The following is a 56,021-nucleotide window of genomic DNA, read 5'->3' as shown; positions in this document are numbered from 1 at the left end:
CCGGCGAGGAAGGCCAGCAGTGAGGCGAGCACGATCTGCGGGACCGGGCCCAGGGCGCCCTCCAGCGCGGACTGCTTGGCGGCGCCGTATTCGTCGCCGAAGCCGGGCAGCGCGATGATGATCCAGTAGCAGAGGGACGCGAACACGGACAGCGCGAAGGTGGTGATGATGGCCTTGCGCGCCACCTTGAAGCCGTAGACCTCGCTGATGACGTCACCCAGGATGTAGGCCAGCGGGAAGAGGAAGAACCCACCGTCGGTGATGATCGGGCCGATGGCCACGCCCTTCGACGCCCCGATGTTGGACAGGATCAGCACCACGGCCATGACGGCCAGCATGATGCCGAAATAGGGGGATCCGATCGAGGCGAACTTCGGCGGGGACGCGGCCGGGAAGGTCTTGGCGGAAGTCATGGGTATTCCATTCATAGTGGTTCGCTCGGCAGCCCGGGACGCGTGCACGCGCCCGGGGCGCCGGCTGTATTAGCACTGGAGGGTTCCTGCGGCACGGGGCCCGGAACCGCCTCTATTCTCCCACCTGCGTGGCTCCCCCAAGGCGCCCTCCCCGGCAGCCGCAGCACCGGTGTTAACGACGACGGCGGGCCGCCGGGTCCGGACCGAAGTCCGGAAGCCGGCAGCCCGCCGTCGTCCGTGGTGCGGGAAACCCTAGCGGCGCGAGGCGTCGACGAGGTCCTTGCCGTCGTCCTCGCGGGCCGCGGCGGGCTCCCAGGCGTGGCCCTGCTCGTGGTCCAGGTGCGTGGACTTCTTGTTCTTCAGCGCGAAGATGTAGACCAGCAGGGAGATGCCGATGGCCACCGTGACGTAGGTGAAGAACAGCTCTTCCTGGCCGGCCTTCTGCAGCGCCGCGCCGATCAGCGGAACGGTGCCGCCGAAGAGTGAGTTGGCGATCGCGTAGCCCAGCCCGACGCCGAGGGCGCGGATGGACGCGGGGAACAGCTCGGCCTTTACCAGGGCGTTGATCGAGGTGTAGCCGCCCACGATCAGCAGGCCGCCCATCATCAGCAGGAACGCCGTGAGCGGATCCTTGGTGCCGGCCAGGGTGGAGAGCAGCGGCCAGGTGAACAGGACGCCGGTGATGCCGAACCAGAGCAGCAGCGGCTTGCGGCCCACCTTGTCCGAGATGATGCCGTAGACCGGCTGGAGCAGCATGAAGATGAACAGCGCCCAGAAGTTGATCACCGAGGTGTCGGTCTTGGCGATGCCCGAGGTGTCATTCATGAACTTCAAGATGAAGTTGGTGTACGTGTAGAACGCCACGGTGCCGCCGAGCGTGATGCCGATGCAGATCATCAGCGGCTTCCAGTAGCTCGTGAAGAGCAGCTTCATGGTGCCCGGCTGCGCCTGACCGGGGACCGCGGGGGCCTTGGCCGCCTCGATCTGTTCTGCCGAGACGGTCTCCTCCATGGAGCGCCGCAGCCACAGGACCACCAGGGCCGCGACGCCGCCGATCGCGAACGGGATCCGCCAGCCCCACTCGCCCAGGTCGGCCTTGGGCATCACGTTCTGCAGGATGACCAGGACCAGCAGGGCCAGCATCTGGCCGCCGATCAGCGTGACGTACTGGAAGCTGGAGAAGAAGCCGCGGCGCTTGCTGGTGGCGGCCTCGGACATGTAGGTGGCGCTGGTGCCGTACTCGCCGCCCACCGAGAAGCCCTGGATCACACGGATGAGGACCAGCAGGATCATGGCCCACAGGCCGATTTGCTGCTGCGTGGGCAGGATGGCGATGGCGAAGGAACCGGCGGACATCAGGGTCACGCTCAGCGTCAGGGCGGCCTTGCGGCCCTTGCGGTCCGCGTAGCGGCCAAAGAACCATGCACCGATGGGGCGCATCAGGAACGACGTCGAGAAGACGGCCATCGCCTCGAGGCCGGCCTGGAGGTCGTCCGTGGGATTGAAGAAGTGCGACTGGAAATACGCCGCAAAGACTGTGTAGACGTAGAGGTCGTACCACTCGACGAGGTTGCCGGCCGAGCCTTTGAGGATGTTGCCGACGGCCTTCCGGGTCTGGGCCGCTTCGGACAGTTGGGTGCTCATCAATGAACCTTCCTGGATCCGGCATCGCAAGAGAGCAACGCCGTCCGCCACCATATTCCCGGTGATCCGGAACACTCGGCTTTTGGTCATATTGGTCATACGCACAATGCGGCCGGTTTTCCGCGAGTGGCAGGATGGGTCCATGACTTCTTACGCCGTTCACAACGTGACCTCCGACGCCAGCGCCTACCCCGCCGTCGCCCTGACCATCGCCGGCTCCGAGGCCACCGGCGGCGCCGGCGCGCAGGCGGACCTGAAGACCTTCCAGGAGCTCGGCGTCTTCGGCATCGCGAACCTGACTTGCATCGTGTCCTTCGATCCGAAGGATAATTGGAACCACCGCTTCGTGGCCATCGACCAGCAGGTCATTGCCGACCAGTTGGAAGCGACGACGGCGGCGTACGGCGCCTCGTCCGGCGCGCCGTCGGTGATGGACACGGTGAAGATCGGCATGCTGGGCAGCCCCGCGACGATCTCCACCGTGGCGTCGGCGCTGGCTGACTCTGCTTTCCGGAACGTGGTGCTGGACCCGGTGCTGATCTGCAAGGGCCAGGAGCCGGGCCACGCCCTGGACACCGACCAGGCGCTCAAGGCGCAGATCCTGCCGCTGGCCACCTTTGTCACGCCGAACCACTTCGAGGCCGAGTCGCTCTCCGGGCTGGAGATCACCGACGTCGCCTCGCTCAAGGCTGCCGCCGTCCGCATTCATGAGCTCAGCGGCGCCGCGGTGCTGGCCAAGGGCGGCGTGCGCCTGGCCGGGCCCGACGCCGTCGACGTCTACTACGACGGCGAGACGCTGGAAGTCCTCTCCGCCCCGAAGGTGGGCGAGGTGGCCGTCTCCGGCGCCGGCTGCTCGCTGGCCGCCGCCGTGACCGCGGAGCTGGCCAAGGGCGCCACCCCGCTGGAGGCCGCCCGCACAGCAAAGGAGTTTGTCACCGCAGGTATCCGGAACCGGGTGGCCTCGGGAGCCCCGTTCGACGCGCTCTGGCAGGGCGGCCCGCGCTAGGCCTACCGAGGCGACGCTCCCTCACTTCTGGCCGCTACCCGCCGGACGCTCCCTCACCTCTGGCCGCTACCCGCCGGACGCTCCCTCACCTCTGGCCTCTGCCCGCCGGACGCTCCCTCACCTGCTGCGGGAGCGTCCGGTTTTTGCAGGCAAAACCTGAGGGAGCGTCTCATGATGCGCTGGGGTCGGACACCTTGCCCATGAATAGCGGCAGCCCGGTCTCGACGTGGACGATCTCGTACTGGAACGGCCGGTCGAAACGGATCACCTTCTCGGCGTCGGTGCCGCTCACCGCCCGCGCGTTGATCTGGGTCACGGCGGCGGCAATCGTGCCCTTCTCCGCCACGGTAATGGTGGCGGATTGGCCTGCCTCCGTGATTTTGAGGCCGCGCTGGATCGAGTCGAAGTCGCTCTCGGTCCGGAGCATTTCCTGCAGGCCCAGTTCGGCGAAGACTTGGCGCAGCTCGAAAATGCTCTTGAGGTCCCACCGCGGCAGGAAGAGTTGCGTCGGTGCCGGGGCCGCGGTCTCAAGGGCCCGCTCCACGTCGGCAAGCTTCTGCGCGTCGAGCCTGGAAGCCCCTGGATCCGGCAGCACCAGCCGCATTACGAAGCCGTCGGCATAAGGCAGGTCCACCGCCTCCCAGCCTTTGCCCCGGGCGGAGGCGAGCTCCTGGACGCCGGACATGGTGGGGACCGAAACCTGCCCGCCGTCCGCCGTCGTGAAGGGCCGGTCGGAGGTGTCCGCCGGGTCGAAGGGGACCTTCCACGCCGAGGCGAAGTACACCGCGTTGAGCACGCTGAAAGTGTTTTTGCGGTTGTACTCCGCGGGCGCCTTCTTGATCCGCCCGCCGGTGTTCTTGTTCACCCAGGCGTCGATCGCCGGTTTGGTGGTGTCCTCGTCCTGAAAGTCCACCGGGTACACGCCGGTGCCGTAGTACCGGGCCAGGGAATCCAGATACCGTTCCCCGGTGGGCACGCCCTTGTCCACAAACAGGCCGTTTGCGCTGTGCAGGACCGGCCGGCGGGGCGGGTTCTTCTCGTCCACCGTGCCGGGGTCGCCGTCGAAGGCCTCCAGGGATGCGAGCAGTGCATTCAGTGCCTCGTCGCGGTGCTGGGCGGGGAGGCCCAGGACTTTGTCCATCTCGGCAGCCGTTGCCCCGGATGCACCTGTCCGCAGCATGGCGAGGGCAATCAGCAGGCTGCCCGGGGATGAGACCACGTTGCCGTTTCCGGCCGCCCCGCCGTCTGCCAGAAGCGCGGCGCCAAGTTTCCGCGCCGAAGCGCGGAGCTGAGCCAGCTCGGCCGGGTAGGCGGAGCGGTCCGCCGCAACGCGTTCGACGCCGTCGGCCTTCAACAGCGCCGGCGGCGCGGCCGAACAGGCCGAGAGGACCAGCGCCAAGCCCGCCGCGGCAGCCATGAAGCGTGCCGGAATCTTCCGTTTCATCGCGCCCCCCAGGCCTGCACACAGCCACAGTTGAACGGCGGAGGTCCGCCTTAGGGCCAGTCAAGCACCGGGGGCTGGCCCGCGGCTAGCCCTTGGCCATTTCGATGGTTCCCCGCCCACTAGATGCGTCGAGCGTCGACCCCGCACGGAACCGTCGAAACGGAGGTGGGCCGCCGCCGCGCCGGTCCACGAGGGCCCGGCCCGTCAGCGCCGCGGGATGTTACGCAGGTTGCTGCGGGCCATGCTCACGGCCTCGCCGGCGCCCCGGTTGAGGACCACCTTGGACATGGCCGTGGCGAAGCCCAGGATCTGCGCACCCTTGATCTTCGGCGGGATCGAGAGTGCCTTGGGATCCGTGATCAGCTCCACCAGCGACGGCCCGGGGTGCGCAAACGCCTCCCGGTACGCGGCCTCGATTTTCGCCGGGTCGGTCACACGGACGGCGTGGAAGCCCAGGGCGCGGGCCACGTCGGCGTAGTTGGCGTCGGGCACGTCGACGCCAAAGTCGGGCAGCCCGTCCACCAGCATCTCAAGCTTGACCATGCCCAGGGTGGAGTTGTTGAAGACCACCACGTTGACCGGGAGCCGGTGCGCTGCGACAGTGATCAGCTCGCCCAGGAGCATCGACAGGCCGCCGTCGCCGGAGACCGAGACCACCTGGCGTCCCGGGTAGGCCAGCTGGGCGCCGATGGCGTGCGGCAGCGCGTTGGCCATGGAGCCGTGCAGGTACGAGCCGATCAGCCGGCGGGTGCCCAGCGGGTTGATGTACCGGGCGGTCCAGACGTTGCACATGCCCGTATCCGCGGTGAAGACCGCATCCTCCGCCGCCACCTGATCCAGCAGCGAGGCCGCGTATTCGGGGTGGATCGGCTGGGTTTTTTCGACCTTGCGGGTGTAGGCGCCGACGGCCTTGTTCATCAGCCGGTCGTGCTTCTTGAGCATCGAGTCGAGGAAGCGGCGGCTCTTCTTCGGCTTCAGCAGGGGCATGAGGGCCGCGAGCGTGGGCAGCACGTCGCCGTGCACGGCGACGTCGACGTCGGTCCGCCGGCCCAGGTTCTGCGCGGCGCGGTCGACCTGCGCGGTCCGGGTCCCGGGCAGGAACTGGTCGTAGGGGAAGTCGGTGCCGAGCAGGATCAGCAGGTCCGCGTCCTCGATCCCCTCGGCCGCGGCGCCGTAGCCGAGCAGGCCGGTCATGCCGATGTCGTAGGGGTTGTCGTACTGCATGAAGTCCTTGCCGCGCAGCGAGTGCCCGATCGGCGCGGCGAGCAGTTCGGCGAGCGCGATCACCTCGTCGTGCGCGCCGTCGACGCCGGCCCCGGCGAAGATGGCCACCTTCCCGGCGTCGTTGATGGCGTCCGCAAGCTCCCGCACGCTCGCGGGGTCAGGTACCAGCGCCGCCGGCCGGAAGGCTGCCGGCGCCGGGGTTTCGGCGGTCGCCTCCAGCCCGGCGATGTCGCCGGGCAGTGTCACGACGGCGACGCCGCGGAGGGCGACGGCGTGCTGGATGGCGCTGTGCATCACCCGCGGCGCCTGTTCTGCGGTGCTGATGAGTTCGGAGTACACCGAGCACTCGTTGAAGAGCCGGTCCGGGTGGGTTTCCTGGAAGAAGCTGCTGCCGATCTGCTTACTCGGGATGTGCGAGGCGATGGCGAGGACCGGCGCGCCAGAGCGGTTGGCGTCGTAAAGTCCGTTGATCAGGTGCAGGTTGCCCGGGCCGCACGAGCCGGCACAGACCGCGAGCCGGCCGGTCAGCTGGGCCTCGGCGGCGGCAGCGAAGGCCGCGGCCTCCTCATGCCGGACGTGGATCCAGTCGATCCCGCCCTTCGCGGCGCCGCCGGTCTTCCGGACGGCGTCGACAATCGGATTGAGGCTGTCGCCGACAATCCCGTAGATCCGCTGCACGCCGGCAGCCTGGAGTTGTTCGACGAGCTGGGTGGCAAGTTCCTTGGCCATGGGTGCACGCTCCCGCGAGGTGGATCGATGAGCTGACACTGGCCAATATAGTCCGCCCACCTTGGCGCGGGTCCCAGAAGGACGCTCCCTCAGGTTCTGCAGCGATTCCATGAACGCTCCCTCAGGTTCCGCAACAAAACCACGGACGCCCCCTCAGGTCTGCAACAGATCACTACACGCTGCCTCACGTGATGCGCAGATGCGTCACACTGAAAAACGCCGAATCTGCGGGAGCGTCGCCCAACAGGCGCCGGACGTGAGGGAGCGTCGCCCAACAGCCCGCGGGACGTGAGGGAGCGTCGCCCAACAGCCCGCGGGACGTGAGGGAGCGTCCGGCGAAACCGCGCAGGACCTGAGGGAGCGTCGGACCGGAAACCGTCGGGCTCAGCTCCCGGAGTGGGCCTGCAGGAAGGAGTAGACCTCGGTTTCGTCCACACCGGGGAAGGCGCCGGGCGGCATCGCCGCGAGCAGGTGCGAGTGGGCGCGGGCCGACGGCCAGGCGTTGCCGGCCCACTCCGCGGTCAGGGTCGCCGGGGGCCTGCGGCAGCAGCTCTCGTCCGGACAGGTCGACTTGGACCGCTCCGTGGTGTCGCGGCCGCGGAACCACTTCACCTGGGCGTAGGGCACCCCCACGGAGAGTGAGAATTCCCCGTTCGCGGACCGCTCCGTCCGGGCCGTGCACCAGTACGTCCCGGCCGGTGTGTCGGTGTACTGGTTGTAGGCGCTGAACTTGTCCGGCACATCGAACACCACCCGGGAGGTCCAGTTCTTACACGAGGGCTGGCCCTCGATGGCGCCGGTGTGGTCCTGCGGGAACGTCACGCCGTCGTTCTCATACGCCTTGTAGATGATGCCGCTCTTGTGAGTCTTCTGAAAGTGCGTGCGCAGGTCCAGGTGCTGCGTGGCGAGGTTGGTGAAGCGGTGCGCGGCGGTCTCGTAGGACACCGCGAAGGCATCCCTAATGTCCTCCACCGCGATTTCCTTCGCCGCCTTGGCCTTCTGCAGGAAATCCACGGTGGCCTGCTCCGGCAGCATCAGCGCTGCGGCGAAGTAGTTCGTCGCGACCCGCTGCATCAGGAAGTCGCCGTAGTTCGTGGGCGTCTGGTGGCCCAGGACGTAGTGGCCCAGGGCCTGCAGCAGCACCGACCGCGGGTCGTGGTCGCTGCGGGCATTCTGCGTGAGGTAAATTCGGCGGTTCTTGAGATCCGTCACCGAACGGGTGGAATGCGGCAGGTCCCCGACGTGGTGCAGGCTGAATCCGAGGTGCCCGGCGATGTCCGCGATCACGTGGTGGGACAACGGCCCGGATGTGTGGCCCACCGACGCGAGGACCTTCTGCGCTTCCGCCTCGTATTCCGGGAAGTAGTTGTTCCGCTCCCGCATCATGGCCCGCAGTTCACCGTTGGCCCGGCGGGCTTCCTCCGGTGTGGCGACCTGCTCGTTGAGCCGGCGTTCCAGCTCATGCTGCAGCCCCACCATGGACTCCAGCACATCCATCGGCAGCCGCGAACTGATGCGGATCCGGGGCAGTTTCAGGGACTCGTACAGGGGGCTGCGCTGGTAGCGCTCCAGCTCGATCTCGAGGGCCGCGCGGCGGTTCGGCGGTTCCGCGCCGAGCAGTTCGTCGATGCTGACGCCCAACGCCGCCGCGAGCTGCTGGAGCAAGCCGAGCTTGGGCTCACGCTTGCCGTTTTCGATCAGGCTCAGCTGGCTCGGCGCCGTCCCGACGGCGGCACTTAGGTCATCGAGCGTGAGCCCGGCGGCCTTGCGCAGGTGGCGGACCCTGCGGCCCATGCTGATGACGTCCACCTCCGGCTCTGCAGAGAGGGGCGCGGAGACGGCCTGACGGTTCCAGCTGTTTGGATGCATTTCTTGAGAATACGGGAAGAAGTGCACTTCTTTCCATAGTTTCCCTCTAGCAACCCCCTTGAAAGTGCAGAAAAGTAGGTCTTACGGAAAGATTCACACCCCGGGAACCGCCAGCCGGACCCGCAGCGACGCGGGCCTGCCGGCCCCGGACCCATCAAGGAGACAAAGATGACTGCAGCAATTGAGCCCACCCAGCAGACGCCCGAAGAGCAGGCTGCCGCCCTGGAGCTCGAGTGGGCTGCCAACCCGCGCTGGGAAGGCGTCACTCGGGATTACTCGGCATCCGACGTCGTCCGCCTCCGCGGCCGCGTCTCCGAGGAACACACGCTGGCCCGCCGCGGCTCGGAGAAGCTGTGGAAGCAGCTCACCTCGGAGCACAAGGAGGGCAAGTACACCAACGCCCTCGGCGCCCTGACCGGCAACCAGGCCGTGCAGCAGGTCAAGGCCGGGCTGCGCGCCATCTACCTTTCCGGCTGGCAGGTTGCCGCCGACGCGAACAACTCCGGCCACACCTACCCGGACCAGTCGCTGTACCCGGCAAACTCCGTCCCCACCGTGGTCCGCCGCATCAACAACGCGCTGCTCCGCGCGGACCAGATCGAGTTCTCCGAAGGCATCCAGACCGTGGAGGACTGGATGGTGCCGATCGTCGCCGACGCCGAGGCCGGGTTCGGCGGTCCGCTGAACGCCTACGAGCTGATGAAGTCCATGATCCAGGCCGGCGCCTCGGGCGTTCACTGGGAAGACCAGCTCGCGTCTGAGAAGAAGTGCGGCCACCTCGGCGGCAAGGTCCTGATCCCCACCCAGCAGCACGTCCGCACGTTGAACGCCGCCCGCCTCGCCGCCGACGTCGCCGGCACGCCGTCGGTCATCATCGCCCGCACCGACGCCGAGGCAGCCACCCTGATCACCTCCGACGTCGACGAGCGCGACCAGGAATTCATCACGGGCGAACGGACCGCCGAGGGCTTCTACAAGGTCCGCAACGGAATCGAACCCTGCATCGCCCGGGCCAAGGCCTACGCCCCGTACTCCGACCTCATCTGGATGGAGACCGGCACCCCGGACCTGGAGCTGGCCCGCAAGTTCGCCGAATCGGTCAAAGCCGAGTTCCCGGACCAGATGCTCTCCTACAACTGCTCGCCGTCGTTCAACTGGCGCAAGCACCTCGACGACGCCACAATCGCGAAGTTCCAGCGCGAACTCGGCGCCATGGGCTTCACCTTCCAGTTCATCACCCTGGCCGGCTTCCACGCCCTGAACTACTCGATGTTCGACCTCGCCCACGGTTACGCCCGGGAAGGCATGAGCGCCTACGTCGAGCTGCAGGAAAAGGAATTCGCCTCCGAAGCCCGCGGCTACACCGCCACCAAGCACCAGCGCGAAGTCGGCACCGGCTACTTCGACGACATCGCCACCGCGCTCAACCCGAACGCATCCACCCTGGCCCTGGTGGGATCCACCGAAGAAGGCCAGTTCCACTAGAACTCACGACGGCGGTGTTGCGCCGGGCCTTCGGTCAGGCCTTGCTCTGCCTGCTATTCCCCGTGGCCGGCTTCTTACCTCGCTGAGCGAGGACGAAGCCGGCCACAGGGCCCCTTTTACGCAGGCTGCCGCAAGACCGGCACCTTTGGCCTCGCGGTTACGTCACCATTCGCCGTCGAACATTTGCTTCTCCGAGGAGAGATTGAAATGAACAGCTTCACTGACAACTTCACTATCAACGGGGTTACGTTGACGGCCCAGCCGATATGCCGGCAGAGCGAAGTGCTGACGCCGGACGCTCTGGCGTTTGTCGCCAAGCTGCACCGGGCGACGGCGGAGCGCCGCCAGGAGCTGTTGCGGGCCCGGCAGGAACGCCGCCAGCAGATCAGCAAGGGCCAGGACCCGCGGTTCCTCCCGGAGACCGCGTCCATCCGCAACGATCCGGACTGGCGCGTCGCTCCCCCGGCGCCGGGACTGACGGACCGCCGGGTCGAGATCACCGGCCCGGTGGACAAGAAGATGGCCATCAACGCCCTGAACTCGGGCGCCAAGGTGTGGCTGGCTGACATGGAGGATGCGTCCACGCCGTCTTGGCGCAACGTCATCCAGGGCCAGCTGAACCTGACCGACGCGCTGGAACGCCGGATTGATTTCACCTCCCCGGAAGGCAAGGAGTACAAGCTCCGCTCCGCCGAGGATCTGCCCACGGTCGTGGTCCGGCCCCGCGGCTGGCACCTGCCGGAAAAGCACATGATCATTGACGGCACCCCGGTGGCCGGCGGCATCGCGGACTTCGGCCTGTACTTCTTCCACAACGCCCGCCGCCTGATCGCCCAGGGCAAGGGGCCGTACTTCTACCTGCCGAAGATTGAGAACCACCTCGAGGCGCGGCTGTGGAACGACATCTTCATCCTGGCCCAGGACCTGCTGGGCATCCCGCAGGGCACCATCCGCGCCACGGTGCTGATCGAGACCATCACCGCCGCGTTCGAGATGGAGGAGATCCTCTACGAGCTGCGCGAGCACGCCGCGGGCCTGAACGCCGGCCGCTGGGACTACATCTTCTCGCTGATCAAGAACTTCCGCACCCGCGGACCCCGCTTTGTGCTGCCGGACCGCGGCCAGGTAACCATGACGCAGCCGTTCATGCGCGCCTACACCGAACAGCTGGTGCGGGCCTGCCACAAGCGCGGCGCCATGGCGATCGGCGGCATGGCCGCGGCCGTCCCCAACCGCAAGGACCAGGAAGCCAACGCGATTGCCTTCGAGAAGGTGCGCGCCGACAAGACCCGCGAGGCAGCCGACGGTTTCGACGGCTCCTGGGTGGCGCACCCGGATCTGGTTCCGGTGTGCCGCGAAGTGTTCGACGGCGTCCTCGGCGACCGTCCGAACCAGCTGGACCGCCTCCGCGAGGACGTCACCCCGGATGACCGCGCGCTGATCGACATCTCCGCCACCACGGGCACCATCACCGAACAGGGTGTCCGGAACAACATCGAGGTGGGCATCCGCTACATCGAGTCCTGGCTGCGCGGCAACGGGGCAGTGGCCATCCACAACCTGATGGAGGACGCCGCGACTGCGGAGATCTCCCGCTCGCAGCTCTGGCAGTGGATCTTCTCCCGCGCCATCACGGACGCGGGCGATGTCATCACCCACGAATGGGTCGAAGACATGCTGGATGAGGAGTTCGCCAAGCTGGAACGCTTCGAAGGCGACCGCTTCGCCGACGCCCGGGATATCTTCGAGGAGGTCACGCTCGGCAACGAGTTCCCCGCCTTCCTGACGCTGCCGGCCTACGACCGCTTCCTGCACGAAGCCCGCGACGGTGCCGAGCACACCGCCAGCGGAGCGGGCCTCGTGGCCGCCTAGAATTCCGTCCGCCGGGCTGCCACGCCCTCCGCAACAGGCTCCCCGAGATCCGGGGCGGCAGCCCGGCAACGGAACACCCTCCCCGAACCACCCGACAACGGCGTCGAACGGACACTTGAGGCCCATGTTTTCTTCACAACATGGGCCTCAAGTGTCCGTTCGCGCAGGCTGCTGGCCCGCGCAGGCGGCTGGGTCAGCGCGGCTTCGGGATGTGGCGCAGGGACAGCGCACAGCCCAGGATGAACAGGGCTACCGAGCCCAGGATCATCAGCAGCGGCCCGGTCCAGGAGCCGGAGATGCCGTGCACGTAGCCCAGCAGGGTGGGGGCAGCGGCGCCGAAGCAGTACCCGGCGCCCTGGACGACTGCGGACATCCGGCCCGCCGAGGCCTGGTCGCGGGCCAGCCGGATGATGGCGATGAAGATCAGGGTGATGCCGCCGCCCTGGGCCACGCCACCGGAGGATGACCACAACCACCACAGCTCCGGGGCGAGCAAGAGCCCCAACGGCACCGTCAGCCACAGCGCCCCCAGGGTGAGCCCGACCGTCGTCGTGCTGGCAAAACGCGCCACGAACGGAACGCCCAGCCCGCCCGCGATCGCCAGGATCTGGAAGAGCGAGGATCCGGCGCCGGCCGCCGACGGCGCCAGCCCCAGTTCATCGGCCAGGAGGCTGGGCAGCCAGGCGGTGACGCCATAGTAGGAGAAAGCCTGGCCGGCGAAGCCCGCGGTCAGGGCCACGGTGATCCAGCGCGACGCCGGCCGCCCCGCCGTCCGGGTTGGGTCTGCCCCGGGGATCGCTTCGGGCCGGAGCGAGCTGCTGCCGGCGGCCAGCACCCACACCGCGCCGGCGGCAACCGCGAAGAGGGCGCACGCCGCGATGGCCGGACGCCAGCCGAGCAGCTCCGCCAATGGCGCCGTGATCATGGACGTGACGAAGGAGCCGATGTTTAGCGCGGCGGTGTAGGTGCCCATGGCGGCGGCCTGCCTGGCCGGGCTGAAGTCACGCCGGATGATCAGCGGGACCACAATGTTGCCGATCGTGATCGCGACGCCCAGGATTACGGTGCCCAGCATGACCAGGGCGCCCCCGCCGGCGGAGCGCACCACGACGCCCAGCAGCACGCCCATCAGGGTCAGCGTGATCGCGAACTCCGGGCCCAGCTTCCGGCCCGTCAGCGAAGCCAGCGGGGCTGCGAGCGCGAAGCAGAGCACCGGGATCCCGGTCAGGAACCCAATTTCGACGGGTGAGAACCCCAGGTCCTGGCGCATGTTCCCCACCACCGGCGCCACCGCGACGAACGGCCCACGCATGTTGAGGGCGATGAGTCCGATGGCGATCATCAGCAGCGAGCCGCGCGGGATCCTCGCCAGGGCGTTCACCCTGCCGTCCGCGGGCCGGCAACCGGGCAGAAGTATGTTTTCATCAATCCCATTGCTATCACGCGGCCGCCGCGGGGCACGCCGCACCCGCCGGAAGATGACGGCCGCAGCTTCACGAAGGTCACCCCGCGCGGTCCGCGGACTAGGGTTTTTGGCATGACGCACGTGATCCGGAAGGCCACCGCCGACGACGCCGGCCCGCTGGCCGAACTGGCCGCCATCACCTTTCCACTCGCCTGCCCGCCGGAATCCCGCCCCGAGGATATCGCCGCGCACTTGGCGAATACGCTCAGCGAAGCCAACTTCCGGGAGTACCTCGTCAATCCGGATGTCACGGTGCTCGTGATCGACGCGGGCGGGACGCTCCGCGGCTACAGCCTGCTCCTGGACCGGCGCACGGAGGATCCTGACGTGGCCGGCGTCCTGGACGCCGCGCCGAGCACGGAGCTGAGCAAGTGCTACGTCCATCCGGACCACCACGGCCTCGGCGCGGCGGCCGAGCTAATGCGGGCCAGCATCGCCGCGGCGGCCGGAACAGGCGCCCGCGGCCTCTGGCTCGGCGTGAACAGCCAGAACGCCCGTGCCATCAGGTTTTACGAGAAGTCCGGCTTCCGGAAAGTCGGTACGAAGTCGTTCAGGCTGGGAAACACCGTGGAGCACGACTTCGTCATGGAGCGCCCGCTCGCCCCCTGACCGCGCACCCTCGCCCGCCAGCCAGCCAGCGCGAACGTACACTTGGGGCCCAAGAAATCCGCGGTTCCAGGGCCGCAAGTGTCCGTTCGCGCTTTGTGAGCTGGTGGGCCGGCGGGAATGGGCCCGGGTCCGGCGCGGTTGTCGCCAGCATGAAGATTGAGATCTGGTCCGACGTGGCCTGCCCCTGGTGCTACATCGGCAAGCGCCGTTTTGAAACCGCCCTCGCGGCGTTCCCGCACCGCGACGCCGTGGAGGTGCAGTGGCGCAGCTTCCAGCTGGATCCCTCCCTGCCGGAGCACTACGACGGCACCGAGCTGGACTACCTGAGCACCCGCAAGGGCATGGCGCCGGACCAGGTCACCGGGATGTTCGAGCACGTGGCGGCGCAGGCCAGCGCCGAGGGGCTCAACTACCGGTTCGACGACGTCGTGGTGGCCAACAGTTTCACAGCCCACCGCCTGATCCACCTCGCCGCCGCGCACGGAAAGCAGGATGCCGCCAAGGAACGGCTGCTCAGCGACCACTTCGAGCACGGCCGCGACATCGGCAGCCGCGAATACCTCACCTCGCTGGGCCTCGAGCTAGGGATCGACGCCGGCGAGCTGGAAGAACTGTTCAGCACGGACAAATACGCCGACGCCGTGCGGCAGGACTTCGCGGAGGCCCGCGCCCTGGGCGTCAGCGGCGTGCCGTTCTTCGTCATCGACCGCAAGTACGGCCTCTCAGGCGCCCAGCCTGCGGAAACCTTCACCGCAGCCCTCGAACAGGCCTGGCAGGAAAGCCAACCGCTGGTCATGGTCGACGCCGGCACGTCCGGTCCGGACGGTGCCGCCTGCGGCCCGGACGGATGCCCCATCTGAGCCGGCCTCACTCCTGCGCGAACGCCTCCCACTCCTGCGCGAACGTACACTTGCGGCCCCAATAAACCGCCGGCGCGGGGCCTCAAGTGTACGTTCGCACCCCAGGTGCCAGGCGGCGCGGGGCCTCAAGTGTACGTTCGCGCTTCAGGCGGGCTGGGCCAGTGCTGCGGTAAGACCGGACGCCAGCCCCGCAGCCGGGGCGCACCGGACGATCTCCAGCGCCTCGACGTCGAGCAGTTTCCGGGCGCCGGTCCGGGCGTCCAGGATCCAGAACAGCTCCATCAGCGGGATGGTCTGCATGACCCGTCCGCGGTGGAACAGCTTGCCGTTGTGCCACGCCTCGATCTCGTCCCCGGCGGCCAGTTCCCCGCACGTCCGGATTGCCGTGTCTTCGACACCCATTTCCAGCTCCTCCCCATCAGCGCCCCGCCGTCGGGGCTCCGTTTGCCACCAGCATGCACGGGAGAGGTTTCGGGGGCGTTTCCGGGGCGTGATTTTCTCGCGACGCGCGCCGGCGCGGCCCCGGCTACCGCCGGTGGGTGCGGGGCTGGATCAGCGCATGCAAGGGCGCGCACGCCGAAGCGTCAGCACTTTTTACTGACAGATCGCGCTAAAGTGTCCGTATGCCCAGGATTTCGGCCGCGAGCAACGCCGCCCAACGAGCCGAGACCCAGCGCCGCATCCTGACCGCCTTCGGTGAACTGCTCTTCACGCACGGGCTGCCCGGCCTGACCATGACCGACGTCGCCCGGCACGCCCGGATCGGCCGCACGGCCGTCTACAACTACTACGCGGACATCGAAGAGCTCCTCATTGCCTACGCGCTGGACGAGACCGAGCGTTTCCTCGTCGAACTGCGCGATTCCCTCGCGTCACTGGAGAACCCCGTGGAGCGGCTGGCGCTCTATGTGCGCGCCCAGGTGGCGGACCTGAGCCGGCGCCACCTCCCTCCGGGCCCCGCGATGGGTGCCGTCCTGTCCCCCGCATCCTTCGCGAAGCTGGCGGACCACGTGGGAGAACTCAGCCTGCTGCTGCAGGACATCCTGCGCGACGGCATGGCGCAGGGCTACCTCCCGGACGCGGACATCTCCCAGCTCGCCCAGCTCATCCACGGCACGCTCTCCTCAAGCGCGGCGCGGGGCGACGGGGCCGGCCCAGACCCGGAAGCGGAGGCCCGGATCGCCCGGACCGTGCGCTTTATCCAACTCGGTGCCGGTGCCCGGTTCGACGACGACGGCCGTCCCCTCCGGCTCAGCGCCTAGCCGCGTCAGCCGCGTCAGCCGCGCCGTCGAGCGCGGAACGCCCCACGCTGGCCAACGGCGGCGGCCGGCTCAGGGTTTGGGGCTGACCGGGACGATCGTCGGCACGACGGGCAGGGCCGGGTCCTCAACGATCCGGCGGGTCTCCCGCGGGCAGCTGAGCTTGCCCGGCGTCTGGTCCACGAGCGCCGGCTTGGCCAGTTCCTTGAAGTCCCCGGTCAGGATGACGTCCACGCTCGCGTCCTTGCGCCCGTCCTGGACGTAGTCGGAGCCGGGGAGGTTGCGCTGGACGCTGAACGCCGCGGACTGGCCGGCGGCCCCGGACACCACCAGCGCCACCCCGCGGTAGCCGGATTCGGTATTGCCCACCGCACCCACCACGAACTTGCGGGCCAGGAATTCGTTGGCGACGGTCCGGGCCAGCCCCGGCCGGCTTGTGGAGTTGTAAACGTTCACCTTGATCTTGCCGTGCGGCGTGTAGTTATACGTCGCATCCGGGCACAGCGACGCCGCGGCCTGGCTGCGCTCCGCCGTCGGGATCTTGATCTGGCCGTTCATGATCGCCAGTGCCACCACAATGGCTGCGGCGACCAGCCCCACCAGGAGCACCAGGACGACGCCGTGCAGGATGCGACGCCGCGTCCTTGCCGGGTTTTCCAGTTCGTCCCGTTCCGCGAAGGTGGCGCGCAGATCGGAGCCGGTGATGACATTGTGTCCGTGCAGGACGGCGGGGTCCTTGGGCCGTCTAGCCATTTATTACCAGGACGCGGGCGTGGATCGCGGTGCGCTGGTGCAGGGCGGTGCGGACGGCCCGGTGCAGGCCGTCCTCCAGGTACAAAACGCCGCGGAATTCCACGACGTGCGGGAAGAGGTCCCCGAAGAACGTCGAGTCTTCGGCCAGCAGCGCTTCCAGGTCCAGGGTGCGTTTGGTGGTCACGAGTTCGTCCAGGCGGACCGGGCGCGGCGGCAGCGCCGCCCAGTCCTTGGGCGTGTTGAAACCATGGTCAGGGTACGGGCGTCCCTCGCCCACAGCTTTGAAGATCACCATGCAAGCCTAGGGAAGATCCCTGGCCAGGGGAATCACAGAGGCCACGGCGCCGGAGGTTGTGGCCAAACAGTGACCATTTGTCACTGCCGTCCACGGGTGAGTCACCGGCTTGAACGGGGCTGTCACAGCCCTTCCAGGGCGGGACACCGGACGTCACGGGGCTGCCGCCGGAGGCGAAGTTCCGGCCCTGCTGAGAGAATGGACGCATGACTGAAACCGAGACTTCCGCCCTGCCGCTTTCGGCCCCGCCGCTGGCCCTGCTGCTCGACGTCGACGGTCCGGTCGCGAGTCCGCTCACCCGCACCGTCCAGCCGGGAATCATCTCGGATCTGCTGGCCCTCGCGGCCGCCGGAATTCCGGTCATCTTCAACACCGGCCGCTCCGATGCTTTTATCCGCGAGCAGGTGATGGAGCCGATGATCGCCGCCGGGATGCCGGCCGGGATCCTCATCCACGCCATCTGCGAGAAGGGTGCCGTGTGGTTCAGCTACACCGCGGCCGGGCCGGGCGCGGTCCACGTGGACCGGGAACTCGCCATCCCGCAGGCCTTTGGGGACGACGTGCGGCGGCTCGTGGCGGAGGACTACGCCGCCCATATGTTCTATGACGAGACCAAGCGGGCCATGGTCTCCGTGGAGCAGCACATCGCCGTCGCCAATTCCGAGTACCGCGATGAACAGGCCCTGTTCGACGCCGACGCCATGGAACTGATGGGCCGGCACGGCCTCGGCGTGGTGCGGCTGGACCATCACGCACCGAACAGCGATGACCGGATCGACTACCGCGTGGACCCCACCATCATCTCCACCGACATCGAATCCGTCCGACTGGGCAAGGACCTCGGTGCGAGCCGGGCGGTGGAACTGCTGGCGGCCCAGGGCATCACCCCGCAGGCCTGGCGGACGGTGGGCGACTCGCGCACGGACTACGCCATGGCCGACTGGCTGCACCACAACGACCACCCTGTGAAGCACGTGGACGTCCGTCCCGCCGACGGCGTTCCGGTCAAGCCGTACGGGATCCTGACTGCGGCCGATTTGGGCCTCGGCGAGGTCATCCACGACGACGCCGGCGCGGCGTTCCTGCGCCACTGGCGGGACGCTCTGGCCGGCTGAGAGCCGGCGCACCGGGCCGTTTTTGCGCCCCGGGTTATTATGCAAGTAGAGACCCATGCACCTTCACCAGCTCGGAGAATCGACATTACAGACGCATTGATCCAGGACGAGATTTACTACGGCAGCCAGGCAACCGAGGACAACCACGCCCACGCGGAGGTCACCTCACCGGCCGCCGTCGCCAGGCTCCGGACGCGCCCGGACGTGGTGCGCCGGCACGGTAGATATGCGCTGATCAATGAGAACCGCACGCCGTACCAGGCCATGGTTGAGGACCTTTTGTTCCTGCGGTCCGTGCTGGCCGGGGCGAACCTGGACTACCTCCTGGTCCGCGGCAACAACGACCGTCCGGTGATTGCCGTGGACTGGAAGAACCGCCGGGAACTCCGCGCCGCGCTGGTGGAGGCCTGCCGGGACGAGCCGTTTTACTCGATGACCGTGGACGCCAAAAAGAAGTCCTCCGTGCTGGTGGGCGACGGGGAGCTTTCCCTCAACCGCCAGGCCCGGATCTTCCGGCTCTACCGGCCCCGGGTGGAGCCGGAGGGCGGTCTGGAGTTCGGCGCCTCGGCCGGTGTCCAGCTGGAGCTCTGGAGCTTCGAGGGCGACGAGCTGATCCTGCCGATCGAAAATTCCCTGACCCGCCGGACCCTGCTGGCCCAGGACGCCGTCCGCGGCACCGTGGAACGCTACGGCCACACCTGGCCCACCATCGAGAACATGTTCGCCGACCACGCCAGCGACATCAGCTTCGACGTCGACCTGGTCTTCTCCTGGGTGGACGGCAGCTCACCCGAGTACATCGCGGCCCGCCGCGCCCGGATGGCCGGCGTCGTCGTGGGTGAGGGAGACGACCACGAGGCGCGCTTCCGCCAGATCAATGAGCTGAAGTACGCCCTGCGCTCGGTCTACATGTTCGCGCCGTGGATCCGCCGGATCTTCATCGCGACCGACTCCCCCGCCCCGGAGTGGCTCGCAGATCACCCAGGCGTGACGATCGTCCGCAGCGAGGAGTTCTTTGCGGACCCCTCGGTGCTGCCGACGCACAATTCGCAGGCGGTCGAATGCCAGCTCCACCACATCGAGGGACTTTCCGAGCACTTCCTGTATTCCAATGACGACATGTTCTTCGGCCGGGCTGTCCGGCCGGACATGTTCTTCACCCCGGGCGGGATCACCAAGTTCATTGAAGCGGAGACGCGCATCGGCCTGGGAGACAACGACGCCGAGCGCAGCGGCTTCGAGAACGCGGCGCGGGTCAACCGGAAGCTGCTCTGGGACCGGTTCGGACGGATCACCACCCGTCACCTGGAACACACCGCCGCTCCGCTCCGGCGCAGCGTAGTCGCCCAGATGGAGCAGGAATTCCCGGACGAGTTCGCGAAGACGGCGGCCAGCAGGTTCCGCGCCGCGGACAACATCTCCGTGACGAATTCGTTCTACCACTACTACGCGCTGCTGACCGGGCGGGCCGTCACCCAGACCGCGGCCAAGGTGCGGTACGTGGATACGACCGCCCGCGCCGGCCTGAACTACCTGCCCAAGCTGCTGTCCAAGCGGAACATGGATTTCTTCTGCCTCAACGACGGCAGCTTCCCCGAGGTGGAAGCCGAGGAGCGCGCCGAACTGGTGACCGATTTCCTGGAGAAATACTTCCCGATAAAGGCGCCCTGGGAGAAGTAGCAGCGCCCGGCTAGTCCCCGTTAGTTCCGGGTGGTGAGCCGGCGGTGGCCGGGGGCCTGGGCCGGATCTTCGAGCCTCGCCTGCCGCGGAATCCGGATCCCGGCCGCGGCGATCCGTCGCCGGACCTCTTCGGCCGTGACGAATTCGCCCACCGCGGGCAAAGTGTCGCCGACCTGCACCACGGAGTGCACGATCGTGTGCTCGTAGACGTGGACCAGGTTGAAGGACTGCCCGCTGTCCCGCCCTCGGCTGCCGCCCACGGGGACGTTCAGATCCTGGGTGTAACACGTGGCCGAAGCTACCGAGACGGGGATGCCGGCGAACATCGCCGTCGTGGAATAGTGAAGGTGGCCGCCCAGGATGGTCCGGACGTCGGAGTTCCTCAGGACCCCGGCGAGCGCCGCCTGGCCACGGAGCTCTACCAGCACGGCGAGCTCCAGCACGGACGGCACCGGCGGGTGGTGCAGGGCCAGGATGGTGCCGTCCGGCGCCGGCGTCGCAAGCTCCGCGGCGAGCCACTCAAGCTGCGCCGGACTAAGTTCGCCATGGTGGAACCCGGGCACCGAGGTGTCCAGCGTGATGATCCGCAGACCGTTGATGAAGTAGCTGTGGTCCACCGGGGCGTCGTCGGCGGGTTGGTCCAGCAGCCCGGTCCGGAAGTTGGCCCGGTCGTCGTGGTTGCCCATCGCCCAAATGACTTTGGCGCCCATCGCCTTGCAGGCGGGGTCCACGATGGCACGGAGCTTCGAGTAGGCCTCCGCCTCGCCGCGGTCGGCCAGGTCACCGGTGAAAATCACGGCTTCGGGTCGCGCGCCGGAGGCACGGACTTGATCGAAAAGTTGTCTGAGCCGGGAGTCGCCGTCCACCACACCGTGCAGGGGATCCGTACCGCCCAGCAAATGCGGATCGCTCAAGTGGAGGAGGAAATGACGTGGCCGGGGGTGCTCGGCCTCGATGAGCTCCATTGCAACCTTCCTGGTTGGGTGGGGGCATTTGCCTCCAGCGTCCCTCTCAGTTAGATCTATCCAACCAGACTTTCGGCCGGCAATGTGCAAACTCCAGTAGGCATGTTTGAAAAACGGCAATAATCGGGTAAGCCGGCGGGCACATACCTGCTCGGGTATATGCCGGTATGTGCCCGCCGGAGAGTGGACTACTCGGTTGTGTAGCGGCTAGCTGAGGTAGCCGTTCGGGTTAAGCACGTACTTCGTGGCGGCACCGGCGTCGAACTCGGCGTAGCCCTTCGGTGCGTCCTCAAGCGAGATCGCCTTGGCGTTGACGTTCTTCGCGATCTGGACCTTGTCGTGCAGGATCGCCATCATGAGCCCGCGGTTGTACTTCATCACGGGGCACTGCCCGGTAGTGAAGCTCAGCGACTTGGCCCAGCCGGTGCCCAAGCTCAGCGAGAGGGCACCCTTCTTGGCTGCCTCGTCGATGCCACCCGGGTCCCCCGTGACGTAGAGGCCCGGAATGCCTAAGGCCCCGCCGGCCGTCGTGAGCTCCATCAGCGAATTGAGCACCGTCGCCGGAGCCTCCTTGGCGTCGTGGCCGTGCCCCTTGGCTTCGAAGCCGACGGCGTCGACGCCGCAGTCGACTTCGGGGACTCCCAGGATCTGCTCGATCTGCTCGGCCGGTCCACCCTGGGACAGGTCCACGGTCTCGCAGCCGAAGCTACGCGCCTGCTTGAGCCGGTCCTCATTCATGTCACCGACAATCACGACGGCGGCGCCCAGCAGCTGCGCACTCGTGGCCGCAGCGAGTCCCACGGGTCCGGCCCCGGCGATGTAGACGGTGGAGCCGACGCCGACGCCGGCAGTCACGGCGCCGTGGAAGCCGGTGGGGAAGATGTCCGACAGCATGGTCAGGTCCATGATCTTCTCAAGGGCCTGGTCCCGGTCGGGGAACTTCAGCAGGTTCCAGTCCGCGTACGGGACCAGGACGTAGTTTGCCTGGCCTCCCACCCAACCGCCCATGTCCACGTACCCGTACGCTGCGCCCGGACGGGCGGGGTTGACGTTCAGGCAGATGCCGGTCTTGCGTTCCTTGCAGTTCCGGCAGCGGCCACAGGCGATGTTGAAGGGGACGGAACAGATGTCCCCCACCTTGATGAACTCGACGTCCGGGCCGACCTCCACGACTTCGCCAGTGATTTCGTGGCCCAGCACCAGGTCTGCCGGGGCGGTGGTGCGCCCGCGGACCATGTGCTGGTCCGAGCCGCAGATGTTCGTGGCAACGGTTTTGAGGATTACGCCATGGCGCACCGGGCGGCCCACGTTGGCGGGGTTGACCCCCGGGCCGTCCTTGAGCTCGAAGGTGGGATAGTCAATGTCGATCAGTTCGACTTTTCCTGGCCCTTTGTAGGCAACGGCTTTGTTTCCTGTCATCACTTTCCTCCTGGTTTCACGGACCCCCAAAGTTGAGTGCCCAGTTGTGACTCACGAAGCATTCTGATGCGCCCTCCACAGGGCCTATGTCGGCTGCGCTGCCGACGGGCGGACGTGTCTGCGCCGCGGGTGTGCCCGGTATGTCGGAGGGTGTCGCCAGTCTAGGCCGGAAGCAGGCTTTGGGGTAGGGCCCCTTGTGCCCTTGCGTGGCCCGCTGCCCGGCCGGGGCGGCCAGTTACCCCGCTGAGTCGACCGGCGGAGGCCCGGCGCGGCGGGCGGCGGAGGCCCGACATGGGCTCAGCCGAGCGCCTGCCGCACGGCTTCGATGACCTCCGGCGAGTCCGGCTCGACGGTCGGTGCGAAGCGGGCCACGATCTCGCCGTCGCGGTTCACCAGGAACTTCTCGAAGTTCCACTTCACCAACCCCGGCAGCAGGCCGTTTTTGAACTTGGTCAACTGCGCATAAAGCGGATGCTGGTTCCTGCCGCGGACGTTTGCCTTGGTGGTCAGCGGGAAGGTCACGCCGAAGTTGCGTTCGCAGAACTCCGCGATTTCCGCGTCGGCGCCCGGCTCCTGCCCGGCGAACTGGTTGCACGGAACGCCCAGGACGGTGAAGCCCTCCTCCCGGAACTTGTTGTGCAGGGCCTCCAGCCCGGCGTACTGCGGCGTGAACCCGCACTGGGATGCCACGTTCACCACCAGGACCACCTGGCCCCGGAACCGGCCAAAGTCCGTGTCAGTGCCGTCGTTAAGGGTCAGCGGGATGGAATGCAGGGACGTCATGGGGCGGTTTCCTCACGGGCTCGGTGGCAGGAAGAGTTTTCAACTGTGCTTCGGCACCGGAGGGCGCGGGTATGGGTCCGGGGCGCACCGGACCGTCGGGCTATTTTGTCGGGGACGCGACAGGCGCCAGTGTGTCCGCCGGCTTGGTGGCCGCCGTTTCCTGCGGTGCTGCCGTCAGGGTAGGCGCCGGAGCGGGCGCGGCCGGGGCCGACGCCGGAGCGGTCACCGCCGTGGTGGGCGTCGGGGCCGGCGCGGGGGGCACGGCCGGGGTCGGCGCGGTCGTGGTGGACGGCGGGGTCGCAGTCGCCGTCGGGGTCGCCGTCGGGGTCGCAGTCGGCGTGGGCTCCGGCGTCGGGGTCGGCGTCGGCGTTGCAGTCGGCGTCGCAGTCGGCGTCGGGGTCGGCGTCGGGGTCGCCGTGGCGGAAGGCGCCGTGGGCTCCGGCTTCACTGTCGAGCTCGGCGTCGGCTTGGCCGCAGCGGCGTCCGGAACCGCGGCCACAGGTGTCTCCTGCACCCCGCCGGTGACGGCGTGGGTGTGGTCCTCCGCCACCGGAATCGCCCAGTCCGCGCCAGTGCTCCCCGCGCCGCCGGAACCCTGTTTGCCGGCGCCGGGGGCATAGCTGACCATCTGGATGTCGTCGAGCCGGTCCACTTGCAGTGTTGGAAGGAATTTCCAGTCCAACGGGTTGGCGTGCGAGCCGTTGAGGATCGTCTCGAAGTGAAGGTGGCAGCCCGTGGACGAGCCGGTCGTGCCGACCCGGGCAATGACCTCGTCCACGCCCACCGACTCGCCCTTCTTCACGGCGATGCCCTGAAGGTGGTTGTACGTGGTGATGAGGCCGTTGCCATGGTCGATTTCCACCCGGTTTCCGCCGCCCCACGGGTGCCATCCGACCGCACGCACCACACCGGCGTCGGCCGAATACACCCGGGTCCCGCACGGGGCGGCGAAATCCTGGCCCCAGTGGAATTCGCCGGCAGTTCCGGTCAGCGGGCTGGTGCGCAGGCCAAACGGGGATGACTCCGTCAGCGTCTCGAGCGGAGCCATCAGGAAACCCTTGGGCGGCCGCTGCAGGCCGGCGGACGCCACCCGGAGCTCGATCTTGTCGTCTTTGGATCTGGTCTGGACCGTGGTCCGGGCAAAGGACACCATCGCACGGCGGTCCACGGTCAGCACCGACGAGCCCCGCCCGGCGCCCGCCGGATCAGCGGACGCGCCGGTTCCGGGATCCAGCAACGCTGGTCCGGGAGAGCCGGTGGCCAGCAGCGGCTGCGACGCCGCCCGGGCTGCCTCCCGCGCCAAGGGACCGGCAGGCGCCGGAGGCCCAAAAACCAGCAAGGCGAGGGCCACACCAGAGGCCGCCGCCAGGGAGCGCGCAACAGCCCGTGAAGTCTTGGACTGCCCACTCGTTGAGTTTCCCCAGTGTTTTCCCACGATGTGACTCCCGCGATTCTGTCCGCCAGGCCCCCGTCCCAACGGACCCACCCTCTATGTGAACACACTCCGCCGGGTCTGGGAACCTCCGGAATGCCCGGGTGCGGGGCGGGTTTCGGGGGATTCGGGGCCAGCGCTCGGCGGCCTGCGGGGCGCCCCAGTAGCCTCACCCGGAAAACAGGTATCGGCCCCGGACCGGCCGGGTAAGAATAGGGGTATGCGCAACGTCCTCAGAGAGTGGCAGGCCGAGCTCAAACAAACGTTCACCGGAACCCGGGACGCGGTTCCGGAGTGGGTGGGCCGTCTCGCCGAGGGCGAGGACGCCGGTTTCCACCTCCCCGGCTCCGCCGTCTGGGCGGTGCACGGGGACATGCCGACAATTGTCGCCGGCATCCGTGCGCTGCTTATGCAGGCCCTGCACCCGGGCGCTTTGGCCGGGGTGCACGACCATTCACGCTTCCGCGAAGATCCCCTGGGCAGGCTCGCCGGGACGATCCGCTGGATTTTCACGGTCTCCTACGGGTCGACCGGGGCGGCCCGCGCCGCGTCCGGCTGGGTCCTGCGGCTGCACGAGTCGGTGCGCGGGGACTACATCGATGGCCACGGTGTGGCCCGGCCCTACTCGGCGAACGATCCGGAACTGCTCCGCTGGGTGCACATCGCCTTCACCGACGCGTTCCTGTCCACGCACAAGATCTGGGGCCGGCCGATTCCCGGCGGCCCGGATGCGTACGTGCGCGAATGGGCGCAGGCAGGGACCCTGATGGGGGTGGAGTCGCCGCCCCTGAGCGAGGCGGAAATGCGCCGGCAACTTGACCGCTGGTACGACGACAGCGACCTCAGTTCGGGCCCGAAGGTCGCCGAAACGGTGGCTTTCATCCGCGATCCCCCGCTCCACCCGGTGCTCAAGCCCGGATACCGGGTGCTCTTCGCGGCCGCGGTGGCCAGCCTCGAGCCTAAGTACCGGGACATGCTGGGGCTGCGGACAGCGCGGCTGGGCCCCATCCCGCTGCCGGTGAAGCTGGCGACGAAGGTCACGCTCGGCGTCGTCCACCTTGCCCTGGGCAAAGTCGGCCCGAGTGAGCAGGCCGCCCGCGAACGGCTCCGCCGCCTGGGGTTCGCGGGTTAGGTGTGGCGGGGCTTCGGGTGGCTGGCGCTGCGCGGGCGGCTGAGTTGCTTGGCCCTCTACCCGCGTTGGACGGGGTCGCGCGGCACCGGCCCGGAACGCAAAAAGGCCCCGGTCCAAAAGACCGGGGCCAAACGCGGAGAATGGGGGATTTGAACCCCCGAGGGCGTTAACCCAACACGCGTTCCAGGCGTGCGCCATAGGCCGCTAGGCGAATTCTCCAGTAGCTTTTGAATCAAAAGCAGATACTAGACTACCTGAACTTCACGACTAAGCCCAATTGAGCCCTCGGACCCGCCGCCGCGGGACATGCCCCGCACCCAGGCCCAGCACTGGACATAGTCCCAATCTGCCCACTCCCGGGCCCGAAGAATGAGCATGTCCCCCGGGGAAACCGGCACCAGACCTGAATCCCCCACCCGGCACCCCCCGCCGCCGCGGGACATGCCCCGCGCCCAGGCCCAACACTGGACATAGACCCACTCTGCCCACTCCCGGGCCCGAAGAATGAGCATGTCCCGCGGGGAAACCGGCGGATTCGGGGCACGCCCGATCGTCGGGTAAAGTAGTCGACGGCCCCTCATGTGGCGTCATCCTGTTGAACTCCCCCAGGACCGGAAGGTAGCAAGGGTAAATGGGCTCTGGCGGGTGCATGGGGGGTCTTTTATGTCTGTGCCGATTGGTAGGGTTTAGCTGTGACTGTTACTACCGCTCTTTACCGCAGATACCGTCCCGATTCGTTCGCGGACGTTATCGGGCAGGAACACGTCACCGAGCCGCTGATGACGGCCCTGCGGAAGAACCGCGTCAACCATGCCTACCTTTTTTCCGGTCCCCGAGGCTGCGGCAAAACCACCTCCGCCCGCATCCTGGCGCGTTGCCTGAACTGCGCCGAGGGCCCCACGGACACCCCCTGCGGCGTCTGCCCCAGCTGCGTTGAACTGGCCCGCGGCGGCGCCGGTTCGCTCGACGTCATCGAGATCGACGCGGCCAGCCACGGCGGCGTGGACGACGCCCGTGACCTGCGCGAACGCGCCACCTACGCCCCGGTCCGGGACCGCTACAAGATCTTCATCATTGACGAAGCCCATATGGTGACGTCGGCCGGTTTCAACGCGCTGCTCAAGATCGTCGAAGAGCCGCCGGAACACATCAAGTTCATCTTCGCCACCACGGAGCCGGACAAGGTGATCGGCACCATTCGGTCCCGCACCCACCACTACCCCTTCCGGCTCGTCCCGCCGGAACCCCTCATGGCCTACCTGGAACTGCTCTGCCGGCAGGAAAGCGTCCCCGTGGCCCCGGGCGTGCTCTCGCTCGTCATCCGCGCCGGCGGCGGCTCCGTGCGCGACTCGCTCTCCGTCCTGGATCAGCTGATGGCCGGTGCTGGCCCCAACGGGCTGGACTACGAACTGGCCGTGGCCCTGCTGGGCTACACCCACGCCTCGCTGCTGGACGACGTCGTCGAGGCCGTCGCTGCCTCCGACGCCGCCACCGTGTTCCGCGCCGTGGACCGCGTCATCCAGACCGGCCACGACCCCCGCCGCTTCGTCGAGGACCTGCTCGAGCGTTTCCGCGACCTCATCATCGTGCAGGCCATGCCGGAGAGCGCCCAGTCGATCCTGCGCGGCATGCCGGCGGACCAGATCGCGCGGATGCAGAACCAGGCCCACAACCTCGGCGCCGCCGAACTCTCCCGCGCCGCGGACGTCACCAACACCGCGCTCACCGAGATGACCGGGGCCACCTCCCCGCGGCTGCACCTTGAACTGCTGTGCGCCCGCATCCTTCTGCCGAGCTCCGAGCAAACCGAACGCGGCATCGCCGCCCGGATCGACCGGGTGGAGCGGCGCCTCAATTACGCCGGGAACGACGTCGGGACACCCGCCACTGGGCCGGCCGTCGGAGCTGCTGTGGCACCGGCAGCCGTTCCTCCGACCCCCGCTGTACCGGCGGCCCGCCCGGTGACTGCCCCCGCCCCGGATGCCGGCCGCCCCGCCGGATCATCGGGAGACAGCGCACCCTCCGGCGTCGACGTGCGGTCGGCCAGCCCCGCCCGGGCAGCGGCCACGCAGGATGCACAGCCGGAACGGCCGCAACTCACGGCGCCCCGGGTCAGCACCCAGGACTGGCCGGTGGAAGCTCCCACGTCCCTGAACGGGATCTCGCGCCCGCCCGCACCCTCGACGTCCGCCCCGGAAAGCCAGCCCGCCGGGACATCACGCCCGGAGCAGGCACCTGCAGACACCGCAGCAGCGGCCGCGGCACCCGCACCCGCACCCGCCCAACAGTCCCAGCCGTCCCCGTCGGCTCCGACCGAACCGGCATCACCGGCCGCGCCTCCGGCCGGTAATGTCCCCGCGGCATCACCGGCCGCGCCTCCGGCCGGCAATGTCCCCGCGGCAACACCGGCAACGGCGCAGGCCTCAACGCCCGCTCCCGCACCCGCTGCGGCGTCCGGACCCGACGTCGAGGTCCTGCGCCGCGCCTGGCCAGAGATCCTCCAGACCCTGACCAAGATCAAGCGGAGCACCTGGGCGCTGGTCGAACCCAACGCGCAAGTCGGCCACTTCGAGGGCCAGGTCCTGACGCTGTCGTTCACCACGGCCGGGCTTGCCGGCGCCTTTGGCCGGGCAGACCACGCCGAAAACCTGCGCCAGGCGATCCATAAGACGATCGGCATCGACTGCCAGATCACAGCCGTGGCCGGCGGCAACAACAGCGCAGCGAGCTCTGAGCCAAACCCAAAAGCGCCCGCTAGCCGGGAGGCCCCGGCCACCTCGGCGGACGTCGCCTGGGGCCTGGCCCCAGCGGCCGGAGCAGCGCAGGAATCCCCGTCCAGCCCCGCGGGCAGCACCGCGGACATGACCGGGGCCGCCCCTGCCACGCCCGCACCAGCGGAAACGGCCACACCCACACCCGCAGCGGCGGAAACACCAGCGCCTCAGCCTGACCGGGAGCCGGCGGCCCGGCCCGCTGCCTCCCCTGCGGCGGCACCGCCGTACACCGGCCCGGCCGCCGGACCCGCCGCCGGATCTTCCAGCGAACCAGCGTCCGAACCCGGCGGCTCCTACTCCTACCCGGACGACGACTGGGGCCCGCCACGGGACGAGGATGCGCCGCCGCTAGAGGAAGAGCCGCCGATGGACTGGGATCCCTCAGCCCCGGCAGCTGTCCGGCCTGCGCCCGCAGCCGCCCAGGCAGCCCCACGCACCCCGGCACGCGCCCGCACGGGCAACAACGGGCCGGCCGCCACCGCGCAGGCACCTGCCCGCCCCGCCCAAGACTCGTCCCAAGACCCCTGGGCGCGCGCCGTGGAGGAGTCCCCCGGGGTCTGGACCGTCGGCACGGAACTGAATGTGGGGCGCCGCCCTGCGCCCGAGGCCGAGGCTGATCCGGCGCCGCGCGTTCCAGAACCGGAGCCGCCGCACTACGAACCGGCCGCCGCCCAGATTCCCGAACCGGTCGGTGCTTTCTCGGCCGGATCCGGCCACGCCGGACCCGGCCCCGGCAACGCCGGCTCCCCGGACACCCGGGCACCCTCACCCCAGCTCGTCCCGGCCGGCGCCGGGCCCGCGGTGATCACTGCCGCGGCCGCCCCGGTCGTGGCCACGGCTCCCGTCGGCGCGCCTCCGGCGTCGGAACGGCAGAGCCTCTACCAGCGCCTGTCCAACAGCCCCGAAGCGGAGGCCGGACGCGCCAAGGCACCCGCGCGCGCCGCGGTCGCCGCCACCAGCTATGAACAGGACATTCCCAGCGCCGACGATGAAACGATCGAGGAATCGGGCGTCTTCGGCCGCGCCGCCGTCGAGCGTATTCTGGGCGGGAAGCTGCTCGAAGAGCGCTCCCTGGACGGAAGCCCGCTGGCGCCGCGCTTCTAGCCCTCCCGGCGGCCACCCGGCCCGCCACTCCCCCAAACGAACGAGGAAATTGTGTACGAAGGTGCAGTTCAGGAGCTGATCGACGAGCTCGGCCGCCTTCCCGGCGTCGGGCCCAAGTCCGCCCAGCGGCTCGCCTTCCACATCCTCGAAGCCGACCCGCAGGACATGAAGCGCCTGGTCGAGGCCATCACCACGGTCAAGGAACGGGTCAAGTTCTGCACCGTCTGCGGCAATGTCACCGAGCAGGAACTATGCAACATCTGCCGCGACCCGCGCCGCGACCCGTCCGTGATCTGCGTTGTGGAGGAGTCCAAGGACGTGCTCGCGGTGGAGCGCACCCGCTCCTTCCGCGGCCGGTACCACGTGCTGGGCGGCGCGATTAACCCGATTGCCGGGATCGGCCCCGAACAGCTCCGGATCCGGGAACTGCTCACCCGGCTCAACGACGGCGCCATCCAGGAAATCATCATCGCGACGGACCCCAACCTCGAGGGCGAGGCCACCGCCACCTACCTCGCCCGGATGCTCAAGTCGATCGGCATCGCCGTCACCCGGCTGGCGTCCGGCCTTCCCGTTGGCGGGGACCTCGAATATGCCGACGAAGTCACGCTGGGCCGCGCCTTCGAAGGCCGCCGCAACGCGCTGAGCTGACAGGGCCATGACGGCCCTCCGCGGCGCCCCCGCACCCCTGCGCACCGAGCGCCTGATCGTGAGGCCGTTGACTGCCGACGACGACGACGCCGTCCTCCCGTTCCGCGGCGACCCGGAAGCCGTGCGGTATCTCTCCCACGCTCCGCTTAGCCCGGCGGAGAACACGGCCAGGGTGCGGAAGGTGCTTGCGGCCTCGGCTGCGTCCACCCCGGCATGGTTCAACTTCGGCTGGGTCATCCAGCTCCAGTCCAGTGGCGAGGTGATCGGCGACGCCCGGACCTGGAACTCCGATGCACCCCCTGCGGCCGGCCGGATCCCGGCTCATGCAGCGAGCCTCGGCTACATCCTGCACCCGGACCACCACGGGCTGGGACTCGGCCGGGAAGCCGCCGGCGCCTTGGTGCAGTGGTTGTTTACCGCCCGCGCCAGCCGGACTGTCTTTGCAGGTGTCTACGAACCCAATCTGCCCTCGCGCAGGCTGCTCGAAGGCCTGGGCTTCCGGCAGGACCACTATTTCACCGCCGCCGAAGACACCGCCGGGAAGAACCTTCCCTCTTGGCGCTACCGGCTCGATCGGCCCGAGTGACCCCGCCTGTCCCGTCCAACCCCACGACCGCGTGACCTAAGTGACCCGTGTGGCCCCTGCGCCGCGTCACGCGCATCGGACATGCCCGTCGGGGCCGGCCAGGAATGGACATAGTGGCAATATGCTCATTCCTGGCACCGGGAGCCGGGCATGTCCGCAGGAGCGGTGGAGCATGCTCATTCCTGGCATCGGGAGCCGGGCATGTCCGCAATCCCGGGTTGCCGTGGCCCCTCCCGCCGGGCTGCCGATCGGTCACAATTCAACTCCGGACCCTCGGCGGCGATAAACTTGGCTGAGAAGCCGCCGTCGCGCCGTTTGGCTGCGCCGTCCAGTAGCTTCGCCCAGAACCCCGATGATCCAGTGAGGGTGCGCGCATGAGTTTGCCCACTACCGAAGTCCACCCCGGACCGCAGCCGCAGGAGCTGCCCGCCATCCCTGCCGCCACCAAGCACCTCGTGGTGAAGAAGTTCGGCGGTTCCTCCGTGGCGGACGCGGAAGGTATCAAGCGGGTTGCCCGGCGCGTCGTGGACGCCCACAACGCCGGCGACGAAGTCGTCGTCGTGGTTTCCGCCATGGGCGACACCACCGACGAACTCCTCGACTTGGCCGCCCAGGTCACCGACTCCGCCCCGGCCCGGGAAATGGACATGCTCCTCTCCGCCGGTGAGCGCATCTCCATGGCCCTGCTCGCCATGGCCATAAACAAGTACGGCGCCTCCGCCCAGTCCTTCACCGGCTCGCAGGCCGGCATGATCACCGACGGGATCCACGGCAAGGCCCGGATCATCGACGTCGACCCGCACCGGATCCGCACGGCCCTGGACAAGGGGCACATCGCGATTGTTGCCGGCTTCCAGGGCATGAGCCGGACCACGAATGAGATCACCACCCTGGGCAGGGGCGGCTCGGATACGACGGCGGTGGCGCTGGCCGCAGCCCTCGACGCCGACGTCTGCGAGATCTTCACCGACGTTGACGGGATCTACACCGCGGACCCGCGCGTTGTCCCGTCCGCCCGCAAGATCGACCGCATCTCCAGCGAGGAAATGCTGGAGCTCGCGGCTTCCGGCGCCAAGATCCTGCACCTGCGCTGCGTGGAATACGCACGCCGTTTCGGCGTGCCGCTGCACGTCCGGTCCTCATTCAGCCAGAACGAAGGCACCTGGGTCCTGCCCAGCGCCGATGACAAGATCACGATTCAAGAGGGAGTTGCCTTGGAGCAGCCAATCATCTCCGGCGTTGCACACGACCGTTCCGAAGCCAAGGTCACCGTGGTCGGCGTTCCGGACATCCCCGGCAAGGCCGCGGCGATCTTCCAGGTCATCGCCGATGCGCACTCCAACATCGACATGATCGTCCAGAACGTCTCCACCCACGGGACCGGCCGGACGGACATCTCCTTCACCCTGCCGATCGTCGAGGGCGCCGACGCCCTCGCCGCCCTCCGCGCCGCGCAGGCCGAGATCGGCTTTGAGAGCATCGAATACAACGAGCAGATCGGCAAGCTGTCCCTGATCGGTGCCGGCATGCGTTCGCACCCGGGCGTCTCGGCACGGTTCTTCGCGGCGCTCTCCGAGGCGGGGATCAACATCAACATGATCTCCACCTCGGAAATCCGCATCTCCGTGGTGACGCACGCCGACCTGCTGGACGACGCCGTGCGCGCCATCCACAAGGCATTTGACCTGGACAGCGAGGACGAGGCCACGGTGTACGGCGGCACCGGCCGCTAGGACTTCCACGGGCGACGAAGCGCCCAGGCGGACACAAAAAGGGAGCGGCAGTTGCCGCTCCCTTTTTGTGTCCTGTTTCCGGACGAGGTCAGACCTGCTCCTTCGGGAGGTCCTCCCGCCGGACGGCGTAACGGTGTCCGTGAGCGTCGGTCTCCACTTCGAAGCCGGCGAGGTCGGTTTCCGAGGCTGCCTCGAAGTCGTCGTGCCGGTGCACCACCGGTGCGGAGTAATCTCCGCGCGAGGCGGGGCCAAAGAGGAACCGGGCCCAGGACGACGGGTGCAGATGCCGGCTCAGCGCAGCTTTCCTCAGTGCACGTGCCATATTTCCCACCCCCTCTCCTGCTGGAAGGCCAAGCGGAACAGCGGTGGCGCGGGCGGCGCCAGTGCCCTTATTTTACGCCCGACGGCGGCAAAAGGCGCGGCGGGCGGCGGGGCGGGCTGCGGCGGCAAAAGGCGCGCGGCGGGCCGGGCCTTGCCACGTCAGGCGGCGGGGCGGCATCCCGGGACAACCGGGCCTAGCGCAGGGACTTGTCCTCGGGGTTGCGGGGCACCACGTAAGTGCTGCCGTCGGGCCGGTGGAGCGTCTCCCATTGCTGGGTCTCAGCCTCCCGCTGCGCCAGCAGCTGGCGGTTCTGCTCGGTCATTTCATGGCCCAGCGAGGTGCGGCTGGCAGGGCCAAAAACCGCCCGCAGCTTGCCGGTTGCCCGCATAAACCGCTGGGCGGTGTTTTCCTTCGCCATTGCTACGCACTCCTTTTAGAACCAGATGTCCTCCCAGTGTACGCTAATCATTAGTGCACTAACTATCTAGAGGAGTCACCCTTGAGCGATGCCACCGGAACCCCGGGATCCGCCCCCACCGCCCCCGTGGATGAAGACCTCCTGCTCGAACACCAGCTGTGCTTTGCCCTTACCGTCGCCTCCCGCAGCGTGGTGGGTGCCTACAAGCCGGTCCTCGACAAACTGGGACTCACCCACCCGCAATACCTGGTGATGCTCTGCCTGTGGGAATCCAGCCCGCGCTCGGTCCGCGACATCAGTGACGCCCTCGCCCAGGAACCCGCAACGATTTCGCCGCTGCTGCGGCGGCTTGAAGCCGCGGGCTACATCACCCGGCAGCGGGCCGAGGGCAACGAACGCAGCCTCGCCGTGCGGCTGACCCCGCGTGGCGCAGCGCTGCGGCAGCAGGCGACGGCGGTCCCCGGCACCATGATGGCCCTGCTGGGCCTGGACCGGGAGCAGGTGGGCGAGCTGCATGCCGCCATGATGCGGCTGATCGCCGCCACCCGGGCAGCCGGGGAAACGGGACCGCCTTTTAGGGGTACTTCCGGCCCGGCCGAGGACCCCGCCGCGGCGCTAGAATGGGGCTGAGACCGAGGAGAAGAGCCCATGCGCAAGAACCTGATTCCCACCGCGCTCATCCTGATGACGGCCGTCGGACTGGCCGCGTGCGCGCCGGGCGGCGGACCCGCACCCAGCGCGTCGTCCACCGGTTCGGCGTCCGCCTCGTCACCGGGCAGCACCCCCTCCGCCGACGCTGAAACCACCGTCCCGGCCCCCTCGCCGTCGGCCGAGTTTCCTTCCGCCGGCCCCGGGCAGGGCAACGCCGAGCTGGCCATCATGATCACGTCCGGCCAGGGCGCGAAGGCCGTCAATTACACCCTCGTCTGCCGGAACGGGGTACCGGCGGCGGAAAGCAAGCACCCGAAAGCGGCGGCTGCCTGCACGGCCATCAAGAATAATCCGACTATCCTCACACCCGCTCCGGTGAGCAAGGACCGGGCATGTACTCAGCAGGCCCCGGTGGAGTACGGCGGCCCGCAGCAGGCGACCGTCACCGGCTCCGTGGACGGCAAAGCCGTCGAATCGAAGTTCAGCCGGACCGATGGCTGCCAGATCGCTGCCTGGAATGCCGCCAAGGATGTTCTGGGATCCAGCGGTGGAGCCTAAGCTGCAACATCTCCCTCAGGACGACTGGCTGGCGCGAGAGGCCGCCCACCAGCAACGCGTCCGGACCTACTCTGACCCCTACCTCGCCCGGCGGTCGGCCGGCCAGAAACACCCCGTGGAGGACTTCCTCTTCACCTACTACACCCAGAAACCCGGCCAGCTGCTGCGCTGGCACCCGGGCGCCGGCGTCGTGCTGTCCGGGCCTGCGGCAGCGGAGCGCTCCGGTTGGAAGTACTACCGTGTCCCCGACGCCGGTGAACTCGCCGCCGCGGGGCTGGCGCCGGGAACGGACGCGGTGACGGTCGACGTCGAACGGTTCGTTACCGAGCGGCGCGATGCCCTCCAGTTTGCCGGCATCATCCTCGCCGGAACAGCGGCGCGGCCGGCCCAGTTCGGCTGTTTCGGGCTGCACGAGTGGGCGATGGTCTACCGGCAGGACAAGTTTGAGCTGCGGCACGAGTACCTGAAGCTGCGGCTCGGTTCCCAGCGGACGGACCGGGTGGTCGAGGACAACAGGATCCGGTGCTCGCACTTTGATGCGTTCCGTTTCTACACCCCGGATGCGGTCCCGCTGAACGCCCTGGCGCCGAGCCGGGAGAACCAACGGACCATGGAACAGCCCGGCTGCCTGCACGCCAACATGGACCTGTACAAGTGGGCCTACAAGCTGGCCCCCGCGCTGCCCAGCGAGCTGGTGATGGACTGCTTTGAGCTGTCCTGGCGGATCCGTGCCATGGATATGCGCGCTTCCCCGTACGAGCTGAGCGAATGGGGGTACCCGGCGATCCGGATTGAGACCCCGGACGGCAAGGCCGAATACGTGGAGCACCAGCGGGAATTCGCCGCCGCCTCGCAGGAGCTGCGCAGGCGGCTGCTGCACCAGCTCACGCCGCTGCTGGACGCCGCCGGCACCGCCGCGGCCCCTCAATCTACAGTCCCGGAAGGACGCCCATGACTGACCCCGCCGGACCGGACAGCCACCCCGACGTCGACCTCACCATCCGGCTGACGGAGGCGCCCGGCGCCCCCGAGTTCAGCTTCCGCCTGCTCGCCGACGGCGGCGCAGTCGGCGAGGGATCCACGCTGCCGGACCCCGCCGCCGCACTCGAGGCCCTCGGGCAGCACGGCGAGGAAATCTTCTTCCCCCAGCCGGGGCCGCCCCGGCTGTGCACGCAGCAGTACGGCGGTCCGCAGGTGGCCATAGTCACCGGGCGCTACCGGGGCCGGGAGGTGCACAGCGAATTCAGCCGCACGGACGGCTGTGAAATCGCCCGCTGGCGCGCCATGGCGCCGCTGCTGGGCGGCGCCGCCGGCTCCACCGGAGCCAGCTGATTCGCGGACGTTAAACAGCGATGGCCGGCGGTACCACCGCCGGCCATCGCTTTTGTTAGCTGCCTAACCGCCTAGATGGCGTTGTTGCGGGCCTGGCCTGCGCCCTGGTCCGCAACCGTGGCCGGAGCCCCCGCGGAGGGAGCCACAGTGGCGGTGCCGGCCGGCGACACCACAACGCTGACAAACGTCGGCTCACTGGCTCCGGCGAAGGTCACCCGGCCAATGTAGGAGCCGGTCGCGAGGCCCTTCCAGTTCAGCGTGACCTTGCCGGCCTTGCCGTTGGCCAGCTTGAGCGGGTTCGGCGACAGCGTCGCGTTGCCCACGTTCGCGCCGAGCACCGCGGCGTCCACCGAGGCCTTGCGGGCCTTGCCGTCCGGGCTGGAGTACAGGTTCGCGTAGATCGTGTACTTGCCCGCTGCCGGGTTGCTGATCGACAGCGTCTCGCTCGAGGAGGACGTTGCGACCTGCTCGACACCTCGGGGAGTGACGACCCACATGTCGAAGTCCGAGTCCGGGTCAGAGGAGACCACCGAGAACTTGGCCAGCGGAACCCCGGCCGGAACCGTGACGGTCTTGACGAAGGTCGAGGCGTCGGCGCGGCCGGTGAACGGACCCGGGACCAGCTCAACGGCGGAGGAGTCCGCCTTCGAGAGGCCGTCCAGCGTCATGCTGACCGGGTTGTTGGTGCCGGAGACGACATTGATGTCGCCGGAACCGGTGGCGGCCGTGGTGTTGAAGAAGACATCCTTCGGGGCCACCACGGACTGCGGGCGGACCGAGATGGGCGAGGTGACGGTCTTGCCCGCACCCTGCCAGCTCAGCGAGCCCATGGCGAACTTGCCCAGAGCGGCGCCCTGGTTCTCGAAGCTGACCTTGAAGGTCCGCGTTTCACCGGCCTTCTTGAAGTTCAGGGCGGCCGGAGCCACGCTGACCTTGATGCCGGGGACGTTGGCCGTGACCTTGTAAACGCCCGGGGTCAGAGCGGTCACCGTGCGGGTGACCGTGATCTTGCCGGCGAGGTTGCCCAGTGAGAAGGACGGGACGTTCATGTCCCGGGCCTTGGTGCTGGTCGGCAGGCCCAGATCAATGCCGGTGCCTTGGATGAACTTCAGGTAGTCCTCGAAGCTGGCGTCGTAGACCAGGCCCGGATCGACCATACGGGCCGGATCCACCTCGCCCGCGCCGGTGGCGTGGACGTCCGTGTCTTTGGACCCGTCTGCGAGCTTGACGTCGGAGGCCGTGGTCATCATGGCGGACTTGACCGTGGCCGGGGACCAGTTCGGGTTCTTGCCCAGCAGCAGGGCACCGAAGCCGGCGACGTGCGGGGAGGCCATGGACGTACCGGACATAAAGCCGAACTTGGCGCCGCCTTCCGCGATGGGCGAGACGCCGGCCAGGATGGCGACGCCGGGAGCGGCAACGTCCGGCTTCAGCAGGTCCGAATCGGTGGCCAGCAGCGGGCCGCGCGAGGAGAAGCCGGCAATCTGCGGCTGGGCCTCCAGCGGCAGGCCGGTGGTGTCCTTGTTGATCAGGGAAACCTTGATGTCCGGGGTGGCCGTCACCTTGGCCTTGATGGCTTCGGTGGCCGGCGGGTTCACGTGGACGGTGGGGACCGAGTGCTGGTCGGCATCCAGGGAGGAGTTGCTGAGGTTCACCAGGATCATGCCGACGCCGCCGCCGCGCTTGACCTCGGCGCTCTTGGCCACGCGGTCGAAGACGCCGCGGTCGCAGACCACAACCTTGCCGGCAACCTTCGCCGGGTCAAGGGTGTCAGGTCCGCACAGGGCCGCGTTGGCGTTCCCGGCGGTGGCGGCAGCGTTGGCGGCCAGCACGACGCCGGCGTCCTTGACTTCGCCGTTCATGATGCTGGCCCCGCGGAACTTGGTGCCGTCGGCGAATTCGACCGTGCCCTGCAGCTCCTGGGAGAAGGTGCTGGCGCCAACGGTGGTGACCCACGGGCCGCCGTGGTTGACCGTGCTCGCGGTCGGGCCGGAGTTGCCGGCGGACGCGGCCACGAAGATGCCCGTGGCGGCAGCGTTCAGGAAGGCCACCGACACCGGGTCAATGACGGAGGTCGCTGAGCCGGAAATTGAGTAGTTCAGGACGTCCACGCCGTCCTCGATGGCCTGCTCGACGGCGGCCACCGACGAGGAGCTGTAGCAGCCGCCCGTGTTGGGATCGGTGTCCTCCCAGCACACCTTGTAGACCGAGAGCTTCGCGGCGGGCGCAATGCCGCTGGTCAGGCCGAAGCTGCGGCCGTCAACGAAGGTCTCGACGTTCTTGTTGCCGGCAGCCGTGCTGGCCGTGTGGGTGCCGTGGCTGGCCACGTCCACCGGGGACAGCTGCTCCTCCGGGGCGCGGTCGCCGGGCGGAACGTAGGCCAGGAAGTCGTCGGCGAAGTAGTGCGCGCTGAGGACCTTGGAGTTGCAGGCGGAACCGTCGAAGGACGCACCCGTTCCGGTGCCCTTCTGGCATTCCCCGACGAAGGTCTCGCCGTCGGCCTTGAGCATGGCGATCTTGCCGTCGGCGGTGCGGTAGGGCACCCCGACGACGGGCGAGCCCACCAGGGGCTTGACCTCTTCGCCGGCAAAGAAGGCGCTGTCCGGGGTGTAGCCGGTGTCAATCACACCGACGACGACGCCCTTGCCGGCTGCGTCCTGGCCGCCGAACTTCGTGTTCCACGTCCCGTTCTCGCCGCTGAGCTTGAGGAAATCGGTGCTGGAGTAGTCCGGGGCGTTTTCCGTGTCGCGGGCCACGGTCAGGACGTTGGGGTCCTTGGCGAGCTTGACGGCCTGGTCCGTGGTGAGGGTGGCGCTGAAGCCGTTGACCGCGGCGGAGAACTGGCGCTGGATCTTGACGCTCTGCTTGCTCGCGATGTCCGACTGCTTCTTCTCAAGGTGGGCCCGGTACTTCTTGACCTCGGCCTTGTTGGCGTCGAGCTTCTTGCCCTTCGACGGTTTCGTGGCAGGCAGCCCTGCCGTGCTGCCCTCGTAGGTGGCTGCCGGCTTCTCGGTGAGCAGGACGATGTAACGCCCGTCCGGGTAGCTGGCGGGATCCAGATTCTTCTGGGCGACTTCGGCCACTGTCGCTCCCTGGCCGGGAGCCGCCATGGCGGGCGCAATGGCAACGGTTGAAAGGAGAACCGGCAAGCCCAGGGTCAGTGCCACGGCCCTCCGGAGTCCCCCGCTTCGAAGGAAGCTCTTTCCTGGTGATTTCACGAGTGGTTTGAACCTTTCAGAAGGTACGGTCCCGGCGCCATTGCCGGGGACGACGGACTGGTACGGGTTCGGGATGAAGAGTTGACTCCCGCCCCGGCGGATACCAGCCGATTCATACAGTACAGACTGAGAGCCAGATATGACATAGGCCACAGATGACTAATCAGAATTGGTCACACTCCTCGACAAGGCAGCGCGCCGGGGGCGTGGCAAAGCCGGGACGGCAGTGCCGTCCCGGCTGGGGGTTGGGGTGTCCGGGCGGTCGGGCGCAGGCCGCCGGGGGTGGGCTACTGCCGGGGTGTTCGCACGACCTCGCTGATCCAGGCCTTCGTCTTGTCATCGAGGGGGCCGGCAATCTTGCTTTCCTTAGCGGCGCGGTCCGCGCTGATCTTCTGCCACACCATCCGGCCAAGCCCGGCAAAGACGGCGGCGGCGACCACGGGAAGCAGGACGGATTTGGGTTTCTCAGCCATCTGCCCATCCTACTGAGCCCGCCGGGCGGAGACCATAGCCGCCCAGGGCCCGGGCCGCCTGGAGCACCGACCGGTCACGAATGCGGTGTGGTGCACGGCGCCCGGTAGAATGGGGATGCAAGCTCGCGGAGCGCCCGTTCCATGTTGTTCTTAAACACGGTGTCACCACACACCGGACCGGCGTGAGACGGCACAACTCCGCTGCGCCCTTACCCAATGCTCACGCACAGGAGTTGCCGGATGCCCCGGATCGTTGTCGACGTCATGCCCAAGCCCGAGATTCTCGACCCGCAGGGGAAGGCCATCGTGGGTGCGCTGCCCCGCCTGGGCTTCACCGCTTTCAGCGCTGTCCGCCAGGGCAAGCGTTTCGAACTGACCGTCGACGGCGAGGTGACCGAGGAGATCCTGGCCCAGGCCCGGAACGCCGCGGAAACCCTGCTCTCCAACCCGGTCATCGAAGACGTCGTCAACGTCGAGGTCGTCGAGGCCTGAGATGACTGAACTCCCCCTGATCGGTGAGGCGGTCGCCGTCGCCGCGCACCCCCAGCTCGCTGGTGCGAAAATCGGCGTCGTCACCTTCCCCGGCACCCTCGATGACCGCGACGCCGCCCGCGCGGTGCGCCTGGCCGGCGCCACCCCGGTGGCCCTCTGGCACGCCGACACTCACCTGGGCGACGTCGACGCCGTCATCATCCCCGGCGGCTTCTCCTACGGCGACTATCTCCGCGCCGGCGCCATCTCCCGTTTCGCGCCGCTGATGGCGAAGGTCATCGACGCCGCAAACTCGGACGCCAAGCTGCCCGTCCTCGGCATCTGCAACGGCTTCCAGATCCTCACCGAGTCGCACCTTTTGCCCGGCTCGATGATCAAGAACGACCACCTGAAGTTCCTCTGCCGCGACCAGGTCCTGCGGGTCGAAAACAACACCACCGACTGGACCCGCGACTACGCGCCGGGCCAGGAAATCACCGTGCCGCTGAAGAACCAGGACGGGCAGTACATCGCCGACGAGAAGACCCTGGACGCCCTCGAGGCGGAAGGCCGCGTGGTGTTCCGCTACGTCGGCTGGAACCCGAACGGGTCCCGCCGCGACATCGCCGGCATCTCCAACGCCGCCGGGAACGTGGTGGGCCTCATGCCGCACCCCGAGCACGCCGTCGAGACCGGCTTCGGCCCGGAGCTCGGCTCCGGCACCGAGGGCCTCGGCTTCTTCACCTCTGTCCTGAACAAGATCGTGGGAGACAACAAATGACGGAGACACCCGCAGTGGCGGCGCCCGCGGAGACCGCCAAGAAGTTCAACATCGACACCGTGGAAAACGCGGCCAGCACCCCCGATGTGGAGCTCCCCTGGGCCGAGCTGGGCCTGAAGCAGAACGAGTTCGACGAGGTCGTGAAGGTCCTGGGCCGCCGCCCCACCGGCGCCGAGCTCGCCATGTACTCCGTGATGTGGAGCGAGCACTGCTCCTACAAGTCCTCCAAGAACCACCTCCGCCAGTTCGGCGAAAAGGTGACCGAGGAGATGAAGAAGGACATGCTCGTGGGCATCGGCGAGAACGCCGGTGTCACCAACCTGGGCGACGGCTGGGCCGTGACGTTCAAGATCGAGTCGCACAACTCGCCGTCGTTCGTGGAGCCTTACCAGGGTGCCGCGACCGGCATCGGCGGGATTGTCCGCGACATCATCTCGATGGGCGCCCGCCCGGTGGCCGTGATGGACCCGCTGCGGTTCGGCGCGATCGACCACCCGGACACCGCCCGCGTCATGCACGGCGCCGTGGCCGGCATCGGCGGCTACGGCAACTCCCTTGGCCTGCCGAACATCGGCGGCGAAATGGTCTTCGACTCCGTCTACCAGGGCAACCCGCTGGTCAACGCGCTTGCCGTCGGCGTCATGCGCCACGAGGACATCCGCCTCGCCAACGCCTCCGGCAAGGGCAACAAAGTGGTGCTGTTCGGCGCCCGCACCGGCGGCGACGGGATCGGCGGCGCCTCCGTGCTGGCCTCCGAATCCTTCGACGACACCAAGCCGTCCAAGCGCCCCGCCGTGCAGGTGGGCGACCCCTTCGCCGAGAAGGTCCTGATCGAGTGCTGCCTAGAACTGTTCAAGGGTTCCCTGGTGGAGGGCATCCAGGACCTGGGCGCGGCCGGCATTTCCTGCGCCACGTCCGAGCTCGCCTCCAACGGCGACGGCGGCATGGAAGTCGAGCTGACCTCCGTCCTGCTGCGCGACCCCACGCTGACACCGGGCGAGATCCTGATGTCCGAGTCGCAGGAACGCATGATGGCCGTGGTCACCCCGGAGAACATCGCCGCGTTTGAAGCGGTCATGGACAAGTGGGCCGTGGAGTACTCCTGGCTCGGCGAGGTCACCGACACCGGCCGCCTGATCATCACCTGGGACGGCGAAGTGATCGTCGACGTCGACCCGCGCACCGTGGCCCACGACGGCCCGGTCTACGACCGACCGTACGCCCGCCCGGAATGGCAGGACGCCGTCCAGGCCGACTCCTTCACCGGCTCCGTACAGGACACCGGCCGTCCCGCCGCCCCGGCGGAACTCGCTGCCGCGGTCACCGAGCTCGTCGCCTCGCCGAACATGTGCTCCAAGTCCTGGATCACCGACCAGTACGACCGCTACGTCGGCGGCAACACCGCCATGGCGTTCCCGGACGACGCCGGCGTGGTCCGGGTGGACGAGGAAACCGGCCTGGGCGTGGCCCTGGCCACCGACGCCAACGGCCGCTACACCTACCTCGATCCGTACCACGGCGCGCAGCTGGCCCTCGCCGAAGCGTACCGCAACGTGGCCACCTCCGGCGCCGTGCCGATGGCCGTCAGCGACTGCCTGAACTTCGGCTCCCCCGAGGACCCCGACGTCATGTGGCAGCTCGCCGAGGCCATCCGCGGCCTCTCGGATGCCTGCATGGAGCTGGGCATCCCGGTCACCGGCGGCAACGTCTCGCTCTACAACCAGACCGGAAGCGTTCCGATCCATCCCTCCCCCGTCGTCGCCGTGCTGGGCAAGCTCGACGACGTCGCGCGCCGCACCCCCTCGGGCTGGCGCGAGGACGGCCAGGCCATCTACCTGCTGGGCACGACGGCGGCGGAACTGGACGGCTCCGAATGGTCCAACCTGCGCGGACACCTGGGCGGGCTGCCGCCCAAGGTGGACCTCGCCGCCGAACGCGAGCTGGGTGAGATCCTGATCAACGCCTCGCGCGACGGCATGGTGGACTCAGCGCACGACCTCTCCGAAGGCGGCCTCGCGGCGGCCCTCGCGGAGTCCGCGCTGCGCTACGGCGTCGGCGCCCGCATTTCGCTGCAGGATGTGATGGACCGCGACGGCGTGGACCTGTTCACCGCGCTGTTCTCCGAGTCGCAGGGCCGCGCCATTGTGGCGGTGCCGCGCTCGGAGGAGATCCGCTTCAAGGACATGTGCACCGCCCGCGGCTTCGCACACGTCCGGATCGGCGTCGTGGATGCCGAGAGCGGCAAGCTGGAGATCAACGGCGTGGACACCCTGGACCTGGCCGCGCTCCGCGAAGCCCACGAAGGGACCCTGCCGAAGCACTTCGGCTAGCCCCACCCCGTCGGCTTAAGCGCGAACGGACACTTGGGGCCCTTCCCAAAGGGCCCCAAGTGTCCGTTCGCGCTTTATTGCCGGTTAGTCGTCGCTGCGCAGTTCCCGCTGCCGGGCGCTGAGCAGCTCAAGTTCCGGCCTTCCGGCCACGAAGCGCTCGACGGCGCCCAGCACGTCCACCAGATGGGCCCGGTCGGCTGCGACCAGACCCGCGCCCAGCTGCGTGCGCCGGTGCTGCTCGTGGTCCCCGACCTCGGCTACGGAGACGTCGAAGCGGCGCCTAAGTTCGGCCAGCACGGGCCGCACCACGGAGCGTTTCTCCTTGAGGCTGTGCACGTCGCCCAGCAGGATGTCGAATTCGATCCATCCGATCCACATGGATCAAGCCTATCGAGTGCTCCCCACCGGCTCCCTAGCCTCGCAAGCTCGGCCAGGGAACCCTGCCGGCGTGGGCCCAGATGGGGTTAGATGGTGAGTTCGCCCATCCGGTCCCAACCTTCGCCGTCGAGCTGGCGGCTGATGATCCGGGGCGTCTCGGCCAACGCCTGTGGCATGTCGGCCATGGCCTGCTTGAAGTGGCTGCTGTTGACGTGGTCCCCGGCGGCGTCGTCCTTGAAGGCCTCGACCAGGACGAATTCGTTGGGGTCCTCGACGCTGCGGGACCAGTCGAACCACAGGTTGCCGGGCTCCTGCCGGGTGGCCTGGGTGAAGTCCTCCACGAGGCCGAGCCAGCGCTCGGACCACTCGGGCTTGACCTTGAATTTAACGACGATGAAGATCACGGCGGGGCCTTTCGGTGGGGGGGGTACATCGGTCTTCCATTCTTGCAGTTGCAGGCCTGGAGCTCAGCAGGCGTCGATGGCCGCCCGGGCCAGTTCCTGCTGCTGCGGCGTGCCCACCCGTTCCGCCCACTGCTCGGCAAGCTGGAACTCGACCATGGCCTCGGCGCACCGTCCCGCGCCATGCAGGGACCAGCCCAGGTTGTTGTGCAGCGCCACCATCCACCGTTTGGTCCGGGCGTCATGCACCGTGGACGCGTATTCCAGCGCGCTGCGGGTCCACGTCTCGGCGTGCGCGGCGTCGGCGATCGCCAGCATGTGCAGGGCGTCCACGGCCAGGAAGTCCTCGCCCAGGTGGTCGGCCAGTTCGGCGGCCTGTTCGAACAGCGGGACCGCCATTTCGGCGTGGCCGCTGGAGTTCAGCACCCGGCCGCGTTCCAGCAGCACCCGGACGGCCACGGTGGGTTCGTCAGCGTCGACGGCGTCCAGCAGGGCGTCGGCTTCCTCGTAGCGTCCCTGCAGTCCGATGGCCCGTCCCAGCTGGGTGGCGAACTCGGCCCGCTCGTCGTCGTCGTAGGCCGGATCCTCGACCGCCGTGCGGAAGCGGGCCTCCGAAAGGCCGGGATCGTCAAAGTTCCAGAATCGGTCAAGGGTCTGTTGATTCAGCATGTTCTGCTCCTCTCAGGTCTCACCTGCGGCCAGTTCCTGTGCACTCCTAAGGTATCGGGAAGTGATGAGTCTTTGGGCCGCCCTGGCCACGGCCCCGCCGGCGGCATAGAACCAGTTGGCGTGCCTGCTGAACGCGGTAATGGTGAAAGTCACGGCGCCGGCGGCATCGATGGAAACTTCAAACGCCTCCTCGCCCCTTTCCGGATGACCCGGCAGTGTGCCGTAGCCGAATCCGGCCGACTGCGGGGCGTCTCCGGGGTCCGGGCGGTGGACCCACACGACCTCACACGGCGCGTTGATTCTGAACGGTCCGAGGCCGAATCCGCTGACAATCCGGGCGCCGGACTCCACCGACTCGGTTTCAGTCCGGACCCTTAGCCCGGACCGGCGCTGGATCTGCCAGGCGAGGATCCCGTCGGCAACACGGCGGTAGGTGCGGTACCCCTGGCCCAGGTAGGCGCGGGTCTGGAACCGGTGGAAGCCTTCCGGCGCCGTGCCGTTCTGGGTGGCGCCGATTCCGGGATAGTTCAGTTCGCCGCCGGCAATCCGCGGCCCCGTCACGGCCGGCCCTCCCCGCGGGCGAGCCGGGCCCAGCCGAGCTGCTCCTGCTGGCGGCGGCTCAGGGTGGCGACCACGAGGTCGTAGGAGTCCTCGACCATGTCCCGGACCATCGCATCCGGCAGGGCCCCGTCCAGCCGGACGCCGTTCCAGTGCCGTTTGTTCAGGTGCCATGCTCCAGTGATTTCCGGGTGCGCGGCGCGGAGCTGTTCGGCGAGCGCGGGTTCGCACTTCAGGCTCACGGCCAGGCCATCCGGCTCCAGTGCGGACAGGGCGAACATCTTCGCCTCGTGCCGGGCCCCGCCGGGCACCGCGGCGCGGACCTTGAAGACCGCGGTGTCCGGGCCGAACGGGTAGTCCTCGAAGGCCCCGGGGAAACCCAGGCAAAGCCCGCGGAGTGCTGCTGCGTCCATGCCCCCAGCCTAGCCGGGGCGGTTGTGGCCGGCAGGAGTCCGGCGTCAGCGTCCGGCCGGGACGGGGCACCAAAGCCCGGTGTCAGAGCCCGAGGCGCGGTGCCAGCTGCGCCGGGCAGGCATTCATGACGACGTCCAGGCCGGCCGCCTTGGCGCGGGCGGCGGCGGCCTCATCGATGACGCCCAGCTGCAGCCAGACGGCCTTCGCCCCGACCGCGATCGCCTGGTCCACCACGTCCCCCACTTTCCAGGAATTGACGAAGCAATCCACGACGTCGAGCGGTTGCTTCGCCGCCGGGATGTCCGCAAGCCGCGCGTAGCCCGTCTCGCCGTGGACGGGGTCGGCCGGGAGGTTGACCGGGATGATCTCCATGCCCAGCCGGTCCCGGATGAATAACGACGTGTCGTAGGCGGCGCGCCACTGGTTGGTGGTCAGTCCCACGACCGCCCACCTGCCCTTGGTGCGCAGGAGGCGTTCGATGACTGCGGGGTCGTTCACGTGGGTCATCTGCACAGCCTACGTCCCGCCCCCGACAGAACAGCGGCAGGGCCCGACTCAACCGGGGCCGTCCGAACAATCGAATGACCACCTGGGGCGCAGCGGCCAGGTGTCCGAATATTACGCGGCAGATTTGGGGGAATCCGCCGCATCCGTTTTAGTGGATAGTGACCATCCCGAGCGGCCGAGAGACCTGGATCGATGAAGCCGCAGCAACCCTGGTCGTCGGATTCCCTCCCCGGGATCCGCCGATAGCAAGGTATTGAGCCATGGGAACGGCCGGACTGACCACCCGGACCGAAGGCTCGTTCCGTAGGGTGCTACTGCCAGGACCGATGGAGTATCCCTATGACTGCTGTCCTGTCCACCTCCCCCGCAGAGGCGTCCGCGGACGCCCGCGCCGGTGAGCCCACCCGCACCCCGGCCCTGCCGGTGTCCTTCCGCGGCCTGCGCCGCGCGTTCGGTTCCGGCGGCGAGGCGCACACCGTGCTCCGCGACGTGAACTTCGACGTCCGCGCCGGTGAAGTCCTGGCCATCCTCGGCACGTCCGGCTGCGGGAAATCCACGCTGCTGCGCGCCGCCGCGGGCCTCGACGCCCCCAGCGCCGGCAGCGTCGAGATCGACGGCGCCCCGGTCCAGGGCGTTGATCCCCGCTGCGCCTTCGCCTTCCAGGAGCCCCGCCTGCTGCCGTGGCACACCCTTCAGGCCAACATCGCCATCGGGCTGCCCCCCGGGGTCAGCGCCAAGGACGGCAAAGCCAAGGTGGCCCGGCTCCTTGAACTCGTGGGGCTGCAGGACTTCGCCAAGCACCGGCCGCGCGAGGTCTCCGGCGGCATGGCCCAGCGCGCCTCGCTGGCCCGGGCCCTGGCCCGCAACCCCGGCGTCCTGCTCCTCGACGAACCCTTCGGCGCCCTCGACGCCCTGACCCGGATCAAAATGCAGGACCTGCTGCTGGATGTCCACCGGGCGGAGCCGACCACGGTCCTGCTGGTGACCCACGACGTCGACGAGGCCCTTCAGCTTGCCGACCGCATCATCGTCCTCGGCAGGGAAACGGAGGCGGCCCCGGGCGCCACGATCGTCCGCACCGTCGCCGTCCCCGGCGAACGCCCCCGGGACCGGGCCTCGGCCGAGCTGGCCCGAATGCGGGCCTCGCTCCTGGCCAGCCTCGGTGTCGACGGCCACTAGCCGCCCCCGCCCCAACCGTCTCTGCCGGCACCTCGCCGGCCGCCCCGCCCCCTGCCTGCCGGGGCGGCCCGCCGCACCGTTCTTCACACCTCCGCACCGTTCGCACCGTTCTCAAAGGAACCTCTATGTCTTTCCGCAAAAACAGCCTCCGCCCGGCTACCCGCCGCTCGTTCCTCACGGCCACCGCCCTCTCCGCCGCGTTGGCCCTCACCGGCTGCGTCGCCGGCGAAGGCTCCGGCCAGCCCGCCGCAAACGCAGCAGCCGGGAGCAGCACGCTGAACATCGACTTCGCGACGTACAACCCGCTGAGCCTCGTGATCAAGAAGAAGGGCTGGCTCGAGGCCTCCCTCAAGGACCAGGGCGTGAACGTCAAGTGGGTGCAGTCGGCCGGCTCCAACAAGGCCAACGAGGCGCTGCGGTCCGGCGCGATCGACGTCGGCTCCACCGCCGGCTCGGCCGCGCTCCTGGCCAAGGCCAACGGGTCCCCGATCAAGGCCATCGACATCTTTTCCCAGCCCGAGTGGGCTGCCCTGGTGACCAAGCCCGGCTCCGGCATCACCAAGGTCGCCGACCTCAAGGGCAAATCGGTGGCCGCCACCAAGGGTACCGATCCGTATTTCTTCCTGCTCCAGTCCCTCTCCGAAGCCGGGCTGTCCGCCAAGGACGTCACCGTGCAGAACCTGCAGCACGCCGACGGCCGCGCCGCCCTGGAGAACGGCTCGGTGGATGCCTGGTCCGGGCTCGACCCGATCATGGCCGGCGCGGAGCAGAAGGGCGCCAAACTCTTCTACCGCAACCTGTCCTTCAATACTTACGGCTTCCTGAACGCCACCGAGTCCTTCCTCAAGGACAAGCCGGCGCAGGCTCAGGCCGTCGTCAACGCCTACGAGAAGGCCCGCGCCTGGGCCGCGGCCAACCCGGATGAGACAGCGCAGATCCTTGCCGAGGCCGCCAGCCTCGACCCCGCCGTCGCGAAAACCGTCGTGCTGCAGCGCAGCAACCTCGACGTCGACCCGGCGCCGGGCGAGGCCCAGCGCAAGGTCCTCGCCAAGATCGGCCCCACCTTTGTGGAGACCGGGGACGTCGCGAGCCAGAAGCAGATCGACGACGCCGTCGCGAGCCTTCTCGATGACTCGCTGGTGAAGAAGGCGGACCCGTCCGCCATCAAGGATTCCTGATGAGCCACCTCGGAAATCCCCTCCTCACCGGCACCAGTGTTGCGGACGGGCGCGCTGCAGCCGTCCCCGCAACTCCGGCAGACGCCGCCCGGCCGGCTTCCCCCCTCACGGGCGGAAGCGGCTCCCCGGCGAACGGATGGTCCCCCGCCGGGATCCTGGCCAACGGCTGGGCGCGTCTGCTCCTTGGATTGATCATTCCCGCAGCGGTGCTGGCCGCCTGGCAGCTGTCCACGGCTGCCGGGGTGTTCAGCGTGGTCCAGCTCCCGCCGCCGGCCATGGTGCTGGAAGCCGGTCTGGACCTGCTCCAACGCGGCCAGCTCGGCCAGCACATCGCCATCTCCACCCAGCGGGTGCTGATCGGCTTCGCGGCCGGCGCCGCGCTGGGGCTGGTGTTCGGGTCGCTGGTGGGCCTGTCCCGGTTCGCCGATGCCCTGCTGGCACCCACCGTCGGCGCGCTCCGGGCCGTCCCGTCGCTGGCGTGGGTTCCGCTGCTGATCCTCTGGATGAAGATCGGCGAGGATTCCAAGATCACGCTGATCCTGATCGGCGCCTTCTTCCCGGTCTTCACCACGGTCTCCGTGGCGTTGCGCCACGTGGACCGGAACCTCGTGGAAGCTGCGCGGGCGTTCGGGCTCAAAGGCGTGAAGCTGCTGACCACGGTCCAGCTCCCCGCCGTCGTGCCGGCCGTGTTCTCCGGCCTCCGGCTGGCGCTGGCCCAGGCCTGGCTGTTCCTGGTGGCGGCCGAACTCATTGCCTCCTCGATGGGTCTCGGCTTCCTGCTCACGGATTCGCAGAACAACGGCCGCACGGACCGGCTCCTGCTGGCCATTGTGCTGCTGGCCGTGATCGGCAAGGTCACCGATGCGCTGCTGGGCCTGGCCGAAAGGTGGGCGGTGAAACGATGGGCGTAGCCTCCGAGACAGCACCGGCAGCCCACCCGGCCACCGAGGCTGAACGCGTCTCCTTCTGGGAAGCGGCAGCCCTCCGGCTCGACTGGGAGGACGTGCCGGGCCAGGACAAGCCCTGGCACACTGCGCACCGCCGCGTCCCGGCTGACGCGGACGCCGGCACCGGCCCGCAGATCAGCTGGTTCGACGGCGGGAAGCTCAACGTCGCCTACAACTGCGTCGACCGCCATGTAGCGGCGGGACGCGGGGACAAGGTGGCCTTGTTCTTCGAGGGCGAGCCGGGCGACCGCCGGAAAATCACCTACGCCGAACTGCAGCGCGAGGTGGCCAGGGCCGCCAACGCCCTGCAGGCCCTCGGCATCAGCAAGGGCGACCGGGTGGTCATCTACCTCCCGGTGATCCCCGAAACGGTGATCATCACCCTCGCCGTGGCCCGGATCGGCGCCATCCATTCGCTGGTGTTTGGCGGTTTCTCCGCCGAGGCGCTCAAGTTCCGGGTCGAGGACACCGGCGCCAAACTGCTGGTCACCACCGACGGGCAGTTCCGCCGCGGCGCGGCCGTCCCGGTCAAGGCGAACGCCGACGCGGCCGTCGCCGGGGACAACGCCATCGAGCACGTCCTCGTGGTCAACCGCACCACCGCACCGGAGCTGCTGGACAGCGTCCCGATGACCGCGGGCCGGGACGTGTGGTGGCACGACGCCGTCGGGCAGGCCTCCGATGTCCACGACGCCGAGGCCTTCGACGCCGAGACTCCGCTGTTCATCATGTACACCTCCGGCACCACCGGAAAGCCCAAGGGCCTGGTCCACACCTCCGGCGGCTACCTCACGCAGGCGTCCTGGAGCTTCGAGCACCTCTTCAGCAACCCGGACCCTGCCCTCCGCGACCAGGACGTCCACTGGTGCACGGCGGATCTCGCCTGGGTCACCGCGCACACCTACGAGCTCTACGGCCCGCTCTCCAACGGCGTCACCCAGGTGATCTTCGAGGGCACCCCCAACACCCCGCACCCGGGCCGGCACTTCGAAATCATCGAACGCTACGGCGTCACGCAGTACTACACCGCCCCCACCTTGGTCCGCTCGCTGATGGGCTGGTTCCCGGACGGCGTCCCGGCCCGCTACGACCTGTCCTCCATCCGCCTGCTCGGCACCGTCGGCGAAGCCGTCAACCCGGAAGCGTGGCGCTGGTTCCGCGACAACGTCGGCGCCGGCACCGCCCCCGTGGTGGACACCTGGTGGCAGTCCGAAACCGGTGCCACCATCCTCTCCCCCGCCCCGACCGACGCCGCCTTCAAACCCGGCTGCGCGGCGCGGCCGCTGCCCGGCGTCGGAACCCGGATCGTAGACGAGGCCGGCAACACCGTCCCGCCCGGCGTCCAGGGCTTCATCGTGGTCGACGCGCCGGGGCCTGCCATTGCCCGGACCGTGTGGGGGAACCCGCGGCGCTACTTCGACTCCTACTGGCGCCAGTACGCCGAACAGGGCTGGTTCCTCGCCGGCGACGGCGCCAAATACGACGACGACGGCGACATCTGGATCCTCGGGCGGGTGGACGACACCCTCAACGTCTCCGGGCACCTGCTCTCCACGATCGAGATCGAATCGGCGCTCGTCGCGCACCCGGACGTGGTGGAGGCCGGGGTCTGCCCCGTCGCGGACCCGAAGACCGGCCACGCAATCGTCGCGTTCGTCGTCCTGAAGGATTCGGCGGTGCTCCCCTCCCGCCGCTTAGCGTTCACGGACTCCCCCGAGCTCGCAAGCTCGCCCGGGGACCCCGGTCCGATCACTTCACTCGCTCGTTCCTCGCTCGCGCGATGCGCGGCTACGGAGGGAATCACCGCCGATTTGAAGGCTTGGGTCGGCGAAAGGATCGGGCCGATCGCGAAGCCGCGCGACGTCGTCGTCGTCCCCGATGTGCCGAAGACCCGCAGCGGCAAGATCATGCGCCGGCTGCTGACCCAACTGTCCGAGGGAACCGCCCTCGGTGACACCACCTCCCTGCAGAACGAACCGTCAATCGCCGGCATCCAGGCCGTCCTGCGCAACCGCAATAACACCGGAAATACCCAGAAGTAAGGAACACCCATGACTGACATCAGCAGCGTCGCCCGTCTTTCCGAACCCCTCAAGTTCGCCTACTGGGTCCCCAACGTCTCCGGCGGCCTGGTGGTTTCCACCATCGAACAGCGCACCGGCTGGGACTTCGAGTACAACAAGAAGCTCGCCCGGATCGCGGAAAACTCCGGCTTCGAATACGCCCTGACCCAGACCCGTTACGCCGCGTCCTACGGTGCGGACAAGCAGCACGAGGCCACCTCGTTCAGCCTGGCCCTGTTGGCGGCCACCGAGCGGCTCAAGGTCATCTCCGCCGTGCACCCGGGCATGTGGCACCCCGGCGTGCTGGCGAAGTTCATCATCACCGCGGACCACATCTCCAACGGGCGCGCCGCCGTGAACATCGTCTCCGGCTGGCTCAAGGCGGAATTCGAAAACTTCGGCCTCGAGTGGCTCGAACACGACGAGCGCTACGTCCGGACCGATGAGTTCATCCGGGTGCTGCGCGGGCTGTGGACCGAGCAGGGCTACAGCCAGTCCGGCAAGTACTACAACATCACCGACTTCACCCTGCAGCCGGCGCCCGTGGACGTGCCCGGACGGGCGCACCCGGAGATCTTCTTCGGCGGCAACTCCACCGCGGCGCAGGCCACGGCCGGCCGGGTGGCGGACTGGTACTTCTCCAACGGCAAGGACCTGGAGGGGTTCAAGGAGAACATCGCCGGCGTCGTCGCCGCTGCGGGTGAAACCGGACGCGGCACCCAGGGAACCCTCCCGACCCCCAGGTTTGGCCTGAACGGCTTCGTGATCGCCCGTGACTCCGAGAAGGAAGCCCGCGACACCCTCCGCGAGATCGTCGAAAAGGCGCACAAGCCCGCCGTCGAAGGCTTCCGCGACGCCGTTCAGGAGGCCGGCGCGTCCACGAAGGACGGCAAGGGCATGTGGGCCGACTCGAGCTTCGAGGACCTGGTCCAGTACAACGACGGGTTCAAGACCCAGCTGATCGGCACGCCGGAGCAGATCGCCGAGCGGATCGTGGAGTACAAGAAGATCGGCGTGAACCTGTTCCTCACCGGCTACCTGCACTTCCAGGAGGAGGTCGCCGCGTTCGGTGCGGACATCCTGCCGATTGTGCGCGAGCTCGAGGCGGACCTGGCCCGCAAGCACGGCACCGAACTTGTCCCCACCCGCCCCCTAGCCTCGCAAGCTCGGCCAGGGAACCCTGCGGGCGTGGGCCCATCCGCCGCGCCCGTGGCCAAGATTGAGGTGAACGCGTAATGGCCGACCGCAACTTCGGTTTCCGCACCCGCGCCCTGCACGCCGGCGGCACCCCCGACGCCGAGCACGGCGCCCGGGCCGTGCCGATCTACCAGACCACCTCCTTCGTGTTCAAGGACACCCAGGACGCCGCGAACCTCTTCGCGCTGCAGAAGTACGGCAACATCTACTCCCGGATCGGCAACCCCACGGTCGCGGCCTTCGAGGAGCGCATCGCCTCCCTTGAAGGCGGCATCGGCGCGGTGGCCACGTCCTCGGGCATGGCCGCGGAATTCATCACCTTCGCCGCCCTCACCCAGTCCGGGGACCACATCGTCGCCGCCTCCCAGCTCTACGGCGGCACGGTCACACAATTGGACGTCACGCTGCGCCGCTTCGGCGTGGACACCACGTTCGTGGCCGGCACCGATCCGGCGGACTACGCCGCCGCGGTCCGGGAGAACACCAAGGCGATCTTCGTCGAGGTGGTGGCCAACCCGTCGTCGGAAGTCCAGGACCTTGAGGGGCTGGCGAAAGTGGCGCACGACGCCGGCATCCCGCTGGTCGTCGACGCCACCTTGAGCACCCCGTACCTGGTGCGCCCGATCGAACACGGAGCGGACATCGTCATCCATTCCGCCACCAAGTTCCTCGGCGGCCACGGGACCACGCTGGGCGGCGTGATCGTCGAAAGCGGCCGCTTCGACTGGGGCAACGGCAAGTTCCCGACCATGACCGAACCGGTCGCCTCCTACGGCAACGTCTCCTGGTGGGGGAACTTCGGCGAGTACGGTTTCCTGACCAAACTGCGCTGCGAGCAGCTGCGCGACATCGGACCCGCGCTCTCCCCGCAGTCGGCCTTCCAGCTGCTGCAGGGCGTGGAGACGCTGCCGCAACGGCTCGACGAGCACCTGAAGAACGCCCAGGCCGTTGCCGAATGGCTTGAAGCCGACGAGCGGGTGGCCTACGTGAACTACTCCGGCCTGCCCTCGCACCCGCACTTCGAACGGGCCCGGAAGTACCTGCCGCTGGGCCCCGGCTCGGTGTTCTCCTTCGGCGTGAAGGGCGGCCGCGCCGCGGGGCAGAAGTTCATCGAGTCCCTGCAGCTGGCCTCGCACCTGGCCAACGTGGGCGACTCGCGGACCCTGGTGATCCACCCCGGCTCCACAACCCATCAGCAGCTCAGCCCGGAGCAGCTCGAATCCGCCGGCGTCCCCGAGGACCTGGTCCGGATTTCGATCGGGCTGGAAGACCTTGAGGACATCCTCTGGGACCTCGACCAGGCCCTGGACGCAGCGTCTGAGGTGCCAGAAGAGGCCGCCGCCGCCCTGCCGGCAGACACCTGCACGATCGGAGCAAACGCATGAGCACCGAAGAAACCCGGACCTGGACCGGCCCGTCCGCGCCGGAACGGCTGGCCCTGCTGCGCCAGGCGAAGTCGATCGCGATTGTGGGCGCCTCGGACAAGCCGTCCCGGGCGAGCTACTTCGTGGCGACTTACCTGCAGTCGTCCACCCGGTACAAGGTCTATTTCGTGAACCCGGTGGTCAAGGAGATCCTGGGCCAGCCGACGTACGCGTCCCTCGCTGACCTGCCGGAGAGCCCGGACATCGTGGACGTGTTCCGCAAGCACGACGACCTGCCGGGTGTGCTGGACGAGGCCATCGCCGCGGGCGCCAAGACGCTCTGGCTGCAGCTGGGCTCGTGGCACGAGGACGTGGCGAAGGAGGCCGAGGCGGCCGGGCTCGACGTCGTGATGGACCGCTGCGTGAAGATCGAGCACGCCCGCTTCCACGGCGGACTGCACCTGGCCGGCTTCGACACCGGGGTGATCTCCTCGAAGCGGCAGGTCTTGGCCTAACCGCCCAGCCTTTCGTGACCCGTTACCAACTGGCTCGCAGTTGTGGCCGTTTTGAGCGCTCAAAACGGCCACAACGGCGAGCTACTTGGGTTAACCGGGGCGCGCGGGTGGGGCGGGCTACGGCTTGGTGGTGGGGGCCGCCGTCGGCAGGCCGGGAAGCGACGGTACGGCCGGCAGCGGGCTGGGGGCCGCTCGCCGGCCGTTCTCGCCGGGAAGCCGGGGCGTTACGGGGCGCCGGTCCGGGGTCGGCAGTGATCCGCCGCGGCCGACGGCGGGAGGTGTGACGGCAGCGCCGCCGCGCTTTGGCGCCTTCACGGTCGCCTCGGGTGACGGCGCAGCGGCGGACGCCACCGCCGCCGGGGAGGTGCCGGCCGGGACCGGAGCCGGGGCTGCCGGCACGGCGGGGAGGTCCGACGGCGTGGGGCTGGAGGGCGCCGGCGTCCGGACGGGGGCTGCGGGCTGGAAAATGACGCCCAGGGTGTGACCCACGTTTTCGCGGAAGTCGTGGCTGGAGGCCGCCACCGCGCCGGCGCCCAGGCTCATGGCACCGACGACAGCGCCGCCGATGAGGGCCATCCGGCGTTTGCGGGCCCGACGGCGGTCGGCCAGGCTGCTGACACCGGTGGGGAGGTCCCCGGTGCCAGGCTCCGCATGGGAGTCCGCGGCCGGGGAGGCCGAACCGGCTGCCGACCCTGCGGCGAGCAGCGCCGCGAGGTCCGCCCGGGGCTCTGGCGCCTGCTCCGGGACGAGGGCCTGCAGCTGCTCGAGGGTGCTGCGCAGTTCGCCGGCAGCGTCGAGGCCGGAGTCACGGAGCATCGCCTGGATGCTGCCATCCTGCTGGGGGTTGCGCGTGCCGGTCATGATGCTGCGTGGTCCTTTTCGGTTACGAGTTCGCGCAGGGCACTGAGCCCGCGCCGCTGAAGCTGTTTGATGGCACCCGGGGTTTTGCCCATGATGCCGGCCACCTGATCGATGGAGAGGTCTGCGACGATCCGCAGGACCAGGACTTCCCGTTGCTCGTCGTTGAGCCGGGAGAGTGTGTGGGACAGACCGCCCAGCGAACCGAGTGCTTCGTCCTCGGCCGAGGCGGAAGACCGGGCGTCGTTCAGCGGATCGTATTCGGCCAGCTGCGGTGTCCGTTCGGCGCGGCGGTGGTGGTCGACCAGCCGGGCGTGGGCGACCGAAAAGATGAAGGTCCGCAATCCGGCGTGGCCGCCGGTGACGTTGGCCAGTTTCGGCAACACGTCCACGAAGACGTCCTGGGTGAGGGCCTCGGCGTCGTCAACGCCCTTGGCCCGGAAGTAGCCAAGCACCGCCGGGGACAGCACGGTGTAGACGGCGCTGAATCCTGACGGCTCGCCAGCCAAAGCTGCTGACAGATCGTCATCGCTCAGCTGCTCTGCCAAGAAGCGTTCCTTCCGTTTACTGCTGGGGGTGCGGCCCCCGATAGTTTAGCGGCCGCACCCCGTCGCCTCCGAAGAGAGGCGTTTGTTGCCTACTTGTCGAGCTTGGGCAGCTCAACCGACGGGTCGGCCGGCACGGCCGGGACAGCCGGGGTGGCCGGGGTGGCCGGGGCGCCCTTGGCGGCCGGGACGGCCGGGGTGGCAACGGTCACGCCGGCGTGGGCCTTGGCTTCGGCAGCGCCCTTGGCGTTGGCGGCACCCTCGACGGCGGCGCCGTCCTTGTCAGCGGACACGGCGCCCTCAGCGGCGCCTTCGGTCTCCTCGGTGCCCTCGACGTCGGCGGTGCCCTCGGCGTCTGCCTTGGCGGAGTCCTCAACGTCCGGGGTGGCCGGA

Annotated in this window: 53 protein-coding genes, 1 tRNA gene and 1 other RNA gene (2 of these 55 running past the window's edge); 28 read left to right on the top strand and 27 right to left on the bottom strand. The window is 68.5% G+C overall.

All coding sequences use genetic code 11. The features are described from left to right. Nucleotides 1-413, bottom strand: partial view of a queuosine precursor transporter gene (locus tag AC1MED_RS02975; protein WP_479785355.1) — the 5' portion only. Its footprint begins 286 nt before the window's first position; 413 of the gene's 699 nt are visible here — the first part of the coding sequence; its start codon is at nt 411-413; the stop codon falls past the left edge of the window. 252 nt (nt 414-665) lie between these two features. Next, nucleotides 666-2,057, bottom strand: a complete 1,392-nt coding sequence (locus AC1MED_RS02970) for an MFS transporter (protein WP_479785354.1) — start codon at nt 2,055-2,057, stop codon at nt 666-668. Between the two features lie 142 nt (nt 2,058-2,199). Here AC1MED_RS02970 and AC1MED_RS02965 point away from each other — a divergent pair, with 142 nt between their 5' ends. After that, nucleotides 2,200-3,063, top strand: coding sequence for a hydroxymethylpyrimidine/phosphomethylpyrimidine kinase (locus AC1MED_RS02965; protein WP_479785353.1), 864 nt, complete (start codon nt 2,200-2,202; stop codon nt 3,061-3,063). A gap of 169 nt (nt 3,064-3,232) precedes the next feature. On the opposite strand, the gene AC1MED_RS02960 is transcribed toward AC1MED_RS02965, so the two are convergent. From AC1MED_RS02960 to AC1MED_RS02950, 3 genes are all read right to left on the bottom strand, one after another. Beyond that, nucleotides 3,233-4,507: a serpin family protein gene (locus AC1MED_RS02960; protein WP_479785352.1), complete on the bottom strand. Its 1,275-nt coding sequence runs from the start codon at nt 4,505-4,507 to the stop codon at nt 3,233-3,235. Nucleotides 4,508-4,711: 204 nt separating this feature from the next. Beyond that, nucleotides 4,712-6,460, bottom strand: coding sequence for a pyruvate dehydrogenase (locus AC1MED_RS02955; protein ID WP_479785351.1), 1,749 nt, complete (start codon nt 6,458-6,460; stop codon nt 4,712-4,714). 384 nt (nt 6,461-6,844) lie between these two features. Beyond that, a complete protein-coding gene (locus AC1MED_RS02950; protein ID WP_479778456.1) occupies nt 6,845-8,356 on the bottom strand; it encodes a helix-turn-helix domain-containing protein in 1,512 nt (503 codons plus the stop codon). 141 nt (nt 8,357-8,497) lie between these two features. Here AC1MED_RS02950 and aceA point away from each other — a divergent pair, with 141 nt between their 5' ends. Further along, nucleotides 8,498-9,814, top strand: coding sequence for an isocitrate lyase (gene aceA / locus AC1MED_RS02945; protein WP_479785350.1), 1,317 nt, complete (start codon nt 8,498-8,500; stop codon nt 9,812-9,814). A 207-nt stretch (nt 9,815-10,021) separates the two neighbouring features. Next, nucleotides 10,022-11,686 carry a malate synthase A gene (aceB, locus tag AC1MED_RS02940; RefSeq protein WP_479785349.1) on the top strand — a complete coding sequence of 555 codons (1,665 nt, stop codon included), beginning with the start codon at nt 10,022-10,024 and terminating at the stop codon, nt 11,684-11,686. A 193-nt stretch (nt 11,687-11,879) separates the two neighbouring features. Here aceB and AC1MED_RS02935 read toward each other — a convergent pair whose 3' ends face one another. Then, nucleotides 11,880-13,028, bottom strand: a complete 1,149-nt coding sequence (locus AC1MED_RS02935; protein WP_479786532.1) for an MFS transporter — start codon at nt 13,026-13,028, stop codon at nt 11,880-11,882. A 195-nt stretch (nt 13,029-13,223) separates the two neighbouring features. On the opposite strand from AC1MED_RS02935, the gene AC1MED_RS02930 reads away from it, so the two are divergent. Continuing rightward, a complete protein-coding gene (locus tag AC1MED_RS02930) occupies nt 13,224-13,760 on the top strand; it encodes an N-acetyltransferase family protein (RefSeq protein WP_479785348.1) in 537 nt (178 codons plus the stop codon). 149 nt (nt 13,761-13,909) lie between these two features. Then, nucleotides 13,910-14,620 (top strand): DsbA family oxidoreductase, encoded by a 711-nt coding sequence (locus tag AC1MED_RS02925; RefSeq protein WP_479785347.1) that lies wholly within the window; start codon nt 13,910-13,912, stop codon nt 14,618-14,620. Nucleotides 14,621-14,764: 144 nt separating this feature from the next. On the opposite strand, the gene AC1MED_RS02920 is transcribed toward AC1MED_RS02925, so the two are convergent. Beyond that, complete coding sequence (locus AC1MED_RS02920; protein ID WP_479785346.1) at nt 14,765-15,022, bottom strand: hypothetical protein; 258 nt, start codon at nt 15,020-15,022, stop codon at nt 14,765-14,767. A gap of 221 nt (nt 15,023-15,243) precedes the next feature. On the opposite strand from AC1MED_RS02920, the gene AC1MED_RS02915 reads away from it, so the two are divergent. After that, nucleotides 15,244-15,882 (top strand): TetR/AcrR family transcriptional regulator, encoded by a 639-nt coding sequence (locus tag AC1MED_RS02915; protein WP_479785345.1) that lies wholly within the window; start codon nt 15,244-15,246, stop codon nt 15,880-15,882. Nucleotides 15,883-15,951: 69 nt separating this feature from the next. Here the strand turns inward: AC1MED_RS02915 and AC1MED_RS02910 are convergent, their stop codons facing one another. Both AC1MED_RS02910 and AC1MED_RS02905 read right to left on the bottom strand, forming a co-directional pair. After that, complete coding sequence (locus AC1MED_RS02910) at nt 15,952-16,632, bottom strand: LytR C-terminal domain-containing protein (RefSeq protein ID WP_479785344.1); 681 nt, start codon at nt 16,630-16,632, stop codon at nt 15,952-15,954. Beyond that, complete coding sequence (locus tag AC1MED_RS02905) at nt 16,625-16,924, bottom strand: type II toxin-antitoxin system VapB family antitoxin (RefSeq protein ID WP_175322235.1); 300 nt, start codon at nt 16,922-16,924, stop codon at nt 16,625-16,627. The genes AC1MED_RS02910 and AC1MED_RS02905 overlap by 8 nt, the downstream gene beginning before the upstream one ends. Before the next feature lie 209 nt (nt 16,925-17,133). Here AC1MED_RS02905 and AC1MED_RS02900 point away from each other — a divergent pair, with 209 nt between their 5' ends. Then, nucleotides 17,134-18,042 carry a Cof-type HAD-IIB family hydrolase gene (locus AC1MED_RS02900; protein WP_479785343.1) on the top strand — a complete coding sequence of 303 codons (909 nt, stop codon included), beginning with the start codon at nt 17,134-17,136 and terminating at the stop codon, nt 18,040-18,042. Between the two features lie 39 nt (nt 18,043-18,081). Continuing rightward, a complete protein-coding gene (locus tag AC1MED_RS02895) occupies nt 18,082-19,722 on the top strand; it encodes a stealth family protein (protein WP_479785342.1) in 1,641 nt (546 codons plus the stop codon). Between the two features lie 20 nt (nt 19,723-19,742). Here the strand turns inward: AC1MED_RS02895 and AC1MED_RS02890 are convergent, their stop codons facing one another. The 4 genes from AC1MED_RS02890 to AC1MED_RS02875 form a co-directional block, all read right to left on the bottom strand. Continuing rightward, nucleotides 19,743-20,687, bottom strand: coding sequence for a phosphodiesterase (locus tag AC1MED_RS02890; RefSeq protein WP_479785341.1), 945 nt, complete (start codon nt 20,685-20,687; stop codon nt 19,743-19,745). Between the two features lie 207 nt (nt 20,688-20,894). Next, nucleotides 20,895-22,106, bottom strand: a complete 1,212-nt coding sequence (gene fdhA, locus AC1MED_RS02885) for a formaldehyde dehydrogenase, glutathione-independent (protein WP_479785340.1) — start codon at nt 22,104-22,106, stop codon at nt 20,895-20,897. 297 nt (nt 22,107-22,403) lie between these two features. After that, the gene (locus AC1MED_RS02880) at nt 22,404-22,889 is read right to left on the bottom strand and encodes a glutathione peroxidase (protein ID WP_346958629.1); all 486 of its coding nucleotides are present in this window, start codon (nt 22,887-22,889) and stop codon (nt 22,404-22,406) included. Nucleotides 22,890-22,989: 100 nt separating this feature from the next. Beyond that, the gene (locus AC1MED_RS02875; protein WP_479785339.1) at nt 22,990-24,192 is read right to left on the bottom strand and encodes a M23 family metallopeptidase; all 1,203 of its coding nucleotides are present in this window, start codon (nt 24,190-24,192) and stop codon (nt 22,990-22,992) included. Between the two features lie 349 nt (nt 24,193-24,541). On the opposite strand from AC1MED_RS02875, the gene AC1MED_RS02870 reads away from it, so the two are divergent. Continuing rightward, nucleotides 24,542-25,453 (top strand): oxygenase MpaB family protein, encoded by a 912-nt coding sequence (locus AC1MED_RS02870; RefSeq protein ID WP_479785338.1) that lies wholly within the window; start codon nt 24,542-24,544, stop codon nt 25,451-25,453. A 134-nt stretch (nt 25,454-25,587) separates the two neighbouring features. Here AC1MED_RS02870 and AC1MED_RS02865 read toward each other — a convergent pair. After that, nucleotides 25,588-25,672: transfer RNA gene (locus AC1MED_RS02865), tRNA-Ser, on the bottom strand. 349 nt (nt 25,673-26,021) lie between these two features. Between AC1MED_RS02865 and ffs the strand changes: the two genes are divergently transcribed. The 5 genes from ffs (at nt 26,022) to AC1MED_RS02840 (ending at nt 32,301) form a co-directional block, all read left to right on the top strand. Next, nucleotides 26,022-26,118: signal recognition particle sRNA small type (gene ffs, locus AC1MED_RS02860), an RNA gene on the top strand. Between the two features lie 27 nt (nt 26,119-26,145). Further along, nucleotides 26,146-29,331: a DNA polymerase III subunit gamma and tau gene (locus AC1MED_RS02855; protein WP_479785337.1), complete on the top strand. Its 3,186-nt coding sequence runs from the start codon at nt 26,146-26,148 to the stop codon at nt 29,329-29,331. A 51-nt stretch (nt 29,332-29,382) separates the two neighbouring features. Continuing rightward, entirely contained in the window at nt 29,383-29,982 is a 600-nt protein-coding gene (recR, locus tag AC1MED_RS02850) for a recombination mediator RecR (protein ID WP_146335883.1), read from the top strand. A gap of 7 nt (nt 29,983-29,989) precedes the next feature. Next, the gene (locus AC1MED_RS02845) at nt 29,990-30,568 is read left to right on the top strand and encodes a GNAT family N-acetyltransferase (RefSeq protein WP_346958625.1); all 579 of its coding nucleotides are present in this window, start codon (nt 29,990-29,992) and stop codon (nt 30,566-30,568) included. 374 nt (nt 30,569-30,942) lie between these two features. After that, nucleotides 30,943-32,301 carry an aspartate kinase gene (locus AC1MED_RS02840; protein ID WP_346958624.1) on the top strand — a complete coding sequence of 453 codons (1,359 nt, stop codon included), beginning with the start codon at nt 30,943-30,945 and terminating at the stop codon, nt 32,299-32,301. Between the two features lie 88 nt (nt 32,302-32,389). On the opposite strand, the gene AC1MED_RS02835 is transcribed toward AC1MED_RS02840, so the two are convergent. Further along, entirely contained in the window at nt 32,390-32,623 is a 234-nt protein-coding gene (locus AC1MED_RS02835) for a hypothetical protein (RefSeq protein ID WP_479785336.1), read from the bottom strand. A gap of 193 nt (nt 32,624-32,816) precedes the next feature. Continuing rightward, nucleotides 32,817-33,041: a hypothetical protein gene (locus AC1MED_RS02830; protein WP_346958622.1), complete on the bottom strand. Its 225-nt coding sequence runs from the start codon at nt 33,039-33,041 to the stop codon at nt 32,817-32,819. 81 nt (nt 33,042-33,122) lie between these two features. On the opposite strand from AC1MED_RS02830, the gene AC1MED_RS02825 reads away from it, so the two are divergent. The 4 genes from AC1MED_RS02825 to AC1MED_RS02810 are packed head-to-tail and all read left to right on the top strand — an operon-like array spanning nt 33,123 to nt 35,582. After that, nucleotides 33,123-33,671, top strand: a complete 549-nt coding sequence (locus tag AC1MED_RS02825) for a MarR family winged helix-turn-helix transcriptional regulator (RefSeq protein ID WP_479785335.1) — start codon at nt 33,123-33,125, stop codon at nt 33,669-33,671. An 18-nt stretch (nt 33,672-33,689) separates the two neighbouring features. Beyond that, the gene (locus AC1MED_RS02820; protein ID WP_479785334.1) at nt 33,690-34,250 is read left to right on the top strand and encodes a serine protease inhibitor; all 561 of its coding nucleotides are present in this window, start codon (nt 33,690-33,692) and stop codon (nt 34,248-34,250) included. Further along, nucleotides 34,222-35,205 (top strand): 3-methyladenine DNA glycosylase, encoded by a 984-nt coding sequence (locus tag AC1MED_RS02815; protein ID WP_479785333.1) that lies wholly within the window; start codon nt 34,222-34,224, stop codon nt 35,203-35,205. Before AC1MED_RS02820 ends, AC1MED_RS02815 begins: the two co-directional genes overlap by 29 nt. Further along, complete coding sequence (locus AC1MED_RS02810; protein ID WP_479785332.1) at nt 35,202-35,582, top strand: serine protease inhibitor; 381 nt, start codon at nt 35,202-35,204, stop codon at nt 35,580-35,582. Before AC1MED_RS02815 ends, AC1MED_RS02810 begins: the two co-directional genes overlap by 4 nt. 71 nt (nt 35,583-35,653) lie before the next feature. Here AC1MED_RS02810 and AC1MED_RS02805 read toward each other — a convergent pair whose 3' ends face one another. Then, nucleotides 35,654-38,800, bottom strand: a complete 3,147-nt coding sequence (locus tag AC1MED_RS02805) for a S8 family serine peptidase (RefSeq protein WP_479785331.1) — start codon at nt 38,798-38,800, stop codon at nt 35,654-35,656. 287 nt (nt 38,801-39,087) lie between these two features. Further along, nucleotides 39,088-39,273, bottom strand: coding sequence for a hypothetical protein (locus tag AC1MED_RS02800; RefSeq protein WP_479785330.1), 186 nt, complete (start codon nt 39,271-39,273; stop codon nt 39,088-39,090). A 240-nt stretch (nt 39,274-39,513) separates the two neighbouring features. Here AC1MED_RS02800 and purS point away from each other — a divergent pair, with 240 nt between their 5' ends. Genes purS through purL form a run of 3 tightly spaced genes read left to right on the top strand, consistent with a single transcriptional unit; the run spans nt 39,514 to nt 42,855 of the window. Continuing rightward, nucleotides 39,514-39,765, top strand: coding sequence for a phosphoribosylformylglycinamidine synthase subunit PurS (gene purS, locus AC1MED_RS02795; protein WP_056427643.1), 252 nt, complete (start codon nt 39,514-39,516; stop codon nt 39,763-39,765). Between the two features lies 1 nt (nt 39,766). Then, complete coding sequence (gene purQ / locus AC1MED_RS02790; RefSeq protein ID WP_479785329.1) at nt 39,767-40,525, top strand: phosphoribosylformylglycinamidine synthase subunit PurQ; 759 nt, start codon at nt 39,767-39,769, stop codon at nt 40,523-40,525. Then, nucleotides 40,522-42,855, top strand: a complete 2,334-nt coding sequence (gene purL / locus AC1MED_RS02785) for a phosphoribosylformylglycinamidine synthase subunit PurL (RefSeq protein ID WP_479785328.1) — start codon at nt 40,522-40,524, stop codon at nt 42,853-42,855. Before purQ ends, purL begins: the two co-directional genes overlap by 4 nt. Nucleotides 42,856-42,939: 84 nt before the next feature. Here the strand turns inward: purL and AC1MED_RS02780 are convergent, their stop codons facing one another. The 6 genes from AC1MED_RS02780 to AC1MED_RS02755 form a co-directional block, all read right to left on the bottom strand. Then, complete coding sequence (locus tag AC1MED_RS02780) at nt 42,940-43,233, bottom strand: DUF503 domain-containing protein (protein ID WP_479785327.1); 294 nt, start codon at nt 43,231-43,233, stop codon at nt 42,940-42,942. Between the two features lie 86 nt (nt 43,234-43,319). Beyond that, complete coding sequence (locus tag AC1MED_RS02775; protein ID WP_346958612.1) at nt 43,320-43,637, bottom strand: putative quinol monooxygenase; 318 nt, start codon at nt 43,635-43,637, stop codon at nt 43,320-43,322. A 63-nt stretch (nt 43,638-43,700) separates the two neighbouring features. Further along, nucleotides 43,701-44,303, bottom strand: coding sequence for a hypothetical protein (locus AC1MED_RS02770; RefSeq protein WP_479785326.1), 603 nt, complete (start codon nt 44,301-44,303; stop codon nt 43,701-43,703). A gap of 12 nt (nt 44,304-44,315) precedes the next feature. Next, nucleotides 44,316-44,864, bottom strand: coding sequence for a DUF1990 family protein (locus AC1MED_RS02765; RefSeq protein ID WP_479785325.1), 549 nt, complete (start codon nt 44,862-44,864; stop codon nt 44,316-44,318). After that, nucleotides 44,861-45,274, bottom strand: a complete 414-nt coding sequence (locus AC1MED_RS02760) for an MmcQ/YjbR family DNA-binding protein (RefSeq protein WP_479785324.1) — start codon at nt 45,272-45,274, stop codon at nt 44,861-44,863. Before AC1MED_RS02760 ends, AC1MED_RS02765 begins: the two co-directional genes overlap by 4 nt. Before the next feature lie 82 nt (nt 45,275-45,356). Further along, nucleotides 45,357-45,782 (bottom strand): CoA-binding protein, encoded by a 426-nt coding sequence (locus AC1MED_RS02755; protein ID WP_479785323.1) that lies wholly within the window; start codon nt 45,780-45,782, stop codon nt 45,357-45,359. 339 nt (nt 45,783-46,121) lie between these two features. On the opposite strand from AC1MED_RS02755, the gene AC1MED_RS02750 reads away from it, so the two are divergent. The 7 genes from AC1MED_RS02750 to AC1MED_RS02720 all read left to right on the top strand — a co-directional run bounded on the left by AC1MED_RS02750 (nt 46,122) and on the right by AC1MED_RS02720 (nt 54,225). Then, complete coding sequence (locus AC1MED_RS02750) at nt 46,122-46,961, top strand: ABC transporter ATP-binding protein (RefSeq protein WP_479785322.1); 840 nt, start codon at nt 46,122-46,124, stop codon at nt 46,959-46,961. Between the two features lie 125 nt (nt 46,962-47,086). Continuing rightward, nucleotides 47,087-48,139: an aliphatic sulfonate ABC transporter substrate-binding protein gene (locus AC1MED_RS02745; RefSeq protein ID WP_479785321.1), complete on the top strand. Its 1,053-nt coding sequence runs from the start codon at nt 47,087-47,089 to the stop codon at nt 48,137-48,139. Next, nucleotides 48,139-49,050: an ABC transporter permease gene (locus tag AC1MED_RS02740; RefSeq protein ID WP_479785320.1), complete on the top strand. Its 912-nt coding sequence runs from the start codon at nt 48,139-48,141 to the stop codon at nt 49,048-49,050. The genes AC1MED_RS02745 and AC1MED_RS02740 overlap by 1 nt, the downstream gene beginning before the upstream one ends. Beyond that, on the top strand, nt 49,041-51,128 hold the full coding sequence (locus tag AC1MED_RS02735) for an acetate--CoA ligase (protein ID WP_479785319.1): 2,088 nt from the start codon (nt 49,041-49,043) through the stop codon (nt 51,126-51,128). The genes AC1MED_RS02740 and AC1MED_RS02735 overlap by 10 nt, the downstream gene beginning before the upstream one ends. Nucleotides 51,129-51,137: 9 nt before the next feature. Beyond that, nucleotides 51,138-52,385 (top strand): dimethylsulfone monooxygenase SfnG, encoded by a 1,248-nt coding sequence (gene sfnG, locus AC1MED_RS02730; RefSeq protein ID WP_479785318.1) that lies wholly within the window; start codon nt 51,138-51,140, stop codon nt 52,383-52,385. Then, entirely contained in the window at nt 52,385-53,731 is a 1,347-nt protein-coding gene (locus tag AC1MED_RS02725) for an O-acetylhomoserine aminocarboxypropyltransferase/cysteine synthase family protein (protein ID WP_479785317.1), read from the top strand. The genes sfnG and AC1MED_RS02725 overlap by 1 nt, the downstream gene beginning before the upstream one ends. After that, nucleotides 53,728-54,225 carry a CoA-binding protein gene (locus tag AC1MED_RS02720; protein ID WP_479785316.1) on the top strand — a complete coding sequence of 166 codons (498 nt, stop codon included), beginning with the start codon at nt 53,728-53,730 and terminating at the stop codon, nt 54,223-54,225. Before AC1MED_RS02725 ends, AC1MED_RS02720 begins: the two co-directional genes overlap by 4 nt. Nucleotides 54,226-54,342: 117 nt before the next feature. Here AC1MED_RS02720 and AC1MED_RS02715 read toward each other — a convergent pair whose 3' ends face one another. From AC1MED_RS02715 to AC1MED_RS02705, 3 genes are all read right to left on the bottom strand, one after another. Then, a complete protein-coding gene (locus AC1MED_RS02715; RefSeq protein WP_479785315.1) occupies nt 54,343-55,086 on the bottom strand; it encodes a hypothetical protein in 744 nt (247 codons plus the stop codon). Further along, nucleotides 55,083-55,631 carry an RNA polymerase sigma factor gene (locus AC1MED_RS02710; RefSeq protein WP_346958599.1) on the bottom strand — a complete coding sequence of 183 codons (549 nt, stop codon included), beginning with the start codon at nt 55,629-55,631 and terminating at the stop codon, nt 55,083-55,085. Before AC1MED_RS02710 ends, AC1MED_RS02715 begins: the two co-directional genes overlap by 4 nt. A gap of 89 nt (nt 55,632-55,720) precedes the next feature. Then, nucleotides 55,721-56,021 carry the 3' portion of a hypothetical protein gene (locus AC1MED_RS02705; RefSeq protein ID WP_479785314.1) on the bottom strand. It continues 215 nt past the right edge of the window, so the window shows 301 of its 516 coding nt (coding positions 216-516); the start codon falls outside the window, past its right edge — the gene reads right to left on this strand; it ends in the stop codon at nt 55,721-55,723.

The sequence above is a fragment of the Arthrobacter sp. BI5 genome (assembly GCF_056680065.1).
The sequence above is the reverse complement of the archived record's forward strand: the minus strand, read 5'-3'. Positions and strand labels throughout refer to the sequence as shown.

Coding starts and splice junctions, on each gene's coding strand:
- AC1MED_RS02970 (WP_479785354.1), bottom strand. CDS start 2,057: ATGAGCACCCAACTGTCCGAAGCGGCCCAGACCCGGAAGGCCGTCGGC.
- AC1MED_RS02965 (WP_479785353.1), top strand. CDS start 2,200: ATGACTTCTTACGCCGTTCACAACGTGACCTCCGACGCCAGCGCCTAC.
- AC1MED_RS02960 (WP_479785352.1), bottom strand. CDS start 4,507: ATGAAACGGAAGATTCCGGCACGCTTCATGGCTGCCGCGGCGGGCTTG.
- AC1MED_RS02955 (WP_479785351.1), bottom strand. CDS start 6,460: ATGGCCAAGGAACTTGCCACCCAGCTCGTCGAACAACTCCAGGCTGCC.
- aceA (WP_479785350.1), top strand. CDS start 8,498: ATGACTGCAGCAATTGAGCCCACCCAGCAGACGCCCGAAGAGCAGGCT.
- aceB (WP_479785349.1), top strand. CDS start 10,022: ATGAACAGCTTCACTGACAACTTCACTATCAACGGGGTTACGTTGACG.
- AC1MED_RS02935 (WP_479786532.1), bottom strand. CDS start 13,028: ATGATCGCCATCGGACTCATCGCCCTCAACATGCGTGGGCCGTTCGTC.
- AC1MED_RS02930 (WP_479785348.1), top strand. CDS start 13,224: ATGACGCACGTGATCCGGAAGGCCACCGCCGACGACGCCGGCCCGCTG.
- AC1MED_RS02925 (WP_479785347.1), top strand. CDS start 13,910: ATGAAGATTGAGATCTGGTCCGACGTGGCCTGCCCCTGGTGCTACATC.
- AC1MED_RS02920 (WP_479785346.1), bottom strand. CDS start 15,022: ATGGGTGTCGAAGACACGGCAATCCGGACGTGCGGGGAACTGGCCGCC.
- AC1MED_RS02915 (WP_479785345.1), top strand. CDS start 15,244: ATGCCCAGGATTTCGGCCGCGAGCAACGCCGCCCAACGAGCCGAGACC.
- AC1MED_RS02910 (WP_479785344.1), bottom strand. CDS start 16,632: ATGGCTAGACGGCCCAAGGACCCCGCCGTCCTGCACGGACACAATGTC.
- AC1MED_RS02900 (WP_479785343.1), top strand. CDS start 17,134: ATGACTGAAACCGAGACTTCCGCCCTGCCGCTTTCGGCCCCGCCGCTG.
- AC1MED_RS02895 (WP_479785342.1), top strand. CDS start 18,082: ATGCAAGTAGAGACCCATGCACCTTCACCAGCTCGGAGAATCGACATT.
- AC1MED_RS02890 (WP_479785341.1), bottom strand. CDS start 20,687: ATGGAGCTCATCGAGGCCGAGCACCCCCGGCCACGTCATTTCCTCCTC.
- fdhA (WP_479785340.1), bottom strand. CDS start 22,106: ATGACAGGAAACAAAGCCGTTGCCTACAAAGGGCCAGGAAAAGTCGAA.
- AC1MED_RS02880 (WP_346958629.1), bottom strand. CDS start 22,889: ATGACGTCCCTGCATTCCATCCCGCTGACCCTTAACGACGGCACTGAC.
- AC1MED_RS02870 (WP_479785338.1), top strand. CDS start 24,542: ATGCGCAACGTCCTCAGAGAGTGGCAGGCCGAGCTCAAACAAACGTTC.
- AC1MED_RS02845 (WP_346958625.1), top strand. CDS start 29,990: ATGACGGCCCTCCGCGGCGCCCCCGCACCCCTGCGCACCGAGCGCCTG.
- AC1MED_RS02840 (WP_346958624.1), top strand. CDS start 30,943: ATGAGTTTGCCCACTACCGAAGTCCACCCCGGACCGCAGCCGCAGGAG.
- AC1MED_RS02835 (WP_479785336.1), bottom strand. CDS start 32,623: ATGGCACGTGCACTGAGGAAAGCTGCGCTGAGCCGGCATCTGCACCCG.
- AC1MED_RS02830 (WP_346958622.1), bottom strand. CDS start 33,041: ATGGCGAAGGAAAACACCGCCCAGCGGTTTATGCGGGCAACCGGCAAG.
- AC1MED_RS02820 (WP_479785334.1), top strand. CDS start 33,690: ATGCGCAAGAACCTGATTCCCACCGCGCTCATCCTGATGACGGCCGTC.
- AC1MED_RS02815 (WP_479785333.1), top strand. CDS start 34,222: ATGTTCTGGGATCCAGCGGTGGAGCCTAAGCTGCAACATCTCCCTCAG.
- AC1MED_RS02810 (WP_479785332.1), top strand. CDS start 35,202: ATGACTGACCCCGCCGGACCGGACAGCCACCCCGACGTCGACCTCACC.
- AC1MED_RS02800 (WP_479785330.1), bottom strand. CDS start 39,273: ATGGCTGAGAAACCCAAATCCGTCCTGCTTCCCGTGGTCGCCGCCGCC.
- purS (WP_056427643.1), top strand. CDS start 39,514: ATGCCCCGGATCGTTGTCGACGTCATGCCCAAGCCCGAGATTCTCGAC.
- purQ (WP_479785329.1), top strand. CDS start 39,767: ATGACTGAACTCCCCCTGATCGGTGAGGCGGTCGCCGTCGCCGCGCAC.
- purL (WP_479785328.1), top strand. CDS start 40,522: ATGACGGAGACACCCGCAGTGGCGGCGCCCGCGGAGACCGCCAAGAAG.
- AC1MED_RS02780 (WP_479785327.1), bottom strand. CDS start 43,233: ATGTGGATCGGATGGATCGAATTCGACATCCTGCTGGGCGACGTGCAC.
- AC1MED_RS02770 (WP_479785326.1), bottom strand. CDS start 44,303: ATGCTGAATCAACAGACCCTTGACCGATTCTGGAACTTTGACGATCCC.
- AC1MED_RS02760 (WP_479785324.1), bottom strand. CDS start 45,274: ATGGACGCAGCAGCACTCCGCGGGCTTTGCCTGGGTTTCCCCGGGGCC.
- AC1MED_RS02755 (WP_479785323.1), bottom strand. CDS start 45,782: ATGACCCACGTGAACGACCCCGCAGTCATCGAACGCCTCCTGCGCACC.
- AC1MED_RS02750 (WP_479785322.1), top strand. CDS start 46,122: ATGACTGCTGTCCTGTCCACCTCCCCCGCAGAGGCGTCCGCGGACGCC.
- AC1MED_RS02745 (WP_479785321.1), top strand. CDS start 47,087: ATGTCTTTCCGCAAAAACAGCCTCCGCCCGGCTACCCGCCGCTCGTTC.
- AC1MED_RS02740 (WP_479785320.1), top strand. CDS start 48,139: ATGAGCCACCTCGGAAATCCCCTCCTCACCGGCACCAGTGTTGCGGAC.
- AC1MED_RS02735 (WP_479785319.1), top strand. CDS start 49,041: ATGGGCGTAGCCTCCGAGACAGCACCGGCAGCCCACCCGGCCACCGAG.
- sfnG (WP_479785318.1), top strand. CDS start 51,138: ATGACTGACATCAGCAGCGTCGCCCGTCTTTCCGAACCCCTCAAGTTC.
- AC1MED_RS02725 (WP_479785317.1), top strand. CDS start 52,385: ATGGCCGACCGCAACTTCGGTTTCCGCACCCGCGCCCTGCACGCCGGC.
- AC1MED_RS02720 (WP_479785316.1), top strand. CDS start 53,728: ATGAGCACCGAAGAAACCCGGACCTGGACCGGCCCGTCCGCGCCGGAA.
- AC1MED_RS02715 (WP_479785315.1), bottom strand. CDS start 55,086: ATGACCGGCACGCGCAACCCCCAGCAGGATGGCAGCATCCAGGCGATG.